Genomic DNA, 57118 nt, shown 5'->3' with positions numbered 1-57118 from the left:
ATATTCAATGTATCCAATGAATAAATCACTTAAAATTTTCTCAGAAACTAGTTTACCAACAAAGCTAACAAGTTATGTACAAGCAAGTAGGCCTATTTTTGGCCATTGCCCATTGGATAGCACATTAGCTAAATTTATTGAAATAAGTAAAACTGGTGTTGTATGGTCATCTCAGAAAAGAGAAATTGGGATCGAAGAGTTAGAAAAACTAACTAATTTACATATTCATCCAGATCAATGGATCATGACGAGAGATACATATTTCGGAGAAAGCAACCTCAATACAATGCTCAAAGTATTTTTAGAAAAGCAAGAATTACAAGATTAAAAGTTAACTTGACGAATAAGTAATTATTTTAACATATGTAATAGTTTAACTATATGTACATTTTATTTATCAGGATAAATACTTGCCAACCAGTATTTTATAAAATATTAAAATATAACAAACCCGATAATAACAGTCTAGTTTTTAAGTTGTCTTAACTATCAAATTTTAATCTATTAAATGAAACTTATATTATCTCATCCTACAGGTAATGCTAACTTAAAAGCCACCGCTAAAGGCTTGGTTGAGGCAGACATGCTATATGAATTCTATACCAGTATGGCATCCTTCTCTGGATCGATAATACATTATTTAGGACACCTAGGTCCTTTAAAAGAATTAAATAGAAGAGAATTTGACCCAAGATTACAACCATATACTAAAACATGGCCATGGCGTGAGATGGGAAGGCAAATTTCTTCTAAGTTAAAGTGGCAAAGCCTTGTTGAGCATGAAAAAGGTATTTTCTCTATTGACGAAGTTTATAAAAGTATAGACAAACATGTAGCAAACCAGTTACCCCGTCTAAATAAAGGCACTATCAGTTCTATTTATGCGTATGAGGATGAGGCTCTTCATTCTTTTCAAAGTGCAAAACATCACGACATTAAGTGCTTATATGATTTACCTATTGGTTATTGGAAAGCTGCTCGGCGCTTATTACTGTCCGAAAAAGAGCTTCGTCCAGAATGGGCATCTACCTTAACTGGTTTTAGGGATTCAGAAAATAAATTAGCCCGTAAAGATAAAGAGTTAGCCTTAGCTGATCATATTTTTGTAGCAAGTACCTTTACAAAAGAAACTCTGAAAGAGTATTCAGGTCCTTTAGCTCCAATTTCTATTATTCCATATGGCTTTCCAGAAGTAGCCACTTTAAAGCATTACACTTCTTTAACTAACCGCCCTTTAAAGCTACTTTTTGTTGGAGGGCTATCGCAACGCAAAGGAATTGCTAATTTATTTGAAGCTGTAGACTACTTTGATAAGCGAGTAGAACTAACTGTAGTAGGCAACAAAGCTGTACCAGATTGTGCACCTCTTAACAAGGCTCTAATAAAACATCGATGGATACCAAGTTTGCCACATCATAAGATCTTAGCTTTGATGAAGGAACATGATATATTTGTATTTCCGTCCTTATTTGAAGGTTTTGGGCTTGTTATAACAGAAGCCATGTCACAAGGGACTCCTGTTATTACGACTGAGCGTACTGCAGGTCCAGACTTAATTACTAATGACGAAAATGGGTGGTTGATTCAGGCTGGAAATACTGAAGCGCTGAAAATAGCTATTGAAAAAATATTATCTAAGCCTACTATGGTTGCTCAAGTTGGCAAAGCGGCCTTACATACTGCGAAGCAAAGACCATGGAGTGCTTATGGCCATGAGCTTACAAATAGCATCAAATCTATTATCAAATAGAACGAGCTTGATTATGGCCTTACCTATTCAAAATACTAAGAGCTTTTCAGCTCATTATATATCTATTGCTTTATTAAGAAATAGCCAAAACATTGCCTTTTTAAAAAAAGGTATCTGGCTCTACTTCTTTTTACTTATTTTTGAAGGAGCGCTCCGTAAATGGTTTCTACCCGGCCTGGCAACTCCTTTATTACTTGTACGTGACCCAATTGCGATATGGCTGTTTTTTTTGGCTTATAAGAATAATTTATTTAGAAGTAATGGCTATATTTTTTGTGCGCTGTTAATTACTATTGTATCGCTAGTTACTACAATACTTTTTGGCCATGGTAATCTTACTGTAGCTATTTATGGGGCTCGCATCATGCTCATACAATTTCCCTTTCTTTTTCTTATAGGACAGATTTTCACATTTTATGATGTTCTAAAAATAGGAAAAGTTTTATTATGGATTACTATTCCTATGACAATTTTGATAGCTTCACAATTTTACAGTCCACAATCAGCCTGGGTAAATCGAGGTATTGGAGGTGATATGGAAGGAGCAGGCTTTAGCGGTGCAATGGGATACTTTAGGCCACCAGGTACTTTTTCTTTTACAAATGGCTTAGTCTCTTTTTACGGGTTAGCTGCTGCCTTTATTTTTTATTTCTGGTTGGATAGTTCAAAACAAGTAAAAAAGATATTATTATACACTGCTACGGCTTGCCTTTTAGCAGCTATTCCTTTGTCTATAAGCCGCACTGTTTTATTTGAAGTAGTTATTTCAATTCTGTTTACACTATTTATCGCATCTCGCAAGCCAAAGTATTTGCTTCGTATTGTAGGAGCAGTAATTGGTGTTTTATTGTTTTTTGTATTACTCTCAAATCTAAGTTTTTTTCAAACTTCAATATTAGCTTTTGCAGACCGGTTTACTTCTGCCAATGAAAATGAAGGAGGACTTGAAGGCGTTTTTCTAGATCGTTTTTTAGGTGGAATGGTTGGTGCAATTCTTGAGATTGATGCTGAAACTTCTTTTTGGGGGCAAGGTATAGGAATGGGTACGAACGCTGGTGCTACGTTAATGACAGGTAAACAAGTTTTCTTAATATCGGAAACAGAGTGGGGAAGACTTATTGGCGAAATGGGTATTTTGCTTGGAGTAGGAGCTGTAATACTAAGAACTATTTTAACCTATCAGATTAGTTATTCTGCTTACAAAGCAATTAAAAAAGAAAACTATTTACCTTGGCTTATATTAAGTTTTGCATTCATAAATGTTTTACAAGGCCAATGGGCGCAGCCCACAAGTTTAGGATTTGCTATTTTCTCAGGAGGTCTTGTTCTCGCGGCCTTAAAAAAATAGATGAAAGATGATTTAAATCGGAAGCTTGCTTTTATGTAGACTTAGCAGATCATCATTTACATTTCCTGAGCGTATTATAAATAATATAATGAAATTTATACTTATAGGAAATTACCCACCGGATAGACAGGAAAGCATGAAAAAGTTTACTCACATGCTTAATTCTGGTATCCAAGAGGCAGGGCTTCAATCCGATATATGGCTACCTGTTGTTTTATTTAGTTTCTTCACAAAATCTACTAATGCTGGTATAGGCAAATGGTTGGGCTATATAGATAAATGGATTCTTTTTCCCATAATCTTACGTTGGCGCTTGTTAAATAAAAATTATAATAACCAGAATGTCCACTTTCATGTATGTGACCATTCCAACTCGCCTTATCTAAAGTATTTACCGAATAATCGTGCAGGTATTACCTGCCACGATGTGCTAGCTATTAGAGGTGCGCTAGGGTACCCTGATGCCTATTGCACAGCGTCAAGATTTGGAAAGATCCTTCAAAATTGGATCTTACATCATCTCTCAAGGGCAAAAGTGCTTGCTTCTGTTTCTCATTTTACTTTAAGGCAATTAGATGAGCTTGATACCAATAAGACAAATTCGTCCAAAAATTGGTGTGTAATTCATAATGCGTTCAACGATAAATTTGCACCATTAGATAAACAAAAGGTGAATGCTTTGCTCAAAAAAGCTGGACTTTTTGATGGAGTTCCTTACATACTTCATGTTGGATCAAGGTTACCTCGCAAAAATCGCAAAATGTTAATTGATATGCTTGATTCACTTGGCGATAACTGGAATGGAGCCGTTTGTTTCGCTGGACAAGCTCTTGATAAAGAATTGATTGATCACGCTATTTCTTTAAATTTACAAAAGCGTATAATTTCAATAATTAAACCTGATCATGAAACATTAGTAGCGCTTTATAATGGCTGCGAGGCGTTTATTTTCCCCTCCTTTTCCGAGGGTTTCGGTTGGCCAGTCATTGAAGCCCAAGCCTGTGGAACGCCTGTTATTGCGAGTGATGTAGATCCAATGCCTGAAGTTAGTGGAGGAGCAGCACTTCACGCTAATCCAAATGACCCTCAAGCATTTGCAAACGCTTTTCTTTCCCTCAAAGACGAGGCATTGAAGACAAAACTCATAGAAAAGGGGTTTGAAAATATCCATCGATTTACACCGGCCAGCATGATCGAATCCTACCTTTTGCTTCACGGTTTAAAAAAAACTTAGTTTGAATATGCTTTTTAAAATAATTACCCTTTTTCTTCCATGGGCTATAAAACGGCATACCTTAAAGTGGTGGTTTAATTATGAAATTGCACCGAGCGCATATATTGGACTTGCATGGGTATTTCCTAAAAAACTTATAATGGCTCCAGGGACAAGAATTGATCATTTTAACGTTGCTATCCATCTCGATAAAATAGAAATGCAAAAGGAAGCAAGGATAGGAAGAGGCAATTGGATTACTGGCTTTCCTACAAAAAGTAATTCTCTTCATTTTAAGCATCAACCTAACCGGCAGGCAAAACTATGGTTAGGCGAGTTTGCAGCTATTACTAAAAACCACCATTTAGATTGTACAAATAGCATTGAGATTGGTCGGTTCGCTACAATTGCAGGTTATAATTCACAGTTCCTTACACATTCAATAAATGTTATTGAAAATCGACAGGATAGCGAACCAATTTTTATTGGTGAGTATGCATTTGTTGGGACAAATGTAGTTATTTTAGGAGGTGCTGTACTGCCACCCTATTCAGTCCTTGGCGCTAAATCTTTACTGAATAAATCACATTCAACGGAATGGACCTTGTATGGTGGTGTACCTGCAAAAGCAATTCAAGAAATTCCTCGGGATGCAAAGTACTTTAACCGGCTTGATGGCTTTGTATATTAGTATTCTTACTTATTGGAAATTATATATAAATGAATCTCCTCCACGTAATTGCCAGTATGGACCCCAAGCAAGGTGGAGTAAGTCAGGCAGTACGGACAATGATTTTTGGCCTAGCTCATTTGGGAATTAACAATGAGGTAGTCAGCTTAGATGGCGCTGAAATAAAGTCGCCTGAGGAATCAATTAGCTTACACACGCTTGGAAAGGGAAAAGGCCCATGGGTATATAATGCAAAGCTTTTCCCTTGGCTTATTGAGAATTTCTCCAGATTTGATGCGGTGATTGTTCATGGATTATGGCTGTACCCTAGCTATGCTGTACGACAAGCCATTCAGAAATTAAACGATTTACAACAAACTAATCGAAAGGAAAAAAGTGAAGCCCCAAAGGTATTTATTATGCCTCACGGCATGCTTGACCCTTATTTTCAGCGGGCTGCCGGCAGGCAATTAAAGGCTTTGCGAAATACGGCTTATTGGCAGTTGATTGAACATAAAGTAGTTAATGACGCTGATGGTACCCTGTTTACTTGTGAGCAGGAGCGCCAGCTTGCAAACAAACCTTTTAAGCCTTATCGGCCCAAGCGCGAGTTTGTAATAGGCTTAGGTGTGGAACAGCCTCCGGCTAATATAGCTACAATGAAGAAAGCTTTTCAGGAAAAATGCCCTGAGCTAGGCGATTCACCTTACTTTCTTTTTTTGAGCCGTATTCATCAGAAAAAAGGAGTTGACTTATTAATTAAGGCTTATAAAAATGTAGTCAACAGTATTGAGCCTAAAAATCAACCTATAATACCTAGACTGGTCATTGCTGGTCCTGGTTTAGATACTCCCTACGGCCAGCAAATAAACCGTTTAGTCAAAGAAGAACTCGCTCTCGGAGATTGTGTTTTTTTTACAGACATGCTCTCTGGCGACGCTAAATGGGGCGCTTTTTATGGCTGTGAAGCCTTTGTGCTTCCAAGCCATCAGGAAAATTTCGGTATCGCTGTGGTAGAAGCGATGGCATGTGGCAAGCCTGTACTGATTTCTAATCAGGTTAATATCTGGCAGGAAATTGAATCTGGTCAAGGGGGTATTGTCGAACCAGACTCATTAGAAGGGACTCAACAAGCGCTAACTAAATGGTTGACGCTCTCTTCTTCAGCAAAAATTTTGATGGGACAAAAAGCAGAAAGTTGTTTCAACGAAAAGTTTTCGATTGTCCCCTCCGCTCAACGATTACTTGATGCACTAAGAGCTTAATTTTTACGCAACGTTAGTAAAACTGAAATGCATGCACAATCAGGATACATTTACGGGTCCTTCCTTTTCGCTTAAAAACCGCATAGGACGATTAATATGGGGACTAGTTTCTATTTTTTTATTTCGCCTTTCTCCTAAACCTCTTCATGCCTGGCGGTCTTTTTTGCTTCGCTGCTTTGGAGCAAAGGTAGGACGCGGTGTTCATGTCTATCCCGGCGTCAAAGTGTGGGCTCCCTGGAATCTCGTTCTTGATGATGAATGCGGTATTGCCAACGGAGCTATTTTGTATTCACAGGGAAAAATTACGATAGGGCAGCGTGCTGTTATATCGCAAGGAGCGCACATTTGTGCCGGTACGCATGATTATACCCAGCCAGGTTTTCCATTGATTACAATGCCCATTCAAATTGGGGCCCATGCCTGGGTAGCTGCCGAAGCTTTTGTACATCCTGGCGTTAGTATAGGGGATGGCTGCGTTGTTGGTGCTCGGTCTGTAGTGACTAAAAGCATGCCTCCATGGATGGTTTGCGCGGGCCACCCTTGTAAACCACTGAAAGAACGGACTATGGTATCCAGTCTGGAGAAGGTTCTTTGATCGCTTACCTTCCGTTAGAATTACATTATCACGTTTATATGGCTCTTGATCTCACCATTGCTATTCCTGTTCGAAATGAAGAGAAGAATCTACCCGGGTGCCTTTCGGCAATTGGGACTGATTTGGCTCGTCATGTGGTCGTAATTGACTCTGGAAGTACAGATAGGACGAAAGAAATTGCGACTAACTGGGGGGCTAGTGTTATTGATTTTGTTTGGGATGGCAAATTTCCAAAAAAGCGAAACTGGTTTTTGAGAAATCATACTCCCACAACAAAATGGGTGCTGTTTTTAGATGCAGATGAATATTTAACTGCTGACTTTAAAATTGAACTTCGCAGAGCCCTTGAGCGGGATGATGTGGTAGGCTTCTGGTTAAGCTATACCATCTACTTTCTCGGAAAACGCTTAAAGGGCGGATATCCCCTACGAAAACTAGCTCTTTTTAAAGTTGGAGCGGGTGAATACGAGCGGATTGACGAGGAAAAATGGAGCAAGTTAGACATGGAAGTACATGAACATCCTGTCCTCATTGGAAGTGTAGGCGTCATTCAAAGCAAAATTGACCATCAGGATTTTCGGGGCGTCTCTCATTATGTGATTAAACACGACGATTATGCCAGTTGGGAAGCAGCACGCTTCGTTAAATCAGCGGCAAATGCCCGAGTTGCTGACCAATGGACTTGGAAACAACGTCTGAAATACCGCCTAATGCGTACGCCGTTGATTGGACCAGCCTATTTTTGCGGAAGCTTTTTTCTAATGGGAGGGTTCCGAGATGGTGCAAGAGGCTTATCCTTTGCCCTGCTTAAAACAGCTTATTTTACCCAGGTTTATTGCAAAATTCGCGAGAAAGAAATCAGCGAAGAATCTTGAGGAAATGCGAATACTAATATACGGCATCAACTATTCACCAGAACTGACAGGAATCGGCAAATACACCGGAGAAATGGGTGCCTGGTTAGCTCAACAGGGACACCAGGTGAGCGTGGTTACTGCCATGCCCTACTATCCAGAGTGGAAAATCCATCAAGCGTATAAAGGAAAGTGGTGGCACACGGAGCTGATTGATGGTGTAAAGGTTTATCGCTGTCCTCTGTATGTTCCTGAAAAGGTGAGTTCAGTAAAACGAATTATTCATGAAGCTTCTTTTCTAGCGGGTCTTTTCCCTGTCTGGCTGAAGACCTTGTTTCAGAAAAAATATGACGTTGTTATTTGCCTCTCCCCCCCCTTCCACTTAGGATTTTTCCCTTTACTTTATACCAAACTTCGCGGGTCAAAGCTCATCACTCATGTTCAGGATCTGCAAGTAGATGCAGCCAAGGACCTGGGTATGATTAAAAACGAGCGTTTTCTCAATGCAATGTTCAGCGCCGAGCGGTATTTGTTAAAAAGTAGCGCTGCCGTATCGACCATCAGTTTGGGAATGCAACGAAAATTGGAAAATAAAGGCATCTCACTTTCGAAACTTATTCGCTTTCCCAATTGGGTCGATGAAAAGATGATTCGACCACTCGCAAAAGAGCAATCCTTACGCCGTGAGTTCGGGTTGAACCAGGATGCTAAGGTTATTCTCTATTCAGGAAACCTAGGTGAGAAACAAGGGCTGGAATTGATTATTGACGTGGCTACTCAATTTAGAGGTCGTCCAGATGTTTACTTTTTGATTGTTGGTTCCGGAGGCGGAGAAGCTAAATTAAAAAGCCTGGTAGTTGATGCACAACTAACGAACGTGCTCTTTTTCCCTTTGCAACCTTACGAAAAACTATCGGCTTTACTGGCCACAGCCGACTTGCATTTAGTATTGCAAAAAGGCTCTGCCTCTGACTTAGTAATGCCCTCTAAATTAACCGGTATTCTAGCAGCCGGGGGTTGTGCCATCGTTACCGCGAATCCGGGCACATCGCTCTATGACGTGATTGATACCCACAAAGCAGGTATTTTGATTGAGCCAGAATCTGTACAGGCTCTTAAAGCAGGTATTGAAAGAGCTTTAGTAAGTGATTTGACCGTCTACCGTACTAATGCTCGTACTTATGCAGAGAAATTCCTCAGTAAAGAAAGTATTCTTAAAGATTTTGAGCAGCAATTAATTCAACTTGTGCGAGTTCATTAACCAGCTTACTATATACTTCCGTACTTTTTAGCGCATTCTCTACACAATTGTCCCTCTTTAGGCGTTGATATGCCCCAGAACGACATAATTTTAGACCAGGTGCTACTTAGATGAGTTGGCTTTATCAATTTGATTGCACCATCAATATAATGGACATGCTCATTCGAATACCATTGGTCTTCCGATTCGCTGATTTTGTAGGGGTACTTTTCTATTTGATATATACCGGCTCGAATAACGCCCTGTTCACAGTAAATAAAATTCGCTAACTCATTAGAAGCTACTTGTTTACGGCAGCTTGGGCATTGCTTAAACCCTCTTTCTTGGTCAGGATTTCTAGTAACAAGACTTACATTCAGCATATGAAGCGCGATATTCTTAAGATGACAGCGAAAAGAATCAGCAAATAATTTTTCCGCTTTTTGATCATACGAAATAAGTCATTTTGCCACATATAATTTATTAAAAACTTATTAATATTAGTTAAATATACTTAGTTGCTCCTGTCAAAAATACACGTAGTTATTACAGGGTATTCTTACAAGAGTAGCTCATACAACATATGTCAGATATAAAGATTTGAACGAAGAATTAGAAATCGATTAGAATCAGCTTAATTTTTTACTATTATACTTTTACAATCAAGCTACTAAAATATATATCTGAGAAAGGATTTTTTCGGTCATAATCAGATAATAACTCTTTAATATATAAGTGTTTATGCAAATTTATATCTATGAAATTTTTTCTACAGGTTTAAAAAATAGCTTTGTAATCATTTGGTAGATAATAAAATAGTTATATTTTTATTCCTATAATACAACCTTAAATAAGGCTGAGTAAGGTGCCAGTTACTTACAAGTTGCCTTTTATTAGGTAGTACCACTCAGCGGAACACTATCCTTCATGAATATTTTACGTGTTATCGCAAGCATGGACCCATCCACAGGCGGGCCATGCCAGGGCATTCGGAACTCTATTTCTGCTCTAAAAGAAGTAGGCATTCAAAACGAAGTTGTGAGCCTAGATGACCCTTCTGTTGCCTTCCCGATCAAGGATGCATTTCCCATTCATAAGCTTGGGCCTAGTAAAAAACCCTGGAACCATAGTCCTAAGTTAGCCCCTTGGCTTCTCGACAATCTAGGGCGCTTTGATGCTGTCATTGTACATGGCTTATGGCAGTATCACAGTTATGCTACCCAGAAAGCCGTTCAGACCTTTCGTAGACAGTCCAAAAGAAATCAACAGGAAAAAAGCAAAATGCCTAAGCTTTTTGTCATGCCGCACGGCATGCTTGATCCTTATTTCCAGCGTGCACCAGGCCGAAAATTAAAAGCTATTCGCAACTGGGTTTATTGGAAGCTCATTGAAGCACGCGTTGTAAACCAGGCGGATGGTTTGTTCTTCACGTGCGAAGAGGAATTACGTCTGGCTCGGACGACCTTTAACCCCTATCACCCTAAGAAGGAAATTAATGTTGGCTACGGAGTACCTGAGCCTAAGCTCTGCACACCTGCCTTATTGGAAGCTTTTTTGAATAAACTACCTGTTTTGCGAGGACAGCCTTATTTCTTGTTTCTTAGCCGGCTTCACGACAAAAAAGGGGTAGATCTACTTATCAATGCTTATGCGGATGTAGTTGAGAAAACTACAAAACTAAGTTCTATTTCTGATGCAAAAGTCTCAACAGATACTCATAATTCTTTCCCAAGACTTGTTATTGCTGGTCCCGGTAAGGAGACTCCCTACGGTCAGAAATTACAGGATCTAGTTAATAGCAATCCACAAATTAGCGACAAGGTATTTTTTCCGGGGATGCTTACCGGGGATGATAAATGGAGCGCTTTCTATGGGTGTGAAGCCTTTGTTTTACCCAGTCATCAGGAGAACTTTGGCATTTCGGTTGTAGAAGCATTGGCTTGTGGCAAACCCGTCTTGATTTCTGACCAGATAAATATATGGCGCGAGATCGATTCTTTCAAGGGGGGAATTGTGCAGCCAGATACGCAGGTAGGCACCACTCAATTGTTAGATAACTGGTTAAACCTCGCTAAAACAGAAGAACTTGTTATGGGCAGACAGGCGCGAGCAACGTATGAATCTTACTTTGCTATTGAGCCAGCGGCCAACCGATTGGTTGAAGCCATTGCTACTAACTGATAGCAGCAATGGTAAGACTCATTATCCCGTTAAGTTTAGTTATTACCATACTTTTCGAAGTCCTATATAGCCTCCCAAGGCATCGTGAAATAGGCCACCTTTATCAAGCGAAACAGCGGCTTGCACTTCAGAACCACCTAGAAAAGCAATAGGGATACCCGTACGGATTACGCCTGAAAATTGGTCTCTTTTTCCACCTCGAAAATAGCCAAAATTCTCACTAACTGACAAACGCATGTCCAGCGAAATTCCAGAGGAAAATTCACCCATCAAAGCCGCGTGATACACTTTAATTGTATTATTGCTAATCATGCGGTCTTGCCTAGAGCCATAGAGATCCTGGCGTGTATCGTTCCAACGAGAGATAAACGGCGTACCGATTACGCGTTGCCCTCTTGCCCAACCATCAATATACTGGCCATGGTTAAAGTATTCATCGCCCTCATATTTTCCGGGTACGCTATTGAGACGATTCATTGTGGTCAAATACTCAAATGTAACTTGACGTACTCTAAATGTACGGATAGGCGTCATCTTCGTATTCTTACTTCTCAAGCCATATAAACCATCTGGGAAATTAAGAAAAACCAGTCCTGATTTATCTTCAAAAGGATGTTGATGATAGACTAATACATTCCAGCCTTTTAAATCAACATCAATCCCAAAATCAAGTGACCCTAGATGATTGCCTATTTGATTTAGTGAATCGACAGAAGAGTATCCTTCTCCTCCAGGTGTCTTAGCTACTACTAATCGTAAATAATCCTGAAATGAAGAAGCAAATTTTCCGCTTCCATTCATTGTCCACTCTCTTCTAACGTAATTTGAGCGGCCTCCCCACTGCACATTGTGTACAACACCTCCGTATAATCTTACTTTCCAATTAGGTTTGCCAATTCGCCCGAATAATGTCTTCTGATGCAAAAAAGAACCCTGCACAGAATCCGTATTCGGAAACCAGCCATGCGCATATAAAAAATTAACGGAGATAATCCCTTTTGTAAACCCTAAAGGCACAAATCCATTCGTTCCAATTTGCACTTTGGTAATCGGCATGGCGTTCTGCGACCAGGAGTAAAAACCTGAAGAAAGCGTTGAATCGCCCAGCCCAATAATCTCTCGCCTTCTGCCCGCATAGGCATAAAACTTTCCAATTCCCGCCATAGCATATGCCTCTGGCAACAATACCTGGCTTTTCTGCGCTACATTCCCCACGGCATAGGCTCCATATTTCACAAACCATCTGTTGTGTTGGGCGGAGCTGTCGGGCCGCCATTCGCCTTGGGTTCCTAATCGTAAAGTACCAACCGGAGCTGTTAAGGGAACAATGCCGTATTGATTGGCCCGCAACCAGAACGGCATGCGCTTACTGGAAGACACAAAAGCACCTACTTCCGCTGAATAACTGGACGTAAAATGAGTGTTACTTTGCGCGAAAAGGGTATTGACACTGAGAAGAATAAGGACAAAAAGAATGCTGGGGCGCATGGTGTTCCGTTGAGAAATTAAAACCTCTGCCCTACTAAAGTTGGCACTTCGTAAGACAGAGGTAAAAATAAGAATTGGGATAATACCAACCTACTCGAAATAATTCAATACCTGGTGGCCGCCTTCAACCAGAAGCTGGTCACGACGGAAAAGGGCTACGTCGGCAGAAACCATGTCTTTCACCAGGGCTTGCAGATCGTATTTTGGTTTCCAGCCCAGCTTAGTCATGGCTTTCGTTGGATCGCCCAGCAAGAGGTCCACTTCCGTCGGGCGGAAATAACGCTCATCAATGCAAAGCACTTCCTTGCCAATTTCAACCGGATAATCTGGATTGCTGGCACTTACCACAATCGCTCTTTCATGAACGCCTTCCCCTTCGAAAGCTAACTCAACGCCGATTTCGGCAAAAGCCAGGCGTACAAAATCCCGAATGCTGGTTGTAATGCCCGTAGCAATCACAAAATCTTCGGGTTTTTCCTGCTGGAGGATCAGCCACATCGCTTCGACATAGTCTTTAGCGTGGCCCCAGTCGCGCAGAGAATCGATGTTCCCCAGGTATACTTTGTCCTGTAAGCCTAAACCGATCCGCGCTACTGCCCGAGTAATCTTACGCGTTACAAAGGTTTCGCCCCGTAGCGGTGATTCGTGGTTAAAAAGGATACCGTTGCAGGCGTACATGTTGTAGGCTTCGCGGTAGTTTACCGTAATCCAGTAGCCGTATAATTTTGCCACGGCATAAGGAGAACGCGGGTAAAATGGCGTTTCTTCGGACTGCGCGTGTCCCTGTACCCCGCCGTATAACTCCGACGTGGATGCCTGATAAATCCGGGTTTTTTCGGTCAGACCTAATAGCCGAACGGCTTCCAGAATCCGTAGCGTTCCAATTCCATCGACTTGGGCCGTGTATTCAGGCTCATCGAAGCTTACCCGCACATGCGACATAGCCCCGAGGTTATAAATTTCGTCGGGCTGTACTTCCTGGATAATCCGGATGATGTTGGTCGAGTCGGATAAATCCCCGTAATGCAATTTAAGCCGTACGTTTTTTTCGTGCGGATCTTCGTAGAGGTGATCAATCCGCTGGGTATTGAACAAGGAGCTCCGGCGTTTGATGCCGTGCACTTCGTAGCCTTTTTCCAATAATAACTCGGTCAGATACGCGCCATCCTGGCCGGTAGTACCGGTAATCAGTGCTTTTTTCATTAAATGGTTTGTTTTATTTCTTCTCCAATTGCCTCGCGGCCAATGCTGTAATAGGTATATCCTTGTTCTTTAATCTGGTCTAATTCGTAGACGTTTCGGCCATCAAAAATGACTTTATTCTTTAAGAGCAGATTCATTTTGCCAAAATCGGGCGTGCGGAACAGGGGCCACTCGGTCATAATCACCAGGGCGTCGGCATCGTCCAGGGCGGCATAGGAGGTGTGTGCATATGTGATCTGGTTGCCTAAAATGTTCCGCACGTTATCCATTGCTTCTGGATCGTAAACGGTGATTTTAGCTCCTTCGGCCAGCAGTGCCCGGATGTTTTCGAGGGCAGGTGCTTCACGTATGTCGTCGGTATAGGGTTTAAACGCCAAGCCCCATATGGCGAGGATTTTCCCTTTCAGATCACCGCCAAAATGGGCTTTGATCAGCGGCAGTAGCTTCGTTTTCTGGTCACTATTAACCGCCATGACGGAATTCAGCAGGCGGAAATCGTAGTCGTATTCCTGGGCGGTTTTAGCCAGCGCCTGAACATCTTTCGGAAAACAGCTTCCACCGTAGCCTATGCCCGCAAACAGAAAGCGCTTTCCAATCCGGCTATCGGTTCCAATGCCTCGACGAATGTCATCGACATTAGCGCCCACTTTTTCGCAAAGGTTGGCAATTTCGTTCATGAACGTAATCTTGGTTGCCAGAAACGCGTTGGCCGCGTATTTGGTCATCTCTGCCGAGCGTTCGTCCATGAAAATAATGGGGTTTCCTTGGCGTACCAGCGGCGCGTAGAGTTTGTTCATCACGGCTTTGGCCCGCTCCGACCGGGTGCCGATCACTACGCGGTCCGGCTTCATGAAGTCTTCAACGGCAACGCCTTCGCGCAAAAATTCGGGATTGGATACTACGTCGAAGTCTACCTGCGCACTGAGGGAAATGTATTCGGCTACTTTTTCGGCGGTTCCCACCGGAACCGTGCTCTTATCAATAACAACGGCGTATTCTTTTAACAATTGACCCAGATCGCCGGCTACTTTCAAGATGTATTTCAAATCCGCTGAGCCATCTTCCCCCGGAGGTGTCGGCAAGGCCAGAAAAATGACCTCCGCTCCTTCGATGCCCTCGGCCAGATTGGTCGTGAATTTCAGGCGGCCTTCCGCCGTGTTACGGTTAAACAACACATCCAGACCTGGTTCGTAGATGGGAATGATGCCGTTATTAAGCTTTTCGACTTTCCGGCTGTCAATATCGACGCAAATTACCTGATTACCAGTTTCGGCAAAACAAGTACCGGTTACAAGACCCACGTAACCGGTACCTACTACTGCAATCTTCATAAAATAAGTTGGTTGTTTAGTAGATACCCATAACTAATCACTGACGACTATCAACGTTTAGGATTTTTGCTATGTAACCGAAATCAAAAAGTAGACTATTTTTTGGCAACAGTTTCTTAGAATAATCAGTTAAACATAGGCATTGAAAATGAGTTTGGAAACAGTTTTTGCACTATTTTACTGACTGGTCAGCATTTTCTTTTAAAAATCCAACAAATAATCAATTGCGTAACAATCCTTTTAAGTGTCTATAAGACAGCTTAATAGAAACCCTCTTCCTCTGGTTTTTTTGCAGAAAAAGGATATTATTTCTTGTTTCTTTTGTGCGTAGATACCTGATTATTCTAAGATCAGCAGAAAAAAATAACGCTAATTATCAGACAAAAATAAGATAGAAAAAGAGTTCTTAGAGATCACAAAGAAGCGTTTAGAAATGTTTTTCCGCCCATAATAGCAGATTCTTTTGCCGAAATTAACTGCTTCATTTTCTCCGCATCGCGCACCCGGTGCATGTCCGTTCCCAGAAAATCAATCATCCCATGTTCGAGGAAATAACGCGCCTGTTGCTGCGCCCGCGAACCGTACTGGCCATAGAGCGATAAAATATTCAGTTGGAGCAGGCAACCCTGATCGCGCAGGTTCTTGATGCGTTCGGGATGGTCTTTCAGATACGAGTAGCGCTCGGGATGCGCCAGAATGGGCCGGTAGCCCCGCGTCATCATCTGGAAAACCAGGTCTTCGAGGTTTAGCGGAGGAACGGCGAACGAAAGCTCAAAGAGTAAGTAATTGGAGCCAAAGGTTAGTAAGTCGCCTTTATGCAGCAGCGCCATAAAATACTCATCCAGCAAATACTCCGCAGCAGCCTCAATTTCAATAGTCAGGCCGTGTTCTTTAGCCGCCGCCTGGACTTCGGCAACGCCTTGGCGAATAACCGCCGAGGTATTTGGGTACATGTCCTGAATGACGTGTGGCGTCGTGACTACTTTTCGATAGCCCAGATTCTGTAACTGAGTCAGCGCTTCCAGGGCTGTTTCCATATCAGGTACGCCATCGTCAATTCCCGGGATCAAGTGTGAATGCATATCAACGCCTACAAAGCCATAATCAGTCAGTGCAGGCTGTTTTTTCCGGGTAAAAAATGAAAACATAGTGTGAATAGATAGCCTATAAAGTCTAATACTAAGTAATTAAAACCGAATATTACCAATAATCTATTTACGAGTTTTGCCTCGCTCTAGATTGTGCCGTTACCTCGCTTATTTTCGCCGCCGCGCCTCTAATTCCTGGCGCAGCAGGTCATTCGTCTGCTGTAGTAAAGCAACGCGCTCATTAAGCTGAAAAAGAAGGAATTCCATGTTGCGTAAACGCTCGTCGAGGGTAATAGCTGCCGAAGGGGTCTGCGGCAGTGTGCGAAACATCATGCCTTCTCCGCGTAATAACCAATCGGCATTCACCTGCGGGTAGGCTACCAGAATTTTCTGTAATGTCTCGTATCGTGGTTTTAATCGGCCATGCAAAATGTGATACACTTTCTCGCCACGCTTCTCACCGAGTTGCCGGGCAAATTCCAGCACGCTCACATCCAGCATTTCGATCAACTGTTGCAGCCGGTCTCCAATTTCCATAAGCAGGCAACCTTTTTTACATAAAACTATGTATTTTATGCAAGCGACTAAGAGAGCTTAATGAATGCCGAAATTAGCCGCTTTAGGGCCTTTTTACAGGCATTTTTTCGTTATTTCCCGTTCGCTAAGATCTGGCTTAGTCTGACTGAAAACTTCGTAAAAACCGCTAGGATTTTTACACAAAAGTATGTATTTTTAATAGTTCGATCAAGCCCTTATAAAAGGCAAAAGGGGCTGCAAAGCCGCCCCCTGTCCGAACAGTAAACAACAAATACTAATGAACATACAAAAAAACAACACATCAGCCGGAAATCAAAGCGGTTTGGAACTTAAAGTATATCAGAAAGTTCAGGAAACTATGGAACAGCTCGTGAATATCCCGTCAACTGCCCGCTATAAATACCTGGAAGGGCATCCCCGCCAGTATCGTTTCGATGCTAAAGAAGGGGTTTTCAACATCAACGGAACCGAGAAATTAGGCCGTACGCTGACTTTTCAGCCGATTGCCTGGCGAATTTTTTCGGATAACATCCTGAACATGGGAACGAAGAACTGGGCCGAAATTTTTTTTATTGACGATAAGGCCTGCCTTTCAGCTATTTTATTTCACGGCTATTCAGTCGATAATATTTTTCGCCTAATCGAGCCGCTCTTCTACGACGACCTGACGCTAGCGGATGTAGTTATCACGGCGGAAGCGGAAAAGAAAGAGAATACCAAAATTCAGCCTAAGGGTGTTTACTACATCTCGACATTTAGCTATAAACTGGCCGAGCCAGAACAAACCAAAACGCTGAAGGCATTTGCCGAAAGCAACAGGATTTTCCGCCAAGAAACCCTAACGGATATGGCGAACGTCAAAACGGCTTACAATTATTACAACCCTTTTGCCAACCTCACGGAACAGGAATTAGCCAGCGTTGGCCGGGCTTAACACCAGCAACCTATGGATTATTGCAGCATCCCGCGCGTGTCAAATTCTGATTTGACACGCTTACAGGAAGAATATCTGGGCCGGGGAACGGCTCCTTCGGCGCGTTTTGCCGCCAATAACTCGAATGCCGTTCGGGAAAGTACGGACCGCCAAAGCGTTGGCCGGGCTTTTCGCCATCATCTGGTCGGTCCTGAGTCGGTGGGCAGCGTTATTCAACAATTGTTACCGGATATGGCATTTAGTAAAACGGCCGAGCTAGAGCCCTTAATGCCACTGCTACGCCGCGATTCGTTTTGCAAGCGCTACCTTCAACTGGCCGAGCAAAATGGAGCGCAACAAAATGCGATTCAAGGCACCGCGCAACGCAACCGGATTGTTTTGTTTACGGAGCCAATGACCGAAGTGGCGTGCAAGGCTCGTCTGGATGTCGTTTATACAAGCGCTCAGCGACAAAATGCACTGATCATTGACTTTAAAACGACTTCGGCACAGAGCCAGAGCCAGTTTTTGCAAAGCTGCTATGATTATGATTATGACCGTCAGGCAGCTTACTATCTTGACGCGCTGCGTTTTGCGGAAGGCCGGGGAAATCAACGTGGCGAATGGAGCCAGACGCGTCATTTTCGCTTTGTACTGGTTGGGATTCAGAAACAGGAACCTAATCGCCTTTTTGCGGTCGATGCCACGGCCATACCGGAGTTTATTGACTACGGTCGGAAGAAATACCGGTTCTGGCTCCGGAAATGGCAGGAGCGCGAACAAGAGCAAATGTGGTTAAAGGCCTCTTAACGCCTTTGCTTCTCATCAATCCTTACTCGTTATTCCTTATGAACACTGAAATTCCTTATATATCGTCTAATCCAGCTTTCGAATGGGGTACGGATGGCCACGTTTTGTGGATGGAAGAACTGGATAGCTTTGGTAATTTGATTGCTAATCTGGGAACGGCTCTATCGCAGATTGCTTTCGCCATCGAATTGCAAACCGGTTGGGACCACCGCACAGACGGGCACACCTACCATCCGTTGTACGGCTATCGAATTTTGCTCCGCGACGCGACGGGAATCTGGTACGCGGTTCAACTGGATGGCGCAGGAAAACTCAATGGCCTGGTGCCACTTGAAGAACTGGATTATGAGATTGCCTACGACAAGGTGATGTGGATCGATTAAACACAAAAAAAGCAGCCTTAAAAGCTGCTTTTTTTGTGTCCTATTGGGTTTCTTCGAGGGGCGTAAAGTCTTTGAATATTCGTTTAAGCGCTTTGTCGGTGGCTTCTTTTTTGTTCTCCCAGCCAGCATCCAGTTCTAGAGCAACTAATCCTGATAAACTCATTGATGCGCGAAACTCATCCAGCCTCTTCACAAATTCCCGTTCCCGCCGGGTTGACTTCAAAGCAAATTCCCGGGCAAAAACATCGCCTTTGTTTTGTACCTCACTTTTCTTGCTCATCACGTAATTAAAACGGTCGAGCAGGTCTTTCATTGATTTACCAACTACTTCGGTTGCTTCCAGCGTTCCCATCGTCATGACGGCGGTTCCACCCACTGCCGAGACATAGCGAAGGTTAGTCTGCACGTTCGGATTTTTATTGTTCGCCGCCACGGTGGGTGTTACGCCCGTTACGGCACCCAGCGAGGCATTCACCATCGAGCGATTCCGCTTGCCGCGTTTTGCTTTCCGGTAGCTGCGCTTCAATTCGTTTTCCTTTTCCTGCAATTGCTCCAGTAAATTCCAAGCGCTCACGATAGCCTGCCGGTATTGAATGTAATAATACCGATCTTTCTCGGCCTCATTCACCGCATTACAAACCACAAAATTAATCTTCCGCTCCTGCCGGTTCTGAGCTTTGTCGAGCGCGTAAAACACAATCTGAAACGAAAGCGAATCAAGCGGATCTTTCACAAAGTCGTAACCTGGCGTCCAGACAAACTCGTATTGAGTCGGCGTATTTTTGATCAGAGTTGATTTTGGCACCTGCAAATTCTCAGACAGAAAATCGAACGTGGCAATGTCATCATCACCATTTGGGTCACTCAGGTAAAACTTCAGGTTGATGGTGGCATTCTCTTTAATCTTCACTTTGGAGTATTCCGGTACCACGTTGATTTCGGGCGGCAAATCCATCTGGGTTACTTCTACCTTCAAGCGCCCTTTGGTACGGGCTTTTGTTGGCTGATCTTCTACCCAAAATTCGATGTATTGCGGTTTTTCTTTCAGCTTGTTAAACTGATTGAGGGATAACTGCCAGGTTACTTCACCCTGTGCTGACATCTTGAAATTTTCCGGCATCTGGTCCGTAATCGGAATAAATACAAGTGGGTCGCCATCTTCATCCCGGATGGAATTGGAATCTATTTTATACGAATTCTGGGTTTTGTAACGCACATAAAAAGGCCGTAGATCACCAACCAACGGCGGGCGGTTGACGTGTTGCACTTTAAATTCGACCAATTGAGTAGCGCGCTCACCCGTTTTGGTTTGAACTTCAAAAATGACGGGAACCACTTTATTCATGGCGGTCCGGTCGGCGAGGTCATAGCCGGGGGTCCAACGAAATCGTCCCGTTGAGTCAAGTACCATGCCATCGGCCTTGCCTTCGGAAATGCTGAATAATAGGGTGTCTGTTTTAGGACCAACTGCTTTTAAAGTAAACTCAATGGTACGCCCTTCTGAAACTGTATTCCAATTAGGTTGCTGGGGTAGAACTATTTGAAGAGACTTGCTTTCCTGAGCGATGCTCCAGCTTACGGTGAAAAACAGCAATAGGATTAATAGCAATGTCGTTTGCCGCATAATGGATTAAGCCAATCTATTGTTTTATTGGTAACGTAAAATTAGTAGTTAGATTTTACGATTAAATCAAGCAAGCTTAGATTTCCCAAAATAGCACAACAAATATTAGTTATTTGCACTTTTTCGATTCGCGAAATCAAGTAGAATAGCTCACAAATAAAAATAACGCCAACATACTGAGCATGTTGGCGTTATCAAAATTAAACTGCCCTTTCAATAAGATTTGGACAGGCCTTTAGGCAATTAATTCTTTTTCTTAGGTGCCGGTGTTGACTGAGCCGGTGTCGCTGGCTTAGTGCTGCTTGACGTTGATGTGCCCGCAGCCGGTGTTGCTGCTGCACCAGGAGCTGGCGGCGTTACACCCATTTTCTTGAATACCAGGTCTGTAATGTCCGACTCTTTTGTTGCGTACAACAAAATAGGCAGCGTTCCCTGACCAGCGTCAAGGTTGAAAACATGCGTAAAGCTATTGTCCTTCGCTACGGCATCAATGTTCGTCTGAATTTTCTGCATCACAGGATTTACCAATGTCTGGTATTTCTTCTGCAATGACTCTTCTGAGTTGCGTTGGAACTCCTGAATGCTTTGTTGCAGCGTTTGCAGTTCTTTCTCGCGATCCGCTTTGATAACGTCTGTCATCTGGGCAGCGCCTTTTTCGTAGACACCCAGCTTATCCTGAAACTCTTTCACTTTAGCATTATAGGCATTGCCTAGCTGAGTCCGCTGGATATCAAGCTGGTTTTGAATGTCTTTAAATTCCGGCATTCCTGCCAAAATATAATCAATGTTAGTATAGCCAATTTTAACAGTTGCCGGGGCAGCAGTTGTGGCGGCTTCCTGTGCTTGTGCCTTTACCTGACCTGCTCCCAACATTAGCACTGCTGCCAGTGCAAGGATGAATGTATTCTTCATTCTGACTTTAGTTATTTAGGTTTTTGCGTTGGTTTTGTATTTGTTTTTGGTTCTCCCGCTGGCGGTGTCACGTTATCAGCCGTTCTAGAACTTTTCTGATCGATACTTAGTCCCAGCTCTTCCATCACGTAGTCACTATAATCGTGACGGGGATCGGTATAAAGCATCACAAAATCGCTGGCTTTATCGAACATAAAGTTCAGCTTTTTTTGAATCGCTACTTTTTCAATGGCCCGATTGACTACTTCCATAACGGGTTTCATCAAATCTTTTTTCTTCTGATACAAGAGGCCTTCGTACCCAAAAACCCTATTGTTATATTCCCGGGCTTCCCGCTCTTTGTCGCTGATGATTCGTTGACGATCGCGCTTCATTTCTTCGGTCAGCAGGATTTCCTCGGCATTGTAAGATTTCTGTAATTTTTCAATTTCAGTGTACTTATCCTGGATATCTTTCGACCACTTATCCGCAAACTTATCGATCTCTGTCAGAGCCTTTTGGTATTCCGGCATCTTGCTGGTAATGAAGTCCGTGTCCACATAACCAAACTTCTGTGCCTGTGCTGGCAAAAGTCCCCAAAGAGACAGCAAAGTTACTAAAACTAGATTTTTTTTCATATCCGCCTGGCCTTTTTTTGCTTATAGCCGAGCAACAATCCCTTGAGAATCAATAACGTTTTCAAGCAGCTTGCCGTTCCCGTTTACAACGAAATACCAGATTCCTTATTATCTAATTTGCTGTCCGATTGTGAAGTGGAACTGACCACCAGGACCTTTTTGCGCTCCTGGATTCTTATCAAATCCATATCCGTAATCAATACCAATCAAGCCAAATGCAGGCATGAAAATCCGGGCACCGATCCCCGCCGACCGTTTCAGGTCAAACGGATTGTAGTACTTAAAGTCACCCCAGTTGTTCCCTGCTTCCAGGAAGCTCAAAACAAAGATGGTTGCCGACGGATTTAAGGACACAGGATAGCGAAGCTCCATCACAAATTTATTGTAAACAACCCCACCCCGTTGCCGGTCGTTGGCGTCTGGCATTACATTGTAACGACCCGTATAAACACTCCGGTCATCGTAGCCACGTAGACCGATAATATCCTGAGCCAGTGCAAATTGACCTGTTCCAGCCAGACCCGAACCACCCAGTACGAAGCGTTCAAATGGACTGTAATCTGCTTTCGGACTGTAGCGCCCCAAGAAGCCCATGTGAGCCCGGGCGTTCATAACCAGCTTTCCGGTAACCGTGGCAAACCAGCTTGCATCGAACATCCATTTGTGGTATTCAACCCATTTGTAACGCTCGTTCAAATCACGGCTTAGCGGCTTATTGCGGAACAACGAGTAAGGCGGCGTTAGGGACGAACTCAACGAGAACGAAGACCCTGAACGCGGGAACTGCGGGTTATCGATGCTATTCCGCGCTAGCGTAGTATTAAACAAGAAGCTGTTTGATGTTCCATTGTTGAACTCCTGTCCAGTTTCCGCATCTCTAATATAAAATAGGTTTAGCCGATCCAAGCCGTAACGTTGGTAAGTCAACGAGTTGCTCAGGGTAAAAAAGTCATCCGGGAAACGAAGGCGACGGCCCAGCGAAAGCGAGATACTGGTGTTGTTATACGCTCCAAACGCAGTTGCGTTCCGTAGAGAATTACCCGTTCTGTAGATACTAAATTGGTCGAATTGCCGGAAAATAGTGTGGCTCACACCAATTGAAAATGCGTTCGGTTTTTTTCCACCTAACCAAGGCTCTGTAAACGTCAATGAATAAGTCTGGAATTGCCGTCCGTTAGCCTGGAAACGCAACGCTAGTTTCTGTCCGTCACCCGCCGGAAGTGGCTTCCAGGCGCTCAAGTTGGTGATATTTTTGGCCGAGAAGTTATTGAATACCAAGCCTAAAGTACCGACAAAACCCACGAATCCACCCCAACCACCGGATAACTCAATCTGATCGGAAGGTTTTTCCTCAACGGTATATTCAATATCAACCGTTCCATCAGGTTGCGGCACCGGCACAATTCCAATTTTCTCCGGATCGAAATAGCCGAGCGTCGCTAATTCGCGTTGCGTCCGAATGATGTCGGTTTTGCTAAATTTCTGTCCGGGTAACGTCCGAATCTCGCGAAGCACAACGTGGTCGCTAGTTTTAGTATTCCCGTTAAGTACAATTTTGTTAATGGTAGCCTGTTTTCCCTCAAAAATCCGGAACTCAAGGTCAACCGAGTCACCTTCTACACTTTTAATAACGTCTTCGGCATTGTAGTACAGATAACCCCGGTCCATGTATACGGAACTTAAGTCCGCGCCCGGAATACCGCCTTTACGTCGTTCGATTTCTTCTTTGCTGTAGATATCACCTTTTTTCAGCCCCAATACCTGGGTCAGCTCTTCGGCAGTATACAGGTAGTTGCCCGTCCAGGTAATATCCCGAATGTAATATTTATTGCCTTCATCAATGTTCATCACGATGTTGACACTTTTGCCATCAAAAGCATAAACAGAGTCAAACGTAACGATGGCATCCCGGTAACCTTCCTTGTTGTAGTATTCGATTACCTTTCCTTTATCCTCCTCAAATTTCTTCGGAATAAATTTCGAAGGCGTAAACAAACGACCAAAGCGAGCTTGCTTGGTGCCCTTCATTTTTAGCCGGATTTTAGACTCTTCAATCTCTTCCCGGCCTTGAATCTCAATGTTATGAATCTTAACTTTTGGCCCTTTTTCAATCAGCACACGCATGGCGGCATAATTTCGGGCGCTGTCCGTCGAAACCGTCGTGATTTGCACTTTTGTGTTTAGAAAGCCTTTTTCAACAAAGAATTTCTTTACACTCAACTGCGTATTTTTGATAATTGTGCTGGAAACCAGACGCCCCAGGTTCAACTTTACTTTATCTTTCAGTGCGTCCTGCTCGCCTTTGCGAATACCCAGAAAATCAACCTTGTATAAACGCGGTTGCTCTTTGATTTCAACATTCAGGTGAATCTGGTCACCTTCCACTTTTGTAGCCAACAGTTCAACATCTTCCAGCAAGCCCGATTGCATGAGCTTCCGGATGGCGCTGTTGACGTTTTCACCGGGAATGCGAATTTTATCCCCTACTTTCAGACCCGTGAGTGATAAAAGCGAATTGGGATCCAGGTATTTGTTTCCGCTAACGGTCAATCCTGCAATTTCATATTCCTTTGGATCGGCGTAGTTAACATCGATAACTTCAGCGCTTGCCGAGCCACGCCCCACCCCTACACCAATTCCTGGCCGAACCTGCGCCCGAACAGTCAATGATGTAACAGAAAGCAACGCACAAACGGCGACCGTAGTTGCCAATTGCCAGCTTCTAATCAAAACGGTAGATTTCAATTCCTTGAATTTTGTTAGTATACTATTACTAATGACCCTTCTTTTGGGAAAATCGTTGCAGGATCAACGCGGCGGTCAGTTACTTGACCAATTGCTCACTGATCTTGCCAAATCGGCGTTCGCGTCCCTGATAAGTCAGGATAGCTTCCCAAAGGTGTGGTTTGCGGAAATCGGGCCAGAATACGTCGTTAATAACATACAATTCGGCGTAAGCCAGTTGCCAAAGCATGAAGTTACTGATGCGATGATCGCCCCCTGTGCGAATCATTAAATCCACATTGGCAATTCCTTCAGTTGCCAACGCTTGGTTAAACAGGTCTTCATCGATCTGATCCGGCGTCAGTGTTCCGTTTTTCACTTGCTGGGCCAGTTTCTTGGTGGCCTCAACAATATCCCACTTTCCACTGTAGCTCAATGCCAGAATCAAGTTCAACCCTGTATTGCCTTCAGTTAGTTGAATGGCTTCTTCCAGTTCAGCCCGACAGGCACGCGGCAGACTCGTCGTATCACCGATGGTAGTCAAGCGCACGTTATTTTCGGTCAAGGTTGGAATTTCGGCCCGAATTGTATGCACTAAAAGTTGCATTAGTGCATCAATTTCAAATTTTGGCCTTCCCCAGTTTTCTGTTGAGAAAGTATAGAGAGTCAGGTGTTTAATACCTAGTTCTGCGCAACCTTCTGTTGCTTCCCTAACTGCTTTGATGGCATTCCGGTGACCAAATACCCGTGCAGCGCCCTGCCGTTTTGCCCAGCGTCCGTTTCCGTCCATAATAACGGCAATGTGTTGGGGCAGATTGCTCAGGTCAATGAGTTCTTTCATCCAGCCGGATTCGTTTTAACAAACTTTAACAAAAACGGCCCAACGTTCCGGGCTCGTTCATAATCAGGGTGCAAGTTACATAAAAGCGTATGTTTTTAAAAGGGCGAAAAGCGGTAAGGAGTAAAGGATTTAGAATAATCAGTCTCTTGGCGCTCTTATTTGCCAATTCGCTTAAATCTTTAACGCTTTTATAATTCCATCAGGCTCTTCAAGTTGTCGTTGTACGTACTGCCGGTTTGGAGCTGGCTGCTTTTCTTGTCGCGCAGCACAATTAGGTACTTTCCGCTGAAATACCGTTGAATTTCTTTGATAAACCGGGAATTGACCAGCACTGCCCGGCTGATTCGCACAAATGTATCGGGGAGCTTTTCTTCGAGAGTGGTAATGGTGTAGGTGGTCAGGTATTGCTGTCCGTCGTGCGTGTGCAACAAAACGTACTTGTCTTCGGCTTCGAAAAAGGCGATATCCGCCAGCGGAATTAGCAAGATTCGGTCGCCGGATTTCACCGAAATGGCGTGTAATTCTTTCTTAGGCTTGAACAGTTCCAGCAAATGCCGCAGATCGGGCACGGCACCCGTCGGAGCGGGTTGTGCTTTCCGGAGCCTTTCGACCGTTTTAGTCAGTCGCTCCGGTTCTACCGGCTTTAGCAAATAATCAATGGAATTTTCTTCAAAGGCCCGAACGGCATAATCATCGTAGGCGGTGGCAAAAACCACCAGGGGCAAAAATGAAAGCTTCGCCAGCATTTCGAAGCCATTCAGTCCGGGCATTTCAATATCCAGAAAAATCAGATCAGGCCGTAGCGTTTCAACGGCGGTCACGCCTTCGATGCCGTTTCCGGCTTCGCCCACAATAGCGAACGTATCGCTATGCTGACTTAACAAGCGGCGCAGTCGTTTAAGGGCCAGCGGTTCATCATCAATCAGTAAGGTACGAAGCGGGAATTGCGAGGCCATTGGGGTTTTGGAAATAAACGTTGTTCTCTGATTGGTCAGGTTACGAAAGTGTTGGTTCTGTCTTCACATTGGAACGAGTAATCGCTTGCGGAAGTTGGTCAGTCAATCGCTCAAACTTAATGCATATGACAATTTCTTTACCGGGTTGATTGCGCACCAGCAACCGGGCATCGTCTCCGTAAAGCAACCGCAGTTTGTCCTGGATGCTTTGCAGACCATAGCCCGCCACCAACTCTTCCGGAAAGGCTGGCCCGTTGTCGTGGATGCAGAACCTCAGCCATTCTCCTTCCTGCTCAATCCGCAGGATAATCGCCCCCGGCCCAGCCACTTTCGAAATGCCGTGTTTAATGGCGTTTTCCACCAGCGGCTGAAGCAGAAACTGAGGAATCTGCACGTGATTCCACGCTTTTTCGGCCAGATCAATGCGATACGACAAACGGTCTCCGAAGCGCACCTGTTCGACGTCCAGATAGGTCTGCACCATCTCCAACTCATTGGCCAGCGAATTGAAGTACTGGTTTTTCATGCCCGTTGTGTAGCGAAATAGCTTGGACAATAACAAAACCATTTGCTCCGCCCGATCGGGATCGTCATGCACCAGACTGGCAATGGAATTCAGGGAGTTATGCAGAAAGTGCGGGTTAATCTTCGCTTGCAGGGCTTCCAGTTCGGCGCGGGTTTTCGACTGTTCCAAATGTAATAGCTGGTACTCCTGCTCGGTAATTTTTTTGGTGATGGTTTGGGCGCGCTGCTGAAAGTAATAAAAGATATTGGACACCAGCAACGGGGCGAGCATATACGCCCATTTGCCCCCGCTCGTCATGTCGTTTTCCGACGTTGATTGTACCTTTTCCAGCAGCCAGAAACGCCAGAGTAACCCGTTAGTAACCGTAACCGAGACAATCACCACTAGCGATAAATACAAATGCCGTTTCCATAGCCTTCCGGCAGGTTGGTTTCTTGTTCCAAACACAAAGCAGGCAACGATAACCACTACGGCGTTTGAGAAGTTGCTAATCAACACCGCCGTAAAAACCTGGCTCTGTGGGCTTTGCAACGTGGTTATCTGTAGCGTAAAATAAATAACCCCACTGACTCCGTACACCATCATCATGCAAACCAGTACGGAGAGAAACCAGCCCTCCCAGCCCTGCCGGAATATTTTTTGGTATGCATTCATTGTCTTCTTCAGTTAAGGTTTCGATCCTTGATTTACTGGCCTGCACACTGTTTCATCGCATACTTGGTTTCTTCTGCTCCCCAGTTAGGATGAATACGGGTTGTTGCTTTGAAGGTAGCAAATTTTTCGGCGGCTTTCTGCAACAGCGGACAAGCGACCTTTTTACCACCGCCGTATTGCTCTGGCTTATACAAGAGCGATTGCCCCTGAAGGTAGTAAATACGGGGATTTTCGGCGTTTTTAGCGGTCGCTTTGTCTAGGGCAGTCTGGTAGATATCGCCGTATTTTTGCCACCGATTCTGCGGATCGACCGCTAGCCGTGCACCAGCCAGTTGCGCCTGTAACACCATCAGTTCGTCGTTATCGGGTTGCTGCTTAAGGGCTTTCTCGAAAAAGGCATCGGCTTTGTCCAGAAAAGCGTCTTTTTTGGCGGCGTCCTGCTCTTTGTACGCCATGATGGAATACGTATACGCTGACCAGTAATTAGGTAACCACTCGTTGGCTTCGGCCCCACCGATGCGCTCAAACTGGCTGGCCGACTGCAATAAATCGTCCTTTGAGGCCATAAAATTTACCTTGGCGATGGCGCTTTCCATGGCCTTCACGTACTTATCCTGCTGGGCATACGCTTGCTTGAAAAGTCCTAAGGCAATGGTCACAAAGAGGATGAGGCGTTTCATAATTGGATTTGGTTTATGAGTGAAAACTGGGTAAACTGATTGTTATAATTGTTGCTTAATTAATTCTGGATCAATGGGTTTACGGGTTAAGCTCAAGGCCATTCCGGCAAAGAAGAACTGATTGAAGGGCGGCACTATGGCGAATTTTTGACGACCATCGGGCGTGTATCGGTAGCCGTATATGTTGCGTGTACCCAACAGATTCTCGGCGGAAGCGTAGAGAACCAGAAACTTACGGGGCAACGCTTTGATGTAACTCATGTTTACGCTTAGGTTGCTATAAGGTCGGGTTCGGTCGGCCAGAAATTGATCCCCTCCCGGATTATAGTAAGGCCGACCACTAGCCAGTGAATACGTAGCGCCAACGTTCAGGCCCAGCGCAGGAATAAATTTCTTAAAGACCAGATTCAGCGTGTGGGTAGCCGCAAAGGTGGGCGTGGCTTTAACAGGATAGTTGCGGAACAGGCGTTTTGTATCCAGAAATGAATACGAAATCCAGTAATCGACGTTCTTAAACGTCTGCTTATCCCGCCAGAACAGGTCAAAACCGCGCGCGTAACCGTGACCGCTGTTGTTGGTGCGGTAGCTCGGTAGACGGTATAGACCCGGATCGTAAATGCCGCCTGTATTTTCACGGACTAGTTTCCGGTAATCTTTGTAGAAAGTTTCTACCCGAAAGGTTCGGCTATCACGAATATGCTGGTAGTTCAGTATCAAGTGATTGGCCTGTTCAAACCGTAAATTGGAATTGCTCAGCAAGTACGTTTGCTCGGGCGTCTGAAAAAACTGACCGGCGGCCAGCGAGACTTGTCCGTAAGCATCGGTTTTGTAAGCCATTGACAGACGGGGGCCGAGGTTCGTCCGGCCAATAACAGAGGCCTGTTCGCCGCGTAACCCAATCCGAACGGCTAATTTGCGCGTAAAAAAAGCTTCAGTTTCGACAAAAGCAGCTGAATACCAATCCCGGAATGAACCACCCCAGATGCTATATTGATTCAGGTAGGCATACCGATGCAATTCGGCTCCGGCCAGCAGCGACACTTTATGGCTGATCGTACGAGTCAGCACAGCCCTAGCCTGCACGCGTTGCTCCTGCGTCCGTGCCTGGGTGGTGTCAATGCTCAGTCGGTCGCGATTATAGCTATAGCTCAAGCCAGTCTGCAACGCCCAGCGGCCTTCGTTCCAGGTTGTTTGATAAGTAGTTAAGGTAAGTACATTCTGGTTCCTAACCGTAAAGGATGAGGGTCGGTAGTCGCTCGTAAAGTTCCGAAACTCAATGGCCTGGTGGCCCATTGATACATCCGTATAGTGCTTCAACAAGCCGTGTTTGCCGAGAGGTTGCGTCAAAATAACCGACGTTCCGCCTGCTTCGGGCGCATGAATCCAGTTGATATTCTGTTTCAACAAACTAAACAAAGGATTCAGGTTTGTATAACTGGCAGAAACGGTCAGTCGCTCTTTTTTGAAGGCAGTTAAGCTCACTCCCGACGCGTTCAGGCCAATGCTTACGCCATCGTTATCCTCGGCTTTGTCTTTGGTACTCAGCGAAAGAACCGAAGACAGGGCCTGGCCATACTGCGCCGAATAGCCGCCCGTACTGAATGAGGTTCCCTTGAACAGGAAAGGGGAAAAACGGCTGCGCTGGGCCACATCGGGTCCGCCACTTGTGAATGGATTCTGGATAGACAGGCCGTCAATTAGGGTTCGGGTTTCGGAGGCCGCCCCACCCCGCACGAACAAGCCCGTTTGATCGCCAACCCGCTGGGCTCCCGGCAAAAGCTGCATTACTGACACAATATCGGCACCTCCGCTGGCGGTTGTGACAATATCCAATGGTTTCAGGATGGTCTGGCGTTTTTCGTCGCTTGCTTCAAAAGCACCCGCCGTGATGACAACCGTATTGAGCAAAGTGGCCGACTCCTGAAGCTTGATGATTAGCTGAAGACTCGGTTGCGTTAGTTTGATTTTTTGCTCAAATGGGTCGTATCCAATAAAACTAACGACAACTGTAGCCGTATCTTTCTGATCGGTTTGGAAACTAAATGCACCCGCTGCATCGGTATTAGCCCCGTCGTAGGAACCTTTAATGAAGATATTGGCACCCGGCAAGCCGACGCCCTTTCGGTCGGTTACTTTGCCGCTTAGGGTCGTTTGCGCCCAGGCTACCTGGGTGAAGAGAACAGCAATATAGAGGAGTACTTGTCGATTCATGGCGGATAGTCTTCGAGCCGTTTAATGAGTCAAAGCTATCCGCCATGCCGACGAATCAGGAGTCTTTTCCGACAAACAACTAGTATGGGCGCGTGAAGTCGGTTAATTCACGGATGATTTCTCAGGTAGCTTAAATCGGCTTTAACACCAGATTCCGCCAGCGCACTTTGATGCCCCCGCCGTCGTGGATTTGCAAAGCCACCGAACCGTCTGCTTTTCCGATTTTTTCGTCTTTCAGGTCCACCATTAGTTGGCCATTGAGCCAGGTTTGCGTCCGGTCGCCTTCCACCCGAATCCGCATCTTATTCCATTCACCTGCTTTCAGAATCGTTTCTTTTTCATCGGGAATCTTTACGAGCCAGCCACGTCCGTACGATTCGTAAATGCCGCCCGTATCGTGATTAGGCGGGGCAACTTCGACCTGCCAGCCCGTTATTTTCGTTCCGTCAATGGTTGAGCGATAAAAGACGCCGCTGTTGCCATTGGCTTCCTGCTTAAATTCCAACGTTAAATCGAAGTTTTTGTAAAACTGGTCGGTGGCCAGATAGCCATATCCTTTGTCGGGGCCGCTTTCGCAGATCAGTTCGCCATCGGCAACATACCATTTTTCCGTCCCATAGACTTTCCAGCCACTCAGGTCTTTTCCATTGAACAATTTAATTTTTTTGGTAGGAGCGATAAATCCCAAACCTACTAATAACAGCAAGGCAAGCGCTAGTGGTGCTTTTTTCATTTGATTAAGGGGTTCTTCTAGACAAAAAACAGCTTACTTTCTATACTATTGTTTCAACAAAATCATTTATACAGTAGTTGATCCGTCAAACAACCGTGATGTTGATTATCATTCAATATTACAACATCCTTGTTTTTATAACCATTCTTATCTTATCCAGCTTATGAAAAAAAATTATTCTGCACTGAGTTTTTTGCAAAAGCCCTTTCTGTTTCTGTTGTCTCTGGTGGTTTTGGCGGGTGCAATGAGCAGTTGTGGCGATAAAGACGAGGCCGAACCCAAATCAGTAGCGGACGTTATTGTCGAAAATAGTGATTTTAGTCTGCTATCAGCAGCCGTGACAAGAGCCGGAATGGGTGATGCTTTGCGGGGTGGTACGCTCACTGTTTTTGCCCCAACCAACGCCGCTTTTCAGGCCGCAGGTTACGCCGATGCGGCAGCCATCAATGCATTGCCCGTCGAGCAGCTAAGAGCCATTATTCAGTACCACGTCTTGAACGGTCGCGTGACGGTAACCGATATTCCGGGAAGTTCAGGCAACCAGCCTCAGGCAGTTCAGACGGCGCAGGGCGGCACGGCTTATTTGTACAAAGGCAGTGATAACAGCCTTTTCATGAATGGGGCGGCAGTCGTTCAGGCCGATATGCAAGTGGCTAATGGCATTATTCATACCATTTCCCGGCTGCTGATGCCACCGCCAACCACCAATGGCACTATCTTAGGCGTTATTGCCGGCAATCCAAACCTTACCTTGCTGAATGCTGCGGTACAACGCATTGCCACAGCGCCGGCAAACGCGTCGCTGGTGGCTCAACTAACTAACGCCAGCCAGGCTTTCACCGTTTTTGCTCCGACCGACGCGGCTTTCCAGGCAGCTAATTACGCTAATGTGGCAGCGATCAATGCCGCTCCTATTCCCACGCTGACGGCTGTTTTGTCTAATCACATTGTAGCGGGCCGCCTGTTTTCCAACAGTTTAACGACTGGAAACCTTACATCTGTAGGAAACGGACAGTTGACCTTGACTTCCGGAGCGAATGGAGTGACAGTTAGAAGCAGAGGCATTACCACCGCCGCTAATGTAACAAGCCCCAACGGAGTTGGTACCAATGGTGTTGTCCACGTTGTTGACCGCGTACTGGTTCCTTAGCACTTTAATTTAATAACGAAAGCCCCCTCGGCAGGTAACGAATTACCTGCCAAGGGGGCTTTCTGGTTTCTGGCGGTTTACACAAAAATGGCTTCGTTATGTGCCATTATTTCTTCCTCAGTGGCGTTATACTGCTTTTCCATGACGAAGCCGTGTTCAATCAGGAAACGCAGGTTGAATTTTCGTACCATGCCGTGATTGGGAAGCAAAGGACTTTCAACGTGCTGAATGGCGTAGTTTGGGTAGTAGCTTCGGACCTCGTTGGGGGCAATGCTAAACGGAGCGGTTGCCATTGACGGCGCATATTCCAGCGTATTGAGAAAATACAGCGTTCCGGGCTGCGTTAATTCTTCAATTTTGTCCAGGTACAGCAACCGCATTGGGTAAGGAAGGGCCACCAGCGACGCCCGGTCGTAAACGACATCTACATGGCCAATTTCCTGCGTCGTCAGCGAAAAGAGATCACAGCAATAAATGGTAATGTTTCGCGAGATGTAGGCATTTCCTGCCTTCTGAAAAGTCAAATTGTTCTCCTGAAAGAATTGAAGAACCGCTTTTTCGACTACTTCAACGCCAATCACCCGGTCTGCAAACTGACTGAAATACAGCATATCGACCGATTTTCCGCAGAGCGGCACCAAAATCGTTTTCTCTGTAATTCGCCTTGGTGTCAGGTACTTCAGTACGTAAGGGTGGATGTCGCGGCGGTGAAAGCTCGTGTAAGCGCCCTCCAATTCCCACGATTTAGTCCAAAATTGCGTTTCCATTTAGTATTTGTTGTATGGTGTGGATATGTATTCTTTATGGTGTGGATTAACAATGCAAAATTGGCCAATTGTATGTTGTGCTGGTAGAGTGAATGTACCGGATTTGAAGAATGCGTAATAAAACGGTATTTGCCAAACTTATACACGGGATTCTACGTATCACTGATCAAGTACTCATCTTTCTACTTGTTTATAAATCATGTTTTCTAAGCTACTTATTGGACTCGCCATCCTGATTGCCATCTTGTTGATCGTAGGAATTATTGGCGGTTATCTTGTTTCTGCCCCGCGCTACTCCGGTCCTGTTACCGATCATTTTGATGGAAAAACGTTTCGGAATCTGAACGGTCAGGAAGCCAAAGGTTTCCGCGAAGCGATTGCCTGGACGATCAGCCGCAAGCAAATGCCCTGGGAAGATTACCGCAACGGGCAGCCCGCCACCCCGCCCCCAGCCCGCGTTACCGGAAAAGATGTGCGAGTTACATTTGTCAATCACTCCACCGTTCTGATGCAGTTCGACGGCTTGAATGTGCTTACTGATCCGGTCTGGTATACCCGCACAAGCCCTTTCCAGTGGGTTGGCCCGAAACGGCATACGGCTCCCGGCGTTTCACTAAACGATTTGCCTAAAATTGACATTATTCTTCTAAGCCATAATCACTGGGATCACCTGGATATTGGCACGTTCAAAACGTTGTGCCAACGCGACCAACCGAAGGTATACTGTACCTTGGGCGTTAAGACTTTCCTGGAAGAGCAAGGCTGCCAGAATATTTCTGAGATGGATTGGAACCAGTCTATAGCGTATAATTCATCCACCAAAGTGCATTGTGTTCCGGCGCAGCATTTTTCGGGCCGGGGTTTGTTTGACCGCAATGCAACGCTTTGGGCTGGTTTTGTTATTCAAAGTGCCGTAGCCGGAAACGTTTACTTTGCCGGAGATTCAGGCTACGGAGCCTTTTTTAAGCAGATCGGGCAGCAGTTTGGTCCACTGCGTCTGGCCCTGATTCCTATTGGGGCTTACAAACCCGAGTGGTTCATGTCGCCCATCCACTGTTCTCCTGCCGAAGCGGTGCAGATTCATCAAGATGTCCGTTCGGAGCACAGCATCGGCATTCACTTTGGCACCTTTGCTTTGGCCGACGACGGGGAGAACGAGCCTGTCAACGAGTTAAACGAAGCCCTGCGCCAAAAAGGGTTAAGTCTCGAAAATTTCCGCACCCTCAAAGAAGGCGGCAGCACCTTAATTCCTTAAATTTTTGCTATTGGTTACAACGGTTTCGAACGCTAGCGGGTCTATTCTACGTTATATTCAAAAATTATAATCACTTACTCTATGTTTATCAAAAATTTGCGGATGGTGGGGGTTGGTCTTTTACTAACTAGCTTATACTCTTGCTCATTCGATTCCCTGGATGCGGATAAAGGAAAGCCTGAGGAGAATAACGCCCGTATTCAAGAGCACATTACGCAGAATAACTTAACCGGAAAGGTAAAACCAACCACAACCGGACTGTACTACTATATCGCAACCCCAACCACATCGGCTAATGCTAAATCGCCCAAATTAGGCGAAGAGGTTGAGTTCACGTATGTATTGTCTTTGTTGAATGGCCAAAAAGTAGATAGTGCAACAACCACCCGACCGGTGTATGTTCCGTTTGGCCTCGGTGCCGTTGTGCCGGGTCTGGAAGAAGGGTTGAGCCTGATGAAGGAAGGCGAGACCAGCGTTTTGCTGATGCCTTATTACATTGGTTATGGCAGCGCCGACAAAAAAGATAGCTCAGGACGCGTGCTGATTCCGGCTTATACACCCATTCGGTTTGATGTAAAACTGGTTAGTTCGCGTTCCGAAGATCAGCAAATTGAAGAATATGTACAGAAACAAGGCCTAACCGTAAATGCTGCGGATAAACTTGCCAGCGGTGTCCGTGTTGTGCGGAATCCAGCGGCTCCCGGCACAGGAGAAACGCTACGCGGTGGACAAAACGTTACGGTTAATTATACGGGGAAACTGCTGCGTACTGGCAAAGTATTCGATAGTAACTCTAAAGGAACCTTCAAGTTTACACTTGGCTCGTCTCAGACAATTCCTGGTTTCAACGAAGGCATTAGCCGTCTCAAAAAAGGCGAAAAAGCGACTCTTATTTTCCCGTCAACGGTTGCTTACGGCAACCAGGGAAGCCACGCAAACGGTAACTACATCATCCCTCCTTACTCGCCGCTTCGGTTCGACGTAGAGGTTGTAGATGCCCAGTAAAGAGTAGCAAATTTTCAGTTCTTAGTTAGACTATTAGCATTCATAAGCTTCAGCGATCAGATAAGGTGATGGGTAAGCCCGGTAAAAAGGCTTATTTCTCTTCTTCTCTGATCGCTTTTTTTGTGTTTCATCTTGGTTTAGCCCTTGTATTCCAACGCGAAAAATTGTTATTTTGCGGGTCAAATTTGTGTCAAAAAAAACATGGCGTTAATTAACAAGATCAGAGAAAAGTCAGGCGTTGCGGTGGCAGTCATTGCCATCAGTTTGATTTTGTTTATTGTAGGAGGCGATTTACTTGGAAACCAAGCTCTTTTCGGTGGCAGAGACCAAAACGTTGGTGAAATTGCCGGACAGGACATAAGCTATCAGGAGTACAACGCAAAAGTCGATGAGGCTCGCGCAGCCTTTGAGCAACAATCTGGCCGTCCAGCCACAGAACAAGACCTTGCTCAGATTCGGGATCAAGCCTGGAATCAGTTTATTATGGACATTGCCTACCAGGAGCAATTCGATAAACTAGGCATTAAAGTTACGCCAGACGAATTAGCTGATATGGTACAGGGTAACTACATCAGCCCTGCAATACGCCAGACCTTTACAAACCCCCAAACGGGTGTTTTTGACAAAAACGTCGTCATTAACTACCTAAAGAACTTCAAAAGCCTGCCCGCAGAACAGCAACAGGCCTGGGTGAATTTTGAGAAAAACCTGAGCGCCGACCGGATGCGTACCAAGTACGAAAACCTGCTGCGTATGTCTGTTTACGCCACTACGGCCGAAGCGAAGAAAGAATACGAAGCTCAGAACAGCCGTGCCGACGTTAAGTTTCTCTACGTTCCTTACTACACCATTTCTGACACAACAGTTAAAGTAACGGATTCGCAGCTACAGGACTACCTAGATAAGCACAAGGACGAATACAAAGGCTACAACAGCCGTACTATTCAGTACGTTACGTTCTCCATTGCTTCGTCAAAAGACGATAGCTCTGCGCTATATAACCAGATTAAATCTCTGGCGCGCGGACTGGCTTCAGCAACCAATGACTCTTCGTACGCTCAAATGAACTCGGATGTTCGGGTGCCTCTTTACCTGACGGCGGGCGAAATGCCAGAACAACTCCGGGCGTCGATTCCGACCTTTACGCCGGGCGGCGTGTATGGTCCTTTCAAGGAAAATAATACGTACTTCATTTACAAATACGGTGGTTCGAAGAAAGATACCAACTTTACGGTTCGGGCCAGCCACATTCTGATCCGGGCAGCCGGTCAGGGAGATTCAGCAAAAGCAGACGCTCGTCAGCGGGCTGAAGCCATTCTGAAGCAAATTCAGGGCGGTGCCGATTTCGCCGCTTTAGCGCGGCAAAACAGCGCCGATGGTTCTGCTCAATTAGGAGGCGATCTGGGTTACTTCAAAAATAACGGCCAGATGGTGAAGCCATTTGAATCAGCCATCTTTGGATTTAACGGCGTAGGACTTATCCCACGCGTTGTCGAAACTGATTTCGGTTACCACATCATTAAGGTAACAGAACCAAAAACGAACACCCTGTATCGGATCGCGGCCATTGGTAAAGAGATTGCCCCAAGCCAGGTAACCCGTGATGAAGTTTACCGGAAAGCGGATCAATTTGCCGTTGAAAGCAAATCAAAAGAAGACTTTGACAAAAACGTTAAAGAAGATAAATCGCTGGTAGTTGCCACGGCTGAGCGTGTTCCTGAAAATGCCACAAACGTGAACGCATTGGCTAGCGCCCGTGAGTTGGTACGCTGGGCATTTGACAAAGACACCGACATCGGTGATGTATCGAAAGCTATCGAAATCGGTGATCAATACGTAGTAGCTGTTGTAACTGGCAAAACGTCTGACGATAAAGTAAGTGTTGATGACTTCCGCCAAGAGCTGACCCAGCAAGTGCGTAACCAACTGAAAGGCGAACAGATCATTCAGAAATTGGGTACTGTATCGGGTACGCTCGAAGCCGCTGCGCAGAAATACGGCGCCGGTGCACTGGTTGAAACAGTAACGGATGTTAACATGGCAAATGGCTTCCTGAAATCAGCAGGTATTGATCCGGTTGCCGTTGGTAAAGCCTTTGGCCTGAAGGCTGGCAAACGCTCGAAGCCTTTCGCAGGTGAGTCTGGCGTTCTAATCATGGAAACGACCAAGCTGACTCCGGCAGCCAATGTGGCAGATTATGCCATCTACAAAAACATGGTTCAGCAGAATCAGGCATCACGGGCTAGTTTCTACATCAACGAAGCCATTCGTGAAGAAGCCAAGATTAAAGATAACCGGGCTAGATTCTATTAATCGTTTTAGTCTAGCGACACAAAAAAACCTCCGTTGAGAACGGAGGTTTTTTTGTGCACTTTTCGAGCGGTTTACGCGCTGCTTTTCAAAAAGGCGATGAGCTTTGCAAAAGCAATTCCTCGGTGGCTAATCGTTCCCTTCTCATCCATTGGCATTTCTGCAAACGTACGGTCGTAGCCGAGGGGTTGGAAAAGCGGATCGTAACCAAACCCACCAGTTCCTCTTGGCTCCGTCAGAATTTCGCCTCTGACGATGCCTTCAAAGTCGTGGTAAACACCATCGAGGGCTAATGTAATTACGGTTCGAAACTGCGCCTGGCGGTTCTTTTTTCCTTCGAGATTGGCAAGTAGCCGTTTCATATTTGCTGCGGCGCTTCGTTCCTCACCGGCATATCGGGCAGAATAAACACCAGGTTCGCCATTCAACGCATCTACTTCCAGACCTGTGTCATCGGCAAAACAGGAAACCTGGTAGTTTTCCCAGATATATTCCGCTTTTTGATTGGCATTCCCGGCAATCGTATCGCGGGTTTCAGGTATTTCTTCGGCGCAGCCAATCTCTTTCAGGGTTTTCAAGGTGAAATTATCGCCTAGCAAAGCACTTATCTCTTCTAATTTATGGCGGTTATTGGTAGCAAAACAAAGTGTCATGTGGGTTTGAGTTTTCTACAAAAATGAAAAAAGCCGCACAAATTGAGCGGCTTTTCAAAAAGATTCTCATTTATTTTACTGCGCCCTCACTACTTCAACGTCGAAAGCCAGAGGCGAATACGTTGGAATGGGGACGGGACCGTTGCTACTTCCTACTTCTCCGTAACCGATAGCCGAAGGAAGAACCCAAATCGCTTTCTCCCCTTCTTTCATTTTAACAATGGCTTCTTCCCAAGCCTTAATAACTTGGCCTTCACCTACTTTGAAAGAGTATGTACCTGCTGTATTTGAATCAAACTGGGTACCATTCAACAAACGACCCGTATATTTTACATATACCGTCTGACCGGTTTTTACTTGCGCCGAATCAGGATACGTTTTTGTCATTGCCACCCGCAAACCCGTACTGGTTTTTTCAACGTTTGTCAATTTCTGAGCCGTTACGTAATCGTTAATCTGCTCGTCTTCTGTCCGCACGTTTATTACGCGCACATCGTAACGAGCGGGCGAAAATGCGGGCAAAAGTAGATTGCCCTGGTTCTGGTTCTGCAAATTAAAGGGCATTAGCAGGGTAGCCCGCTCCCCTTCTTTCAGCATCAACAAACCCTCGTACAACCCGATTGGATAAGGCTGGTTTGCACCTCCTGTCCGGTAGTAAAAATAATCGTTGCTGATAATTGTTCCCGGGGTGGTAGTCACGGAACTATCCACAACGACACCATCCAGGCGACTTTTCACGTACAGAAACTGAACCTGATCACCAACTTTGGGCACCTGTCCATTCGCATTAGCCTGCGTTATGGTATAGTAAAGTCCACTTGCCGTCTGCTGGGTCTGCAGTTTTTGGTCGTTTATATAAGCTTCAATGTCGGCTCTGTTTTCGCGGAGCTTGCGACTGTTGTATGCTTCCCCTGCATCCGGCTGACAAGAGATCTGCATGGCTGCCAAAGCAAACATGGCGACTACAGTACCTTGTTTCCATAATCCGTTCATAGCATTTAGAAAGAATAAGTATTCCGTATCTCTTATAACAACGAACCCGACACGTCAATCGTATCGGGTTCGCAGGGATCAATTCTAGAATTATCTACCGCCTGGAGCCATACCCGGAGCCTGGGCCGCTGCGCCTTTCTTCACGTCAACAACTTCGACATCAAACATGATCACGGCATTGGGTGGAATAACGCCACCCGCACCTTTGTCACCGTACGCCAGTGGCGAAGGAATGATAATGGTACCTTTACCGCCTTTGCTAAACTGCGTCAAACCTTCTTCCCAGCCTGGAATGGCCATGCCAGCTCCTAAGGGGAAATCAACCCCGGCTGCCGACTGCGGGTTGTTATTTGAGCTATCGAACACTTTGCCGTCCAACAGTTTACCTGTGTATTTCACTTTTACGACATCGCCTTTGGCGGCGTTAGCTCCGCTACCAGCCTGGTTTACAACGTAATATACACCCAAAGCCGTTTTCTTCGTTGCCAGTTTGTTTTTGGCTACGTAGTCCGTGATGATTTTGTCATCAACGCCTTTTTGTTTTTCCTGCTGGGCAGCCTGGGCCTTCGTAAATTCTTCTTCTGACTGAACGTCAACCACTTTTACTGTAAAGGCGATATCTGATCCTTTGGCAATGCCTGGAGGCGGTGCCTGCATTGATTTAGAGAACAAGGAGTCCGAGTTAACGTAAAAGGTCGCGCTGTCGTTTTTGCTCAGCATCGCCAAACCTTCTTCGAAACTTCCTTTGAACGGAGCTACCTGAAGGATCAGTTTCATCGGCGTTCCTTCTTTTTGCGTATCCCGCAAAACGGAATCCGTGCTGTTTTTCAGTTTCAGGTGAATAGACATTACATCACCCACTTTGGCTTTCCGGGTATCCTCGTCGTCTTCGTGTATTTGATATTTCAAACCTGTTTCAGAAACCTGCACACGGTTTTGATTACAAGCTACCAGCACAGTCCCTATCCCTAGTAAACTCAGTTTGGCAATCGATTTCAGATTCATAAAAGAAAAAATGACGGGTTAGATCCCGTATGTTAGATGGTTATTTTATACAGTTTCGAGTAATTGTTCCTGATAAAGAGGAAGGACTTCAAGGAGTTTTGCTTCGGTTTCTTTCAGCGTCATTTTGGTGCGGCCACCAGAAGCATTTTTATGGCCTCCCCCTTCAAAATGGCGGCAAGCCAGCTCACGCACCGAAAAGTCACCGACAGACCGCAAGGACATCTTAATTTCATCACCCCGATCAATCAGAATGGCAGCCATTACCACTCCTTCTACCGACAAGGCATAGTTAACCATCCCTTCCGTGTCACCAGCTTTCGAGCGGAATCGCTTTAATTCATCTGCGGTAATGGTGATGTAAGCTGCTTTGTATTGAGGTAATACTACCAGTTTTTCGTTCAGGATGTACCCTAGGAAACGCAGTTTATCAATTGAGACATTGTCGTAAATGCGGCGATGGATGGGATTTACCTCAATGCCCGTATCCAGCAGCGCTGCTGCTACCCGGTGTACGTCGCCCGTTGTGCTGGCGTGCCGGAACGAGCCCGTATCGGTCATGATACCCGCATAGAGGCATTCGGCCATGGGAATATCAACCAGATCTGCATCGCCCAGTTGATCTATTAGGCGGTAGATTAATTCAGCCGTTGCCGCCGCTTTGGAATCCCAGTACATGAAGTCGGCAAAACCTTCGGGTTCCAGGTGGTGATCAATAATGACCTTCCGCGCCCTAGCCTGCCGTACCAGCGGCTCCATATCCCGGATCCGGCTTAGTGCAGAAAAATCCAGGCAGAAAATAACGTCGGCCTCCGCGATTAAACGCGTGACGGCTACCCGGCTTTTTTCTTCAAATGCAATAACTTCATCGTTACCGCTCATCCATTTCAGGTTATCTGGATAATCGGTTGGAGTCACAACGGTTACCCGATGGCCTTTCTTTTTCAGATAACCCGCCAGTCCCAGCGACGAGCCAAGGGCATCGGCATCGGGATTTTGGTGCGTTGTAATAAAAATTGTCTGCGGCTTCTGAACTAAGTCGCGGATCGCCTCAATATCTTGCATTTTCAAAATAATAACCCGGTTCGCTTACCGCTGGCTTCAATCGTCAAAAGTACGAAGATTTTTCCGTAAAGTTACTTTACGCAACCGTACACTACGCCTTCTCCCCGGTTAAATAACATTGATTTTATGGGCTTTATAACAGAAAGTCTTTAATTTCGCGCATAGGATACGCAGTCCTATCCATATTTGCCTATTTACAGAATGACCACAAATCGCACGTACACAATGATTAAGCCTGATGCCGTTGCAGAAGGCCATACCGGAGCTATTATCAAACTTATTGAAGAAGCCGGATTTCGGGTTGTTGCCATTAAAAAAGTCCACCTGACACCTGCCCAGGCTGGTCAGTTTTACGCTGTTCACCAAGAGCGTCCTTTTTACAATGACCTGTGCAAGTATATGTCTTCAGGCCCCATTGTCCCAATGATTCTGGAAAAAGACAATGCCGTAGCTGACTTCCGGACCCTGATCGGGGCAACGAACCCAGCCCAGGCTGCCGAAGGAACCATTCGTAAATTATTTGCGAAATCAATTGAATCAAATGCCATTCACGGTTCTGACTCAGACGAAAACGCGAAAATCGAAGGTGACTTTTTCTTTGCCGGCATTGAGCAGTTCTAATTAAAAAGGCAAGGTTATGGAGTACCAGCTACTTGCTTGCTCTGTAACTTTGCCGCTTTACCAATGCTCTCGTAGTACTGGCAGAAATGCGTCAAGGGACACTGGTTGCATTTAGGCGAGCGGGCGATACAGATGTAACGTCCGTGCAGAATCAGCCAATGGTGTGCTTTCGGGACGTACTCAATGGGAGTATATTTCATTAGCCCTTTCTCAACAGCCAAGGGTGTTGTGGCCGTTTTAGGCACTAGCCCCAATCGATGCGACACCCGAAAAACGTGCGTATCGACAGCCATTGTCGGCTGGTTGTAGACAATTGATGTGATGACATTGGCCGTTTTTCGGCCAACACCCGGCATTTTTTGCAAATCCTCCGCTCGAGCAGGTACTTCTCCCCCAAATTCTTCCGTCAGGATCTTTGCCATACCAACCAAGTGTTTGGCTTTGTTATTCGGGTAAGAAACGCTCCGAATGTACGAAAACACTTCTTCTACAGAAGCGGCGGCCAGCGATTCTGGTTCGGGAAATCGTTCGAACAGCGCCGGTGAAATCTGGTTGATCCGCTTATCCGTACACTGGGCCGACAAAATAACCGCCACCAGCAGTTCATACGGATTGCTGAAATGCAGTTCGGTTTTAGGCTCGGGAAAATGGGTTGTGAAGTATTCCAGGAACAGACGAAAGCGCTCTTTCTTTTGCATGGCGCAAATATAATTTCTGGCGTCTGTGTCAGCGATTCCCCTGGCCTGATTTTTTGTCAGGCAGGGCTGTCACTAACACAGACGTCTGGAAACAAGAAACCCATCACAGCCTCTTGACCTCAGGCGGATGGGTTTGCAGAATACGTACTTGAGTAATTCAAAATGTTTTGAATGGAGCGGTCGGATGGCTGTCGCTCAATTTTGTTCATCAGGAGCTTTATCTCTAAAGTATCCAGATAAAAAGCCATCAGATCCGGCTCAGCCATCAAAGCATCTTCGATCAGAAAATTCTCTTCGACGGTCGTTTCTTCATAGACGTACCGGATTACGTCATCGTTGGTAAAAGTTTTTATCATAATAGGGCGAACGTTTGCTTAGCTGCTTACGCAAATTAATCAAAGCATAACGCATTCTCCCCAATGCTGTATTGATACTGACTCCGGTTGCATCGGCAATTTCTTGGAAACTCATTTCCTCGTAATGCCGCATAATCAACACCTGCCGTTGCTGCTCGGGCAGCCGCTGAATCAGTTCACGTAAGTGCTCATGTGTTTCCTGCCGGATCTGCAAAGACTCAATGGAATCCTCCGCAAATTCAAGAGTATTAAACACATTACTCCCGTCTTCGAACACTACATTGGGGTAGCGTTTATCTCTTCTGAAATAATCGATAGCGAGGTTATGAGCAATCCGTATGACCCAGGGTAGAAATTTTCCTTCTTCGTTGTACTTGCCCGATTTGAGCGTTTCCACAGCCTTAATAAATGTGTCCTGCATTAGGTCTTCGGCTACATACTGATCCTTAACAATCAGATAGATAGTCGTATACACTCGAGACTTATGGCGCTGAACAAGTTTTTCAAAGGCCTTTTCGTTACCACGGATATACAGGGATATAAGCTCACTGTCGCTTACCTGCAATTTGTCCATTTTCAGAATATATTAAGGTAACGTAGAGAGTTCTTGCGATAGTGTATGGCCTCCGTTTTTTTTTGTAGTGAGAATTACTCTTCTTCAAAGATAACATATTTTCGGTATATTTTGCAAGGGCTAGGAAAATTTTTATGCAAGATTTTGACCTCTCAGTGTACTTTTTTACTGTTTTTCGATTGAAAATCACTTTTAACGAGGTTCCGGCCCATACTGACTTATTCAACGAAAAAATAGTATTTAATTTTAACGCACTATACAACAGACCCAACAACCAGGCTAAGGGTTTAAATAATTAGAAAAAAAATAATCTTCCCTCCTGCCATTTTAGTTCTAAGAGTTCAACTGGCTTATAAAGTCACTGATTTTTATAAATTGTATTACAAAAATTTACATGTATAAACACCTGTTTTTTGACCTTGACCATACGTTATGGGACTTTGATCGTAACTCGACAGAGACGCTGCAAGAAATTTATGAATCATTTCGGCTTGTCGACTGCGGCGTGGCATCGGTGGACGATTTTAGCCGGCATTTTTTGCAGATCAACCGGTTTTTGTGGACTGAATTTGACAACAACCGCGTAACCCATGCCGATATCCGCCAGCGCCGGTTTAAAATGGTTTTTGAAGCCTTAAGTCTTAGTGACTATTCCATCTGCGATGACCTGAATGAGTCGTACTTGAGCATCTTGCCCCGCAAAGCGCACTTGATTGAATCGACAATGGACGTGCTTGATCATTTAAAGGGCCGCTATCACCTTCATATTATTACCAATGGCTTCGATGAAATCCAGACGCTCAAAATGAGTAGCTCGGGCATTACTGACTATTTCGAGCACATCATCACCAACCAGAAAGCCAATGCCAAAAAACCGGATCCGCTTATTTTTGAATTTGCGTTGAACGTGACAGAGGCATCGCTTGGAGAAAGCCTGATGATTGGAGATAACTACGACGCGGATGTGCTGGGCGCTATCCGGGCGGGTATGGATGTTGTCTACTATAATCCGGCGCAGCTTCCGGTAGAAGCGGAGCAGCCAACGTATGAGATAAGTCATTTGAAAGAACTGATTGCCATTTTATAGATCATTTACCGGATGGATTTTTTAAACGCTACCGCCCTGATTACCGGAGGAGCTTCTGGTCTCGGCGAAGCCACCGTGCGTCTTTTTCACGAACAAGGTGCCAATGTAGTTATCGTTGACCTGAACGAAGAACGGGGAAAAGCGCTGGCTACCGAGTTAGGCCCCAAAGTCCGGTTTGTTCGTACGGACGTTACCAGCGAAACCGACGTTCAGGCGGCCGTTGATCTGGCCATGCAGGAATTTGGTTACTTATCGATCACCGTCAACTGTGCCGGTATTGCCGAAGCCAGGAAAACCATTGGAAAGGTAGATGGCCTTTACGGACCTCATTCCCTGGCGGCTTTCGAAAAAACCATCAAAATTAACCTCATTGGCACCTTCAACGTCATTCGTCTGGCGGCTTTTGCGATGGAAAAGAACACGCCCAATACCGAAGGAGAACGCGGTGTCATTATCAATACCGCTTCCGCTGCGGCTTTTGACGGACAGATTGGTCAGGTAGCTTATGCAGCGTCAAAAGGCGGTATTGTGAGCATGACTTTACCCATTGCGCGGGATCTGGCCCGAACGGGCATTCGGGTTATGACCATCGCACCCGGTCTGTTTGAAACTCCCCTCCTCCTGGGTCTGCCCGAAGAAGCCCGCCTTTCGCTGGGCCAGCAGGTGCCGTTTCCGTCGCGGTTGGGTCGCCCGCAGGAGTATGCGCTGCTGGCAAAATCCATTGTGGAAAACCCAATGCTCAATGGCGAAGTGATCCGGCTGGATGGTGCCATCCGCATGGCTCCGAAATAAATTCGATTATCCAGAAAATTTTTACAAAATCCGACTTACCTTTTTTGAGGCCAATTGATAAAGTATCGAAACCTAAATACTTTAGCTATGCCTCCTCTAAATACGCCCTGGGTCGAATCTCCTTTTTTTCTACAGGAACTGGAAGAATCAGCTTACAGCCCGGAAACCAAAGTGCTGCTTCAACAGTATGCTGAAGATGGCTATGTCGTTATTGATCCTGAAATCGACGAAAAGGTCCTTACAGAAGTACGTGATAGCCTCAAACCCACTTTTCAGGATCATGGGACCAACCGTTTGCAGGACGCCTGGAAATACAATGAAGCCGTAAAAAAGATTGCGTCGGCTCCGAAAGTCATGCAGGTATTGACGATGCTCTACCGTCGGCAGCCTGTTCCTTTCCAAACCCTCAACTTCAGTACGGGCAGCCAGCAGCGCACGCACAGCGATTCCATCCATTTTAACTCGATCCCGGAGCGGTTTCTGGCCGGCGTCTGGGTTGCTTTGGAAGATATTCATGACGGAAATGGGCCGCTTCACTATTATCCCAAAAGCCACAAACTTCCTTTTTACGACCTGTCTATATTGGGCTTAAAAGGCTCGGCTAGCACGTCGATGGAAGAGATGCTGGCTAGTTATTACGCTCGTTATGAAGATTTTATTGCTGAGCTGGTAGCCAAGAAAAAGCTGGAGAAACGCGTATTAAATCTCAAAAAAGGCCAGGCTATGATCTGGTCAGCCAACCTGCTGCATGGCGGAGAGCCGATTACGCAGGCAGGTAGCACCCGGTATACGCAAGTCAACCATTATTATTTTTCCGACTGTGCTTATTACCGCCCGATGCTAACCGATATGGCCCTCGAACGCATCTCCATTCAGAAAGTAACCAATATCGCTACGGGTCAGGAAGTTAAGAGTAAATATCTCAATACCTCCATTAATCATATTGGCTACGCCTACAAGCTGTATCTGCCGGGCAATATCATGCGCACGCTGGTCCCATCTGGCGTACGTCGTTGGGTAAAACAAATCACCAATCGATAGGTCGGCATGGACTCTTTCAGGGCATCAAGCGCCGGAGCGAAGCTTTCGCCTCGTCTTGTCTATCTTTTGCTGGTCCATACGTTACCGCAGCAATGCCGGCGCCTGATTGAGCGTCTGCAAAGTTCGGCGAGTACTTTTTGGGTACACGTGGATGCCAAAAGCGACCAGTCTGTTTTTTGTCGCGAGCTACAGGGGCTTCCTGTTCGATTCGTGCAAAAACGCTATCATGCCCAATGGGGACGCTATACGTTCGTTGAGGCGAAATTAGCAGGTATTCAGGAAATTATCGACAGCCAACAGCTTTTTGATCAGCTTATTATCCTGAGTGGTCAGGATTACCCGCTCGTTAGCTCTGAAGCGATTAGCACCCATTTTAGCGCCTACCCCAATTGCAGTTTTGTGCATCATGTGCCCATTACGCAGCTCGAAGCAAACATGCACGATCGGGTTAGCAAATACCATTTTTATCTGCCTCTTAACCGGGCGATTATTTATCCGTACGACAACGGAGGCTGGTTAAAAAAGAGAATTAATGCAGCAATCAGACTTTCGGGACAATTTCCCCTACCCCGCCCAGCCCTCCTTGGCTACCCGTTTTATTTTGGCTCCAACTGGGTCCGCCTGAGCTGGAAAGCAACCAACTACTTGCTCAAAAAAGTGGCCAGCTTTCCAGAAATAGCCACCTTTTTCAGGCGAACGCTGGTTTCAGATGAATTCTTTTTTCAGACGCTTTTGCTCAACGCCAGCGAAGAAGAACGCGGAATTATCATCAACTCCAACTGCACGTTCACCCACTGGAACCGTCCACCCGAAGCCTACCAAACGCCTCTGTCTATGAACGACTTAGAGAGTTCACTAACTTCCCAATGCCTGTTTGCCCGAAAATTTAACGAGCTCTATGACAAAAAACTACTGACCTGGCTGGATCAACATCATAATTAGCTAGACCAGCGCCTACCATTAACACTGCTTGATTCATTACTCCCTTGTGACGACCTTTTATGCTTACTAAAATCTATACCGAATACATCATTTCAGGTTCAGCCAAGGTCAGGCTACCACGCGCAGTTCCCACCCCAACGCTTTCGGTGGTTCTGCCCTGCCTCAATGAAGCCGAAACCCTAAAAACGTGTATCCTCAAAATTCAACAAACCTTTTTTGAAAATAATATTCAAGGAGAAATTATCATCGCAGACAACGGCAGTACGGATGATTCACAGGCCATTGCTTTACGCTGCGGCGCTCGCTTGGTGTCAGTGCATAAAAAAGGCTACGGAAACACTCTGCAAGGGGGAATCATGGCTGCCAGAGGCCAATACATCATCATGGGCGCTGCCGACGACTCTTACAATTTTTTTGAACTCCCTCGTTTGCTGGAGCAGCTTGAAGCAGGCTACACCCTGGTGATAGGAAACCGGTTTAAAGGCGGCATCGCCAAGCAAGCAATGCCGTTGCTTCACAGATACTTAGGCAATCCAATGCTGTCGTTTATAGGCCGGCTTTTTTACAACATTCAAATTGGCGATTTCCACTGTGGCCTGCGGGGTTTTCACAAAAAGGAGTACGAGCGCTGGAACCTGAGGTCCCCAGGCACGGAATTTGCCAGCGAAATGGTGGTAAAAGCCTCCCTAAATCAGGCTAAGATTACGGAAGTTCCGGTAACGCTCTCCCGCAACGGACGTTCCCGTGCTCCCCAACTTCGCACCTGGCAGGACGGATGGCGTCATCTGCATTTTCTGCTCGTATACAGCCCTCGCTGGTTGTTTATTATTCCGGGTATTCTAATCAGCGTTTTAGGCTTGTTGATCTGCCTTTGGCTGCTGCCCCATACGCCGGAAATTCGCCAAATTCAGTTCGATATCCATTTCATGCTGGTTGGAGCGGTTGCCCTCATTATTGGCTTACAACTTATTGCCCTAGGGCTTATCAGTCACATTAACGGAGCGATTACAACTGTTTTTCCCAAACGCCGCTGGACCGAACAGGTAACTAAACCCTCTTTTATCAATAAAATGATTTTTGGCGGCCTTTCATTTCTCCTGCTCGGTGGACTTGGCCTAGTGTACAGTTTTCAGATCTGGGAAGAAACTTCTTTCGGTCGTTTGGATCCTCAATATATGCTTCGTGTTCTGATTCCTTTTATTCTGCTTTTGACCATCGGCGTTCAGTTAATCTCTACTGGCTTTATGATCAGCATTTTATCAGGACACAAGCGTTAATGAGTTAATGCATTACAGTGCTACTTTTATGCCAAATCAACGATGGGTTGCGTTTTTTATACTGGCTGTGCTCTACGCGCTGGTTTATTGGGCTAAGGACGGTCTGGCAGGCTGGATTGCCCTGCTGAATATCCTTCTTCTGGGAAAAGTCCACGTAGCCTGGGATAAATACTTGTTACCGACCATTGTAACGCTTTGGGTTTTGGCGCTTTTTGCCCATCCGAAAATGCAGCGTTCCAAAGCGCTTCGAAGGCAACCGATCATTCCGTTTCTACCACACGAACCCATTAATCAAAAGTAACGCCACCCTTAATGAAACAACCTGTATCTTTCGATGGCACTGACTTGTCAGCAAAGTATTCCTAAATGTCTCATTTTAACTATACCGATAATCATACTCTTTACTATGCCCTGCGCCAGCATGACGAATCTGCTTTTGACTACGTCTATGACCAGTTGCTTGGGCCATTTACCCATTGGGTATATACCCATAACGGCTCCGAAATGGACGCCGAAGACGCCTTTCAAAAAGGATTAGAAAGCTTTCTGATTAACCTGGAAAATGGACGGTATCAGTTTCAGGCAACAACTAAAGTAACTAGCGTTATTTTTGATTATAGCAAAAAAGTGTGGATTAACGAAGTAAAGTCAGCCCGGCGGACCAAGAACAGTAACCTGACGGAAAGCATTCAGCCAGTCGACGATGCCGATCTACAGGCTAATCTTGAGCGGGCAGAGTTAGTACAAACGGTGCGGGCTGCGCTCAACCAACTTAAAGGAGATTGCAAAAACCTCATTGAATGGTTTTATATCGATGAATTATCACTACGCGAGATTGCAGAAAAATTGGGCTTAAAAGAAAACTCTACGAAAGCGAAACGCTACGATTGTACCGAAAAGCTAAAAGAATTCTATTTGCAACTGGCTAAACGACAAGGTTCATGAAACTGACACCTGAACAATATGAACTTATCGAAGCCTATTTAAATGGGCAACTTTCGGCGGCAGACCAAAAGGACTTAGAGCATGAAATCCAGGCGAATGCCGAACTCGCCGCCGAAATGCAGACTCAACGCGACCTGCGGGTAGGGCTACGAACTATAACCATTCAAAATCGAGTGCAGGCGGCGCTCAAACGCTATAAAGAACGCAAATCAGCTGAAAATAAGCCTCCGGTAATACCCCTCAACTCCCAGCCAAAGGCGAGAAGCATCGATTACCGCCGCTGGCTTACCGCCGCTTCAGCCGTGCTGATTCTGGGCTTTTCGACCATTTGGATTTGGCACCAGCAGGAAAAGAGAGCAAACTCCGCCCTGCTGGATAATTACATGCCTGATGCGGCGGCTTTCGACACCAAAAATTTTCCTTCCGCACTCAATCAAACCAGTAAGAACGATTTGCAGAAAGGCCTTCAATCCTACCGGAAGGGTAATTATGACGAAGCCATCGGGCAATTAAGAAAACTCTCGCCGGATCGGTCAACCAGCTCTGTTGTAAACTATTACTTAGGCCTTAGTCACTTGTCGAGGGGCGAAACAAACAAAGCCATTCTGTATCTGGAAAAAGCCAGCAATAGCCCCCAAGCCCAAATTCGCCAAAAAGCAATCTGGTATCTGGCAATGGCGCACCTTAAAAGTGGCAACAAAGCAAAGGCAAAACCGATCCTGGAACGAGTCCGCCGCGATGCTACAAATCCTTTCTATAAACAAGCCAACTCCTTGTGGGACAAGCTTTTTTAACGATAATTGAATAATAATAAAATTAATCACCTATACACCTAGTAATTTATTTGTGTATCTTTCTAGGTTCTTTTATGGATTCTCCATCATGGTTCCAAGCTAAACCGTAACAATGAAAACAGCTTTACATCTTCTTTTTTACTCATTCATTTTTTTGGTTATCGGCTGCTCTTTCGAAGATCTGCCCGACCGTAAAAACCGCCGTGCCTGCCAGCAGCCAACCGCTTCGATTGCCACGACGGTAGATGCCAGCGATTACCGTGCTTATACCATAAGCCTGACGAATAGTAGTGGTGATATCGAAACTGTCGAATGGCAGATAGGCACCTCATCAGAAACCCATAAGCCGACCGAAGCGTTTAAGGTAAATTTCGCGCAACCAGGCACTTACACCATCAAGGCTACCTTGAAAAACAGCTGTAACTTAAACACTACAGTTGAAACCTCCGTTGTTGTTTCGGCCTCCAACCCGACCGTTGCAACGGTTAGCACCGACAGCATTGGCACCACAATGGCAAACGTTTCCATCAATATTACCAAGGTGGGGAACGGCGCGATTACGGAATACGGCGTTTACTACTCAGAAGACCCTAATGTCAACCCTGGCCCCGATACAGGAATAGAAAAAGTGACGGGCAATCCCGCTTTAAATACCCGATTGACCATCCGCCTGAAAAACCTGAAAGTTGGCAAAAAATACCACTACCGCGCCTATGCCCGCAACTCGGTGAATGGCGAAGGCCGAGGCGATGTTCTGTCCTTGACCACCCGTAATATCGCCGCCGTTACTACCTGGATTAAAACCATTGGCGGCTCTGGTACAGAGGTTGGCTATTACGTTTTACCCAATGCAACCGGCTACCTGATTGCGGGAAATACTGGTTCCTCCAATGGAGACATGAAAAACGCCAGTAAAGGAAGTTACGACGGCTGGGTGGCTCAGCTTGACTTTTCCGGTACGATCATCTGGCAGGAAACATATGGCGGGAGCGGCGATGATGTGTTCCGTTACGTTCAGCAAACCCCAGATGGTAATTATCTGCTGATGGGTAACACGTCTTCAACTACTGGCGATGTGGGCAGCAATAAAGGCGATTATGACGCCTGGGTTGTAAAAATTAATCCGTCCGGTGGTATAATCTGGAAAAATTCATTTGGTACAGCCAATCGTGATTTTGCTTACTCCGGTGTTGTCACACCAAGTGGCGATCTTTTACTAGTAGGTGAAACGCTCACAAGCGGTGTACCCAGAGCATGGGTACGAAAAATATCCTCTTCAGGCAATGAGTTATTGGCCTACAACTGGACTAATTCGCCAAGCTCCGTCTGGAAACACATATTTTCTCCTACTCCAGGTAGCTATTTGCTTTCTGGTGCTCAGACGGTATCGGTTAATAAGTTTAATTTATGGACAGCTAAGTTTGATTCCGACAACAACTGGGCCAATCCAACCTGGCAATCGACTCCAGGCGGAATCTATGATGACGTTGGCTACTGGTCCGTTGCATCTACGGATGGTGGTATCTTCACCGCAGGTATCAATACAGCCGGAGTGGATGAACTAGGAACATGGGCACCCAACTTGTTTGCTGTGAAACATAAACCTAGCGGTAGTGAAGACTGGCAGAAGATCTATGGTGGTACGCGCGAAGAATTTGTCTACTCTGTGGCTAACTCAACAGATGGCGGTTACACTATTGTTGGCTACACTCAATCAGTCAATGGTGATATCAGTAACAACAAAGGAGGTAATGACCTTTGGCTAATCAAACTAGATGCCAGTGGTCAAAAAACGTCGCTTAATCGAACCATCGGCGGCAGTGGTAACGAAACAGGTCACTGTATCCAGCCAACCCCAGATGGCGGATATATTATTGTTGGTTTTACAACCTCTTCCGATGGCGATATTAGAACGAATAGGGGTGGCGAGGATATCTTGATCATTAAAACTGACAGTGAGGGGAATTTTAGGCAGTAGTGACACCAACAAAAAAGCCTTCCTGAATTGGGAAGGTTTTTTTGTTTAATGCTGCTTTTTAGTGCGTGTAGCGTAAACTCAACCCAATTCCCGAGCTGGCTGGTTTCAAGGCAAACCCTTTCTCTTTTTTAGGTTTATGAACCAGGAGATATACCTCGGCAAGCACAGCAGCAGCGGCCACGCCCAGACAGGCTTTGTAAACACTTCGTTTTCCTCTGGCTTTCTCGGCCTCACTATACGCCTTACTCCAGCGGTCATAATCTGCATCAGAATTGATAATGCCAGTGTTATCCGGATCCACTTCAGCATTGACTTTTTTCAGGTTATCCAAACTAGTCTGGTATTGGCTTTGTAGCTGGTAAGCATAAAAGCCAGCCCCTAAACCCACTAGCGCGGTGCCCACTTTCAACGCGACCCGACGGGATGGACGCGGCGTTTCGATAACTGGCTCTTTTGATGATGGTTGGACAACAGGCTCTGTGACTTTCTGGCTCGGCTTCTGCTGCGCTAAGAACTGCTTGCTATTTTCCACTTGAATCAGCAATAGGTCTTTTTTCTCGGCATGTTTCAGCGCTTCTTCGTAGTGTTTAATTGCGCCGGCGTACTCTTTGGCGGCGTATAATTTGTTCCCTTCGTTACTCCAGTAATCGGTCAACGTACTTTTAATAATGGGGTCGGCGGGATTGAGAGCCAGAATTTCCTGGTAGGTTGTTACAGCATCGCTAGCCTTTTGCTGACTCAGTAAGTCACTGGCTTTTTGGCGCAGCTCTATTATTTTATTGCAAAGCTGAATTCGTTCCGTGGCGTATTTATCCTGGGCAAAACCCGGCACTTCCAGACAGTTTTCGTATTGGCCTTTAGCGCGGTCGTAATTCCCCTGCGCAAAAAAATCATTGCCCCGCTTTTTGTAGCGGTCATACTCCTCATCCACTTTATAGTGAACATCCACCAATGATTTCGCCTGTGTCCCTTTGACAAACCCTACTGAAAGTAAGGCAATTAATAAAACAATGTAATGTTTCTTCATAGAAAATCGTTACGGTACAAGTTTAATAATAGCTTATTGGTTCCGTTCACACTCCCGGATCTTTTGCTCAACTTCTTTTGTACTTTGCAGCGCCTGAGCCACCTGGTACCAGGCCTTGGCCCCTTCGTAGTCCTCACGCCCAAAAATACGGTTTGCTTTGGCCAGATACTCGCTGTACGAAGCCGTGGCTTTGTCTATTGATAACCCATGCTTCTCGGCTAATTGCCTGGCTTGTGTGAAAACGCCTATCGCATCGGCTTTCCGATTTTCTTTATTTACTGCTTTCAGGCCCTTCTCAATCAGTTCGTTATACTCATCCTGAATTTTAATCCGCAATAAACGTTCGTCCTCTTTCCGTTTTGCCTCGGCTTCAGCAAGCACTTTCGCCTGAGCAAGCGCCATTTCTTTTTCTTTCTTGGCCAGGTCTTCAACCGGTTTGTTAAGCGGTGTTACAGCCTCGATTGTTTTGGTTGATTCCGAAGCTTTGGAATTATTGGTTGGCTTAATTTCCGGGCTTTTTGGCTCTGGCTTTGGCTTACCAACCGGTAGTGCTGCAACCACGACTGGAGCTTCCGGTTTAGAAGCAGGCTTTTTTAAGTTGAAGAAAGTGTAACCGACCACTAAGCCTGCAACGGTAATTGTGGCCGCTATGTATGGCTGTTTAGGCCACCAATCTCTTTTTTTCACTAGTTGGAGCGCAGTGACTTGTCCGCCGCTGGCGGGCGTGAGCACTGCCGTATCGAATAAATCGGTAACCTCCTGATCCTGTTGCGGGGCTGGAACAAAAATATCAGTTTCCTCCAAAACAGGCGCTCTCGGCGTTTCATGCACCTTCAAATTGCCTTCCCGCTTGTCAGGTGGTGCGTCAAATTCGTTGGCAGTCTGTTTGGAAGGGCTGGCTTCTGAAAGTATCAAGTTCTTAGGCGGTAAAACATGGACACCATCCAGTAAATTAAGTAGCTCTTCGGCCTTCCGAGCGCGCTTTCGGATGTCTTTGACCAAGCACCGGCGAATGAGGGTTTGGTAAGGTTCTGGAATGGTTTGAAGGCGCGCAGGCAACGAAACGGATACGATTTTTAATTCAATCTCCCGTTTAACAGCCTGCTCACTCAAAGCTTTTGTATCGGCGACAAATGGTTTTTCACCCGTAAAAAGCTCGTAAACAATGACGCCAAAGGCCCACAAGTCCAGGTTGAAGCTAACCATATTGCCTTCTATTTGCTCGGGTGCTTTGTACGAAGGGGTTCCTCGACCGTCACTGAGTTCGAAATCAGAGCTATCCATTTCGTCCTGATGGACGAGTTTACTTAAACCAAAATCAGCAATTTTTGGCACAAGCCGACCCTGGTTATCCCTTGAAATCAAAATATTGGCCGGTTTGAAATCCCGGTGAATAATCCGATGCAGATGCAGGTGTTGCAAGCCCTTCAGAATACCCCGAACAATGTCTTCCTTATGGGAAAGCTGGAGCGTGTTTTGCTTCATTAACATCGCTAAATTCCCATCTGGGTAGTATTTCATGATGGCAAAATCAACGACGCCGGTGTCCGTTTCCAGCCGGTAACAGGTATCGTAGCGGGCAATGTTGGTCTGACGAGGCACCCGCTGCGCCAACTCAACTTCTGCTTTTAACGACTTAGAATCATCTCCTTTAAATTCGCTAATTTTAACGGCTACCCATTCAGTCTCAAGCTGGTCTTCCACCCTCACGACTTTTCCATACGAGCCGCTCCCCAACAAAAAAGCTTCGTTGTGGGGACGAATTGGATACCGTTTACGAAAGTTCTGAAACGTAGAGATTTTTTCCATACTCTCTCAAAGATAGGACATCGGCAGATCGTCTGAAAATTTCCCGTAAAACACAGGGGCCTGCCGAAGCGGAGTATTCTTACGAACGCGAGGCGCTACGTAGTGATACAGTTCCTGAATCGTTACAATTTTGTCCCGGTTGGTATCGGCCTGCCCCGATAAACCGTGCAGCAGGTAGTACGAAAATACACCGCCCCCTAACCTTTTGGCTTCGGAAGAAAGCTGGCTATTACGCGATGACAAAATCATGACTGAGTTTTCGGTTTTGGTATGCGTTTCTTCGACTAAAGGCGACGTTTGTAGTCGGACGGCACGCATGGCCCCGGCCATACAAGCATCAATAATACAGATTTTCGTGGTAGCTGATGACGTCCGGAAAGCTTGTTTTAGGGCGTGATAGGTTAATAAACCCCTGGCTTGCGTTCCGGCTTCGTAGGTTTCACACCCTTTGCTGTTCCCATGTCCGGAAAAGAAAAACAAGATCCGGTCGCTTGCACCCGCCCGACGAAAAAGGGCCAGCGCCTCGCTAAGATTTCGTTGAGTAGCGTTTTTATTGCTTAAAAAGCGAATCTGACTAGCCGCTACCCGACCTCCCTGACGACTTTGCAGGTAGGTCATGAAACGTCGGGCATCATCTTCCGCATAACGCAGATCGCCGGTTCTGTCTGTTAGTTGCTGATAATCAGAAATTCCCACGACAACGGCATACGTTTTCCCATCAGGTTGTTTAAAGCCCTGACAAGCGACCAGAAATAGCACACATAAATACCGTATTCCCTGTATCCAGTCCATAGCACCCATTATTCCTGCACTACACGCAGCAAGTAGCCCGAATAATTGTCTTTGGTCTGGTTGTGACAAACGGCCAGTAATTCGGCCAATTTTTCCTGCTCTAAACCATCTCCAGCCAGAATACCCACCAGGCGTTCATCCGATAAATTTTCCAGAACACCATCTGTACACAGGAAGAAATAATCGCCCGGCAAGACATCCGTTAAGTGGGTTATGTCAGGCATGGATACTGTCTCGCGGGTGCTGCCTGTCTGCGCAACAACAGCGCGACTGAGCCGATTGCGCCAGGGATGGGTTTTTGCTTGTTCAGCCGTAATAATTCCGGCCGCAACCATGTCGTTAACCTGCTTGTGATCAATGCTTTGAAACAAAATTTGTTGCTGCCGAATGTGGTAAATACGACTATCACCGATATGCACAGCTGTAGCACCCTCGTCATGAAATTGCAGCAAGGCCAGGGTAGTTCCCATGCGGTTAACCAGCGGATGCGCCCGGCAATAATCAACCAGGTGCTGGTGGGCCCGCTGAAGCGCCTCGCCTATCGACTTTTCATCCATTCGAGCTGCACCAATAGAGCTAGCTATGGCCTGTGCCACAATCCGGCTGGCTTCTTCTCCTTTGTCCGCCCCGCCTATTCCATCGCAAACCAGGAACAACCGATCTTTAGCAGATGCTTTACCGATTTCGGGATAGATATAATCCTGATTGTTAGCCCGTTTTCCCAGCTCGGAAAAGGCAAGTGGCCAATCAAGGTGCGTTTTCGTAGGTGTTATTCGTAGGTTCATTGGGTACTGTCCGGATCAGAAAAAGCCGTTATCTGATAGGTTTCCAACATGAT

General features: G+C 45.7%; 55 protein-coding genes (2 of these 55 running past the window's edge). 27 read left to right on the top strand and 28 right to left on the bottom strand.

All coding sequences use genetic code 11. From position 1 onward, the window contains the following. The 10 genes from L0Y31_RS09800 to L0Y31_RS09755 all read left to right on the top strand — a co-directional run. Window positions 1-328, top strand: the final stretch of a protein-coding gene (locus tag L0Y31_RS09800; protein ID WP_234736948.1) for a glycosyltransferase family protein. Its footprint begins 833 nt before the window's first position; the window shows 328 of its 1161 coding nt (coding positions 834-1161); its start codon lies beyond the left edge, outside the window; the stop codon is at window positions 326-328. Between the two features lie 180 nt (window positions 329-508). Continuing rightward, the gene (locus L0Y31_RS09795; protein ID WP_234736947.1) at window positions 509-1750 is read left to right on the top strand and encodes a glycosyltransferase family 4 protein; all 1242 of its coding nucleotides are present in this window, start codon (window positions 509-511) and stop codon (window positions 1748-1750) included. 13 nt (window positions 1751-1763) lie between these two features. Continuing rightward, on the top strand, window positions 1764-3098 hold the full coding sequence (locus L0Y31_RS09790; RefSeq protein ID WP_234736946.1) for a hypothetical protein: 1335 nt from the start codon (window positions 1764-1766) through the stop codon (window positions 3096-3098). Between the two features lie 136 nt (window positions 3099-3234). After that, window positions 3235-4332, top strand: a complete 1098-nt coding sequence (locus L0Y31_RS09785) for a glycosyltransferase family 4 protein (RefSeq protein WP_234736945.1) — start codon at window positions 3235-3237, stop codon at window positions 4330-4332. A 7-nt stretch (window positions 4333-4339) separates the two neighbouring features. Next, a complete protein-coding gene (locus L0Y31_RS09780) occupies window positions 4340-5002 on the top strand; it encodes an acyltransferase (protein ID WP_234736944.1) in 663 nt (220 codons plus the stop codon). A 29-nt stretch (window positions 5003-5031) separates the two neighbouring features. After that, window positions 5032-6246: a glycosyltransferase gene (locus L0Y31_RS09775; RefSeq protein WP_234736943.1), complete on the top strand. Its 1215-nt coding sequence runs from the start codon at window positions 5032-5034 to the stop codon at window positions 6244-6246. A gap of 31 nt (window positions 6247-6277) precedes the next feature. After that, a complete protein-coding gene (locus L0Y31_RS09770) occupies window positions 6278-6841 on the top strand; it encodes a WcaF family extracellular polysaccharide biosynthesis acetyltransferase (protein ID WP_234736942.1) in 564 nt (187 codons plus the stop codon). A 38-nt stretch (window positions 6842-6879) separates the two neighbouring features. After that, complete coding sequence (locus L0Y31_RS09765; protein WP_234736941.1) at window positions 6880-7716, top strand: glycosyltransferase family 2 protein; 837 nt, start codon at window positions 6880-6882, stop codon at window positions 7714-7716. Next, window positions 7619-8956, top strand: coding sequence for a WcaI family glycosyltransferase (locus L0Y31_RS09760; RefSeq protein WP_234736940.1), 1338 nt, complete (start codon window positions 7619-7621; stop codon window positions 8954-8956). The genes L0Y31_RS09765 and L0Y31_RS09760 overlap by 98 nt, the downstream gene beginning before the upstream one ends. Window positions 8957-9862: 906 nt before the next feature. Further along, window positions 9863-11116: a glycosyltransferase gene (locus L0Y31_RS09755; RefSeq protein WP_234736939.1), complete on the top strand. Its 1254-nt coding sequence runs from the start codon at window positions 9863-9865 to the stop codon at window positions 11114-11116. 42 nt (window positions 11117-11158) lie between these two features. On the opposite strand, the gene L0Y31_RS09750 is transcribed toward L0Y31_RS09755, so the two are convergent. From L0Y31_RS09750 to L0Y31_RS09730, 5 genes are all read right to left on the bottom strand, one after another. Then, a complete protein-coding gene (locus L0Y31_RS09750; RefSeq protein WP_234736938.1) occupies window positions 11159-12604 on the bottom strand; it encodes a capsule assembly Wzi family protein in 1446 nt (481 codons plus the stop codon). 90 nt (window positions 12605-12694) lie between these two features. Continuing rightward, a complete protein-coding gene (gmd, locus tag L0Y31_RS09745) occupies window positions 12695-13807 on the bottom strand; it encodes a GDP-mannose 4,6-dehydratase (protein ID WP_234736937.1) in 1113 nt (370 codons plus the stop codon). Continuing rightward, window positions 13807-15138, bottom strand: a complete 1332-nt coding sequence (locus tag L0Y31_RS09740; protein ID WP_234736936.1) for a UDP-glucose dehydrogenase family protein — start codon at window positions 15136-15138, stop codon at window positions 13807-13809. The genes gmd and L0Y31_RS09740 overlap by 1 nt, the downstream gene beginning before the upstream one ends. 413 nt (window positions 15139-15551) lie before the next feature. Continuing rightward, a complete protein-coding gene (locus tag L0Y31_RS09735; protein WP_234736935.1) occupies window positions 15552-16286 on the bottom strand; it encodes a tyrosine-protein phosphatase in 735 nt (244 codons plus the stop codon). Between the two features lie 108 nt (window positions 16287-16394). Then, window positions 16395-16763 carry an XRE family transcriptional regulator gene (locus tag L0Y31_RS09730; protein WP_234736934.1) on the bottom strand — a complete coding sequence of 123 codons (369 nt, stop codon included), beginning with the start codon at window positions 16761-16763 and terminating at the stop codon, window positions 16395-16397. Window positions 16764-17040: 277 nt separating this feature from the next. Between L0Y31_RS09730 and L0Y31_RS09725 the strand changes: the two genes are divergently transcribed. From L0Y31_RS09725 to L0Y31_RS09715, 3 genes are read left to right on the top strand one after another with little or no spacing between them, the layout of a single operon-like run. Then, window positions 17041-17697: a hypothetical protein gene (locus L0Y31_RS09725; RefSeq protein ID WP_234736933.1), complete on the top strand. Its 657-nt coding sequence runs from the start codon at window positions 17041-17043 to the stop codon at window positions 17695-17697. 12 nt (window positions 17698-17709) lie between these two features. Beyond that, a complete protein-coding gene (locus L0Y31_RS09720; protein WP_234736932.1) occupies window positions 17710-18486 on the top strand; it encodes a PD-(D/E)XK nuclease-like domain-containing protein in 777 nt (258 codons plus the stop codon). A gap of 38 nt (window positions 18487-18524) precedes the next feature. Beyond that, window positions 18525-18869, top strand: coding sequence for a hypothetical protein (locus tag L0Y31_RS09715; protein WP_234736931.1), 345 nt, complete (start codon window positions 18525-18527; stop codon window positions 18867-18869). A gap of 40 nt (window positions 18870-18909) precedes the next feature. Here L0Y31_RS09715 and L0Y31_RS09710 read toward each other — a convergent pair whose 3' ends face one another. From L0Y31_RS09710 to L0Y31_RS09665, 10 genes are all read right to left on the bottom strand, one after another. After that, on the bottom strand, window positions 18910-20493 hold the full coding sequence (locus L0Y31_RS09710) for a hypothetical protein (RefSeq protein WP_234736930.1): 1584 nt from the start codon (window positions 20491-20493) through the stop codon (window positions 18910-18912). A gap of 243 nt (window positions 20494-20736) precedes the next feature. After that, window positions 20737-21405: an OmpH/Skp family outer membrane protein gene (locus L0Y31_RS09705; protein WP_234736929.1), complete on the bottom strand. Its 669-nt coding sequence runs from the start codon at window positions 21403-21405 to the stop codon at window positions 20737-20739. An 11-nt stretch (window positions 21406-21416) separates the two neighbouring features. Continuing rightward, window positions 21417-22022: an OmpH/Skp family outer membrane protein gene (locus L0Y31_RS09700; protein ID WP_234736928.1), complete on the bottom strand. Its 606-nt coding sequence runs from the start codon at window positions 22020-22022 to the stop codon at window positions 21417-21419. 108 nt (window positions 22023-22130) lie between these two features. After that, the gene (bamA, locus tag L0Y31_RS09695) at window positions 22131-24767 is read right to left on the bottom strand and encodes an outer membrane protein assembly factor BamA (protein ID WP_407084070.1); all 2637 of its coding nucleotides are present in this window, start codon (window positions 24765-24767) and stop codon (window positions 22131-22133) included. Between the two features lie 79 nt (window positions 24768-24846). After that, window positions 24847-25587: an isoprenyl transferase gene (locus L0Y31_RS09690; RefSeq protein ID WP_234736927.1), complete on the bottom strand. Its 741-nt coding sequence runs from the start codon at window positions 25585-25587 to the stop codon at window positions 24847-24849. A gap of 188 nt (window positions 25588-25775) precedes the next feature. Next, window positions 25776-26543, bottom strand: coding sequence for a LytR/AlgR family response regulator transcription factor (locus tag L0Y31_RS09685; RefSeq protein ID WP_234736926.1), 768 nt, complete (start codon window positions 26541-26543; stop codon window positions 25776-25778). A gap of 40 nt (window positions 26544-26583) precedes the next feature. Beyond that, the gene (locus tag L0Y31_RS09680) at window positions 26584-27723 is read right to left on the bottom strand and encodes a sensor histidine kinase (RefSeq protein WP_234736925.1); all 1140 of its coding nucleotides are present in this window, start codon (window positions 27721-27723) and stop codon (window positions 26584-26586) included. 32 nt (window positions 27724-27755) lie between these two features. Beyond that, window positions 27756-28403: a hypothetical protein gene (locus L0Y31_RS09675; protein WP_234736924.1), complete on the bottom strand. Its 648-nt coding sequence runs from the start codon at window positions 28401-28403 to the stop codon at window positions 27756-27758. A 42-nt stretch (window positions 28404-28445) separates the two neighbouring features. After that, window positions 28446-30614 carry a TonB-dependent receptor gene (locus tag L0Y31_RS09670; RefSeq protein WP_234736923.1) on the bottom strand — a complete coding sequence of 723 codons (2169 nt, stop codon included), beginning with the start codon at window positions 30612-30614 and terminating at the stop codon, window positions 28446-28448. A 130-nt stretch (window positions 30615-30744) separates the two neighbouring features. After that, window positions 30745-31347, bottom strand: a complete 603-nt coding sequence (locus L0Y31_RS09665) for a 3-keto-disaccharide hydrolase (RefSeq protein WP_234736922.1) — start codon at window positions 31345-31347, stop codon at window positions 30745-30747. A 163-nt stretch (window positions 31348-31510) separates the two neighbouring features. On the opposite strand from L0Y31_RS09665, the gene L0Y31_RS09660 reads away from it, so the two are divergent. Next, window positions 31511-32497: a fasciclin domain-containing protein gene (locus L0Y31_RS09660; RefSeq protein ID WP_234736921.1), complete on the top strand. Its 987-nt coding sequence runs from the start codon at window positions 31511-31513 to the stop codon at window positions 32495-32497. 77 nt (window positions 32498-32574) lie between these two features. On the opposite strand, the gene L0Y31_RS09655 is transcribed toward L0Y31_RS09660, so the two are convergent. After that, window positions 32575-33264 carry a class I SAM-dependent methyltransferase gene (locus tag L0Y31_RS09655; protein WP_234736920.1) on the bottom strand — a complete coding sequence of 230 codons (690 nt, stop codon included), beginning with the start codon at window positions 33262-33264 and terminating at the stop codon, window positions 32575-32577. Window positions 33265-33463: 199 nt separating this feature from the next. On the opposite strand from L0Y31_RS09655, the gene L0Y31_RS09650 reads away from it, so the two are divergent. The 3 genes from L0Y31_RS09650 (at window position 33464) to L0Y31_RS09640 (ending at window position 37837) form a co-directional block, all read left to right on the top strand. Further along, window positions 33464-34519 (top strand): MBL fold metallo-hydrolase, encoded by a 1056-nt coding sequence (locus L0Y31_RS09650; protein ID WP_234736919.1) that lies wholly within the window; start codon window positions 33464-33466, stop codon window positions 34517-34519. A gap of 81 nt (window positions 34520-34600) precedes the next feature. Further along, window positions 34601-35524 (top strand): FKBP-type peptidyl-prolyl cis-trans isomerase, encoded by a 924-nt coding sequence (locus L0Y31_RS09645; RefSeq protein WP_234736918.1) that lies wholly within the window; start codon window positions 34601-34603, stop codon window positions 35522-35524. Window positions 35525-35725: 201 nt separating this feature from the next. Next, window positions 35726-37837: a peptidylprolyl isomerase gene (locus tag L0Y31_RS09640; protein ID WP_234736917.1), complete on the top strand. Its 2112-nt coding sequence runs from the start codon at window positions 35726-35728 to the stop codon at window positions 37835-37837. A gap of 71 nt (window positions 37838-37908) precedes the next feature. Here the strand turns inward: L0Y31_RS09640 and L0Y31_RS09635 are convergent, their stop codons facing one another. From L0Y31_RS09635 to L0Y31_RS09620, 4 genes are all read right to left on the bottom strand, one after another. Next, a complete protein-coding gene (locus tag L0Y31_RS09635) occupies window positions 37909-38487 on the bottom strand; it encodes a non-canonical purine NTP diphosphatase (RefSeq protein ID WP_234736916.1) in 579 nt (192 codons plus the stop codon). A 75-nt stretch (window positions 38488-38562) separates the two neighbouring features. Next, window positions 38563-39480, bottom strand: a complete 918-nt coding sequence (locus L0Y31_RS09630; protein WP_234736915.1) for an FKBP-type peptidyl-prolyl cis-trans isomerase — start codon at window positions 39478-39480, stop codon at window positions 38563-38565. A 90-nt stretch (window positions 39481-39570) separates the two neighbouring features. After that, window positions 39571-40389 (bottom strand): FKBP-type peptidyl-prolyl cis-trans isomerase, encoded by an 819-nt coding sequence (locus L0Y31_RS09625; protein WP_310587142.1) that lies wholly within the window; start codon window positions 40387-40389, stop codon window positions 39571-39573. A gap of 141 nt (window positions 40390-40530) precedes the next feature. After that, window positions 40531-41547: a DHH family phosphoesterase gene (locus L0Y31_RS09620; RefSeq protein WP_234736913.1), complete on the bottom strand. Its 1017-nt coding sequence runs from the start codon at window positions 41545-41547 to the stop codon at window positions 40531-40533. 201 nt (window positions 41548-41748) lie between these two features. Here L0Y31_RS09620 and L0Y31_RS09615 point away from each other — a divergent pair, with 201 nt between their 5' ends. Next, window positions 41749-42168: a nucleoside-diphosphate kinase gene (locus L0Y31_RS09615; RefSeq protein WP_234736912.1), complete on the top strand. Its 420-nt coding sequence runs from the start codon at window positions 41749-41751 to the stop codon at window positions 42166-42168. A 14-nt stretch (window positions 42169-42182) separates the two neighbouring features. On the opposite strand, the gene nth is transcribed toward L0Y31_RS09615, so the two are convergent. From nth to L0Y31_RS09600, 3 genes are all read right to left on the bottom strand, one after another. Then, the gene (gene nth / locus L0Y31_RS09610; RefSeq protein WP_234736911.1) at window positions 42183-42866 is read right to left on the bottom strand and encodes an endonuclease III; all 684 of its coding nucleotides are present in this window, start codon (window positions 42864-42866) and stop codon (window positions 42183-42185) included. Window positions 42867-42985: 119 nt separating this feature from the next. Continuing rightward, entirely contained in the window at window positions 42986-43222 is a 237-nt protein-coding gene (locus tag L0Y31_RS09605; RefSeq protein ID WP_234736910.1) for a hypothetical protein, read from the bottom strand. Further along, window positions 43197-43796, bottom strand: coding sequence for an RNA polymerase sigma factor (locus L0Y31_RS09600; RefSeq protein ID WP_234736909.1), 600 nt, complete (start codon window positions 43794-43796; stop codon window positions 43197-43199). Before L0Y31_RS09600 ends, L0Y31_RS09605 begins: the two co-directional genes overlap by 26 nt. A 394-nt stretch (window positions 43797-44190) precedes the next feature. Here L0Y31_RS09600 and L0Y31_RS09595 point away from each other — a divergent pair, with 394 nt between their 5' ends. The 9 genes from L0Y31_RS09595 (at window position 44191) to L0Y31_RS09555 (ending at window position 52652) form a co-directional block, all read left to right on the top strand. After that, window positions 44191-44883: a YjjG family noncanonical pyrimidine nucleotidase gene (locus L0Y31_RS09595; protein ID WP_234736908.1), complete on the top strand. Its 693-nt coding sequence runs from the start codon at window positions 44191-44193 to the stop codon at window positions 44881-44883. A gap of 12 nt (window positions 44884-44895) precedes the next feature. Then, window positions 44896-45675, top strand: coding sequence for a 3-hydroxyacyl-CoA dehydrogenase (locus tag L0Y31_RS09590; protein WP_234736907.1), 780 nt, complete (start codon window positions 44896-44898; stop codon window positions 45673-45675). An 87-nt stretch (window positions 45676-45762) separates the two neighbouring features. After that, window positions 45763-46716 (top strand): phytanoyl-CoA dioxygenase family protein, encoded by a 954-nt coding sequence (locus L0Y31_RS09585; RefSeq protein WP_234736906.1) that lies wholly within the window; start codon window positions 45763-45765, stop codon window positions 46714-46716. Between the two features lie 6 nt (window positions 46717-46722). Further along, on the top strand, window positions 46723-47658 hold the full coding sequence (locus L0Y31_RS09580; protein WP_234736905.1) for a beta-1,6-N-acetylglucosaminyltransferase: 936 nt from the start codon (window positions 46723-46725) through the stop codon (window positions 47656-47658). A gap of 59 nt (window positions 47659-47717) precedes the next feature. After that, complete coding sequence (locus tag L0Y31_RS09575; RefSeq protein ID WP_234736904.1) at window positions 47718-48935, top strand: glycosyltransferase family 2 protein; 1218 nt, start codon at window positions 47718-47720, stop codon at window positions 48933-48935. 28 nt (window positions 48936-48963) lie between these two features. Next, window positions 48964-49236: a hypothetical protein gene (locus L0Y31_RS09570; RefSeq protein WP_234736903.1), complete on the top strand. Its 273-nt coding sequence runs from the start codon at window positions 48964-48966 to the stop codon at window positions 49234-49236. A gap of 65 nt (window positions 49237-49301) precedes the next feature. Continuing rightward, window positions 49302-49880: an RNA polymerase sigma factor gene (locus L0Y31_RS09565; RefSeq protein ID WP_234736902.1), complete on the top strand. Its 579-nt coding sequence runs from the start codon at window positions 49302-49304 to the stop codon at window positions 49878-49880. After that, the gene (locus L0Y31_RS09560) at window positions 49877-50674 is read left to right on the top strand and encodes a tetratricopeptide repeat protein (RefSeq protein ID WP_234736901.1); all 798 of its coding nucleotides are present in this window, start codon (window positions 49877-49879) and stop codon (window positions 50672-50674) included. The genes L0Y31_RS09565 and L0Y31_RS09560 overlap by 4 nt, the downstream gene beginning before the upstream one ends. A 112-nt stretch (window positions 50675-50786) precedes the next feature. After that, the gene (locus L0Y31_RS09555) at window positions 50787-52652 is read left to right on the top strand and encodes a hypothetical protein (RefSeq protein WP_234736900.1); all 1866 of its coding nucleotides are present in this window, start codon (window positions 50787-50789) and stop codon (window positions 52650-52652) included. 58 nt (window positions 52653-52710) lie between these two features. Here the strand turns inward: L0Y31_RS09555 and L0Y31_RS09550 are convergent, their stop codons facing one another. The 5 genes in view from L0Y31_RS09550 to L0Y31_RS09530 are tightly spaced (at most 33 nt apart) and all read right to left on the bottom strand, a layout consistent with a single transcriptional unit that may run on beyond the window. Next, on the bottom strand, window positions 52711-53679 hold the full coding sequence (locus L0Y31_RS09550; protein WP_234736899.1) for a tetratricopeptide repeat protein: 969 nt from the start codon (window positions 53677-53679) through the stop codon (window positions 52711-52713). Window positions 53680-53712: 33 nt separating this feature from the next. Continuing rightward, entirely contained in the window at window positions 53713-55488 is a 1776-nt protein-coding gene (locus L0Y31_RS09545; RefSeq protein WP_234736898.1) for a protein kinase domain-containing protein, read from the bottom strand. Window positions 55489-55494: 6 nt separating this feature from the next. Beyond that, window positions 55495-56280 carry a caspase family protein gene (locus L0Y31_RS09540; protein ID WP_234736897.1) on the bottom strand — a complete coding sequence of 262 codons (786 nt, stop codon included), beginning with the start codon at window positions 56278-56280 and terminating at the stop codon, window positions 55495-55497. Between the two features lie 8 nt (window positions 56281-56288). Continuing rightward, on the bottom strand, window positions 56289-57065 hold the full coding sequence (locus L0Y31_RS09535; RefSeq protein ID WP_234736896.1) for a PP2C family protein-serine/threonine phosphatase: 777 nt from the start codon (window positions 57063-57065) through the stop codon (window positions 56289-56291). Continuing rightward, window positions 57062-57118: the 3' portion of an FHA domain-containing protein gene (locus tag L0Y31_RS09530; protein WP_234736895.1), read on the bottom strand. 549 nt of this gene lie beyond the right edge of the window; the window shows 57 of its 606 coding nt (coding positions 550-606); its start codon lies beyond the right edge, outside the window; its stop codon occupies window positions 57062-57064. Before L0Y31_RS09530 ends, L0Y31_RS09535 begins: the two co-directional genes overlap by 4 nt.

Origin of the sequence: Tellurirhabdus bombi, from assembly GCF_021484805.1 — a bacterium.
GTDB lineage: Bacteria > Bacteroidota > Bacteroidia > Cytophagales > Spirosomataceae > Tellurirhabdus > Tellurirhabdus bombi.
This window is presented reverse-complemented; position numbering and strand designations above follow the sequence as displayed.

Excerpts from the sequence above, each read along its gene's own strand:
- L0Y31_RS09795 (WP_234736947.1), top strand. The coding sequence starts at position 509 with ATGAAACTTATATTATCTCATCCTACAGGTAATGCTAACTTAAAAGCC.
- L0Y31_RS09790 (WP_234736946.1), top strand. The coding sequence starts at position 1,764 with ATGGCCTTACCTATTCAAAATACTAAGAGCTTTTCAGCTCATTATATA.
- L0Y31_RS09785 (WP_234736945.1), top strand. The coding sequence starts at position 3,235 with ATGAAAAAGTTTACTCACATGCTTAATTCTGGTATCCAAGAGGCAGGG.
- L0Y31_RS09780 (WP_234736944.1), top strand. The coding sequence starts at position 4,340 with ATGCTTTTTAAAATAATTACCCTTTTTCTTCCATGGGCTATAAAACGG.
- L0Y31_RS09775 (WP_234736943.1), top strand. The coding sequence starts at position 5,032 with ATGAATCTCCTCCACGTAATTGCCAGTATGGACCCCAAGCAAGGTGGA.
- L0Y31_RS09770 (WP_234736942.1), top strand. The coding sequence starts at position 6,278 with ATGCACAATCAGGATACATTTACGGGTCCTTCCTTTTCGCTTAAAAAC.
- L0Y31_RS09765 (WP_234736941.1), top strand. The coding sequence starts at position 6,880 with ATGGCTCTTGATCTCACCATTGCTATTCCTGTTCGAAATGAAGAGAAG.
- L0Y31_RS09760 (WP_234736940.1), top strand. The coding sequence starts at position 7,619 with ATGGTGCAAGAGGCTTATCCTTTGCCCTGCTTAAAACAGCTTATTTTA.
- L0Y31_RS09755 (WP_234736939.1), top strand. The coding sequence starts at position 9,863 with ATGAATATTTTACGTGTTATCGCAAGCATGGACCCATCCACAGGCGGG.
- L0Y31_RS09750 (WP_234736938.1), bottom strand. The coding sequence starts at position 12,604 with ATGCGCCCCAGCATTCTTTTTGTCCTTATTCTTCTCAGTGTCAATACC.
- gmd (WP_234736937.1), bottom strand. The coding sequence starts at position 13,807 with ATGAAAAAAGCACTGATTACCGGTACTACCGGCCAGGATGGCGCGTAT.
- L0Y31_RS09740 (WP_234736936.1), bottom strand. The coding sequence starts at position 15,138 with ATGAAGATTGCAGTAGTAGGTACCGGTTACGTGGGTCTTGTAACCGGT.
- L0Y31_RS09735 (WP_234736935.1), bottom strand. The coding sequence starts at position 16,286 with ATGTTTTCATTTTTTACCCGGAAAAAACAGCCTGCACTGACTGATTAT.
- L0Y31_RS09730 (WP_234736934.1), bottom strand. The coding sequence starts at position 16,763 with ATGGAAATTGGAGACCGGCTGCAACAGTTGATCGAAATGCTGGATGTG.
- L0Y31_RS09725 (WP_234736933.1), top strand. The coding sequence starts at position 17,041 with ATGAACATACAAAAAAACAACACATCAGCCGGAAATCAAAGCGGTTTG.
- L0Y31_RS09720 (WP_234736932.1), top strand. The coding sequence starts at position 17,710 with ATGGATTATTGCAGCATCCCGCGCGTGTCAAATTCTGATTTGACACGC.
- L0Y31_RS09715 (WP_234736931.1), top strand. The coding sequence starts at position 18,525 with ATGAACACTGAAATTCCTTATATATCGTCTAATCCAGCTTTCGAATGG.
- L0Y31_RS09710 (WP_234736930.1), bottom strand. The coding sequence starts at position 20,493 with ATGCGGCAAACGACATTGCTATTAATCCTATTGCTGTTTTTCACCGTA.
- L0Y31_RS09705 (WP_234736929.1), bottom strand. The coding sequence starts at position 21,405 with ATGAAGAATACATTCATCCTTGCACTGGCAGCAGTGCTAATGTTGGGA.
- L0Y31_RS09700 (WP_234736928.1), bottom strand. The coding sequence starts at position 22,022 with ATGAAAAAAAATCTAGTTTTAGTAACTTTGCTGTCTCTTTGGGGACTT.
- L0Y31_RS09690 (WP_234736927.1), bottom strand. The coding sequence starts at position 25,587 with ATGAAAGAACTCATTGACCTGAGCAATCTGCCCCAACACATTGCCGTT.
- L0Y31_RS09685 (WP_234736926.1), bottom strand. The coding sequence starts at position 26,543 with ATGGCCTCGCAATTCCCGCTTCGTACCTTACTGATTGATGATGAACCG.
- L0Y31_RS09680 (WP_234736925.1), bottom strand. The coding sequence starts at position 27,723 with ATGAATGCATACCAAAAAATATTCCGGCAGGGCTGGGAGGGCTGGTTT.
- L0Y31_RS09675 (WP_234736924.1), bottom strand. The coding sequence starts at position 28,403 with ATGAAACGCCTCATCCTCTTTGTGACCATTGCCTTAGGACTTTTCAAG.
- L0Y31_RS09670 (WP_234736923.1), bottom strand. The coding sequence starts at position 30,614 with ATGAATCGACAAGTACTCCTCTATATTGCTGTTCTCTTCACCCAGGTA.
- L0Y31_RS09665 (WP_234736922.1), bottom strand. The coding sequence starts at position 31,347 with ATGAAAAAAGCACCACTAGCGCTTGCCTTGCTGTTATTAGTAGGTTTG.
- L0Y31_RS09660 (WP_234736921.1), top strand. The coding sequence starts at position 31,511 with ATGAAAAAAAATTATTCTGCACTGAGTTTTTTGCAAAAGCCCTTTCTG.
- L0Y31_RS09655 (WP_234736920.1), bottom strand. The coding sequence starts at position 33,264 with ATGGAAACGCAATTTTGGACTAAATCGTGGGAATTGGAGGGCGCTTAC.
- L0Y31_RS09650 (WP_234736919.1), top strand. The coding sequence starts at position 33,464 with ATGTTTTCTAAGCTACTTATTGGACTCGCCATCCTGATTGCCATCTTG.
- L0Y31_RS09645 (WP_234736918.1), top strand. The coding sequence starts at position 34,601 with ATGTTTATCAAAAATTTGCGGATGGTGGGGGTTGGTCTTTTACTAACT.
- L0Y31_RS09640 (WP_234736917.1), top strand. The coding sequence starts at position 35,726 with ATGGCGTTAATTAACAAGATCAGAGAAAAGTCAGGCGTTGCGGTGGCA.
- L0Y31_RS09635 (WP_234736916.1), bottom strand. The coding sequence starts at position 38,487 with ATGACACTTTGTTTTGCTACCAATAACCGCCATAAATTAGAAGAGATA.
- L0Y31_RS09630 (WP_234736915.1), bottom strand. The coding sequence starts at position 39,480 with ATGAACGGATTATGGAAACAAGGTACTGTAGTCGCCATGTTTGCTTTG.
- L0Y31_RS09620 (WP_234736913.1), bottom strand. The coding sequence starts at position 41,547 with ATGCAAGATATTGAGGCGATCCGCGACTTAGTTCAGAAGCCGCAGACA.
- L0Y31_RS09615 (WP_234736912.1), top strand. The coding sequence starts at position 41,749 with ATGACCACAAATCGCACGTACACAATGATTAAGCCTGATGCCGTTGCA.
- nth (WP_234736911.1), bottom strand. The coding sequence starts at position 42,866 with ATGCAAAAGAAAGAGCGCTTTCGTCTGTTCCTGGAATACTTCACAACC.
- L0Y31_RS09605 (WP_234736910.1), bottom strand. The coding sequence starts at position 43,222 with ATGATAAAAACTTTTACCAACGATGACGTAATCCGGTACGTCTATGAA.
- L0Y31_RS09600 (WP_234736909.1), bottom strand. The coding sequence starts at position 43,796 with ATGGACAAATTGCAGGTAAGCGACAGTGAGCTTATATCCCTGTATATC.
- L0Y31_RS09595 (WP_234736908.1), top strand. The coding sequence starts at position 44,191 with ATGTATAAACACCTGTTTTTTGACCTTGACCATACGTTATGGGACTTT.
- L0Y31_RS09590 (WP_234736907.1), top strand. The coding sequence starts at position 44,896 with ATGGATTTTTTAAACGCTACCGCCCTGATTACCGGAGGAGCTTCTGGT.
- L0Y31_RS09585 (WP_234736906.1), top strand. The coding sequence starts at position 45,763 with ATGCCTCCTCTAAATACGCCCTGGGTCGAATCTCCTTTTTTTCTACAG.
- L0Y31_RS09580 (WP_234736905.1), top strand. The coding sequence starts at position 46,723 with ATGGACTCTTTCAGGGCATCAAGCGCCGGAGCGAAGCTTTCGCCTCGT.
- L0Y31_RS09575 (WP_234736904.1), top strand. The coding sequence starts at position 47,718 with ATGCTTACTAAAATCTATACCGAATACATCATTTCAGGTTCAGCCAAG.
- L0Y31_RS09570 (WP_234736903.1), top strand. The coding sequence starts at position 48,964 with ATGCCAAATCAACGATGGGTTGCGTTTTTTATACTGGCTGTGCTCTAC.
- L0Y31_RS09565 (WP_234736902.1), top strand. The coding sequence starts at position 49,302 with ATGTCTCATTTTAACTATACCGATAATCATACTCTTTACTATGCCCTG.
- L0Y31_RS09560 (WP_234736901.1), top strand. The coding sequence starts at position 49,877 with ATGAAACTGACACCTGAACAATATGAACTTATCGAAGCCTATTTAAAT.
- L0Y31_RS09555 (WP_234736900.1), top strand. The coding sequence starts at position 50,787 with ATGAAAACAGCTTTACATCTTCTTTTTTACTCATTCATTTTTTTGGTT.
- L0Y31_RS09550 (WP_234736899.1), bottom strand. The coding sequence starts at position 53,679 with ATGAAGAAACATTACATTGTTTTATTAATTGCCTTACTTTCAGTAGGG.
- L0Y31_RS09545 (WP_234736898.1), bottom strand. The coding sequence starts at position 55,488 with ATGGAAAAAATCTCTACGTTTCAGAACTTTCGTAAACGGTATCCAATT.
- L0Y31_RS09540 (WP_234736897.1), bottom strand. The coding sequence starts at position 56,280 with ATGGACTGGATACAGGGAATACGGTATTTATGTGTGCTATTTCTGGTC.
- L0Y31_RS09535 (WP_234736896.1), bottom strand. The coding sequence starts at position 57,065 with ATGAACCTACGAATAACACCTACGAAAACGCACCTTGATTGGCCACTT.